Source organism: Methylobacterium sp. WL64 (genome assembly GCF_008039945.1).
Lineage (GTDB): Bacteria > Pseudomonadota > Alphaproteobacteria > Rhizobiales > Beijerinckiaceae > Methylobacterium.
Genome location: NZ_VRVA01000002.1, coordinates 169,362 through 210,852, shown reverse-complemented (window position 1 = coordinate 210,852; position 41,491 = coordinate 169,362). Strand labels below are relative to the sequence as shown.

Annotated in this window: 33 protein-coding genes and 1 pseudogene; 20 read left to right on the top strand and 14 right to left on the bottom strand. The window is 67.0% G+C overall.

Features of this window, described 5'->3' with window-relative positions:
- Positions 1-772: transposase (locus tag FV242_RS02240; protein WP_147937774.1), on the bottom strand; the 772-nt coding region annotated here is incomplete at its 3' end.
- A gap of 150 nt (positions 773-922) precedes the next feature.
- Here FV242_RS02240 and FV242_RS35325 point away from each other — a divergent pair.
- Positions 923-1,153: pseudogene (locus FV242_RS35325) on the top strand (transposase); the annotation flags it as partial.
- A 473-nt stretch (positions 1,154-1,626) separates the two neighbouring features.
- Here the strand turns inward: FV242_RS35325 and FV242_RS02230 are convergent.
- Together FV242_RS02230 and pucL are read right to left on the bottom strand one after the other, a co-directional pair.
- A complete protein-coding gene (locus tag FV242_RS02230) occupies positions 1,627-3,111 on the bottom strand; it encodes a PAS domain-containing methyl-accepting chemotaxis protein (RefSeq protein WP_147937772.1) in 1,485 nt (494 codons plus the stop codon).
- Between the two features lie 573 nt (positions 3,112-3,684).
- Positions 3,685-4,527 carry a factor-independent urate hydroxylase gene (gene pucL, locus FV242_RS02225; RefSeq protein WP_147908527.1) on the bottom strand — a complete coding sequence of 281 codons (843 nt, stop codon included), beginning with the start codon at positions 4,525-4,527 and terminating at the stop codon, positions 3,685-3,687.
- Between the two features lie 144 nt (positions 4,528-4,671).
- Between pucL and FV242_RS02220 the strand changes: the two genes are divergently transcribed.
- Genes FV242_RS02220 through FV242_RS02210 form a run of 3 tightly spaced genes read left to right on the top strand, consistent with a single transcriptional unit; the run spans position 4,672 to position 9,574 of the window.
- Complete coding sequence (locus FV242_RS02220) at positions 4,672-5,499, top strand: FAD binding domain-containing protein (RefSeq protein ID WP_147937771.1); 828 nt, start codon at positions 4,672-4,674, stop codon at positions 5,497-5,499.
- Positions 5,496-8,228 carry a molybdopterin cofactor-binding domain-containing protein gene (locus FV242_RS02215; protein WP_147937770.1) on the top strand — a complete coding sequence of 911 codons (2,733 nt, stop codon included), beginning with the start codon at positions 5,496-5,498 and terminating at the stop codon, positions 8,226-8,228. The genes FV242_RS02220 and FV242_RS02215 overlap by 4 nt, the downstream gene beginning before the upstream one ends.
- Positions 8,228-9,574: an NCS2 family permease gene (locus FV242_RS02210; protein ID WP_147937769.1), complete on the top strand. Its 1,347-nt coding sequence runs from the start codon at positions 8,228-8,230 to the stop codon at positions 9,572-9,574. The genes FV242_RS02215 and FV242_RS02210 overlap by 1 nt, the downstream gene beginning before the upstream one ends.
- Positions 9,575-9,805: 231 nt before the next feature.
- On the opposite strand, the gene FV242_RS02205 is transcribed toward FV242_RS02210, so the two are convergent.
- The gene (locus tag FV242_RS02205) at positions 9,806-10,849 is read right to left on the bottom strand and encodes an adenylate/guanylate cyclase domain-containing protein (RefSeq protein ID WP_246692570.1); all 1,044 of its coding nucleotides are present in this window, start codon (positions 10,847-10,849) and stop codon (positions 9,806-9,808) included.
- A gap of 867 nt (positions 10,850-11,716) precedes the next feature.
- Positions 11,717-12,955, bottom strand: coding sequence for a cytochrome P450 (locus tag FV242_RS02195; protein WP_147937767.1), 1,239 nt, complete (start codon positions 12,953-12,955; stop codon positions 11,717-11,719).
- A gap of 249 nt (positions 12,956-13,204) precedes the next feature.
- Between FV242_RS02195 and FV242_RS02190 the strand changes: the two genes are divergently transcribed.
- Positions 13,205-13,459 (top strand): hypothetical protein, encoded by a 255-nt coding sequence (locus FV242_RS02190; protein WP_147937766.1) that lies wholly within the window; start codon positions 13,205-13,207, stop codon positions 13,457-13,459.
- 203 nt (positions 13,460-13,662) lie between these two features.
- On the opposite strand, the gene FV242_RS02185 is transcribed toward FV242_RS02190, so the two are convergent.
- From FV242_RS02185 to FV242_RS02175, 3 genes are read right to left on the bottom strand one after another with little or no spacing between them, the layout of a single operon-like run.
- On the bottom strand, positions 13,663-14,520 hold the full coding sequence (locus tag FV242_RS02185; protein WP_147937765.1) for an alpha/beta fold hydrolase: 858 nt from the start codon (positions 14,518-14,520) through the stop codon (positions 13,663-13,665).
- A complete protein-coding gene (locus FV242_RS02180; RefSeq protein WP_147937764.1) occupies positions 14,517-15,788 on the bottom strand; it encodes a multidrug effflux MFS transporter in 1,272 nt (423 codons plus the stop codon). The genes FV242_RS02185 and FV242_RS02180 overlap by 4 nt, the downstream gene beginning before the upstream one ends.
- Positions 15,779-16,927: a glycosyltransferase gene (locus tag FV242_RS02175; protein WP_246692569.1), complete on the bottom strand. Its 1,149-nt coding sequence runs from the start codon at positions 16,925-16,927 to the stop codon at positions 15,779-15,781. The genes FV242_RS02180 and FV242_RS02175 overlap by 10 nt, the downstream gene beginning before the upstream one ends.
- A gap of 903 nt (positions 16,928-17,830) precedes the next feature.
- Here FV242_RS02175 and FV242_RS02170 point away from each other — a divergent pair.
- From FV242_RS02170 to FV242_RS02160, 3 genes are read left to right on the top strand one after another with little or no spacing between them, the layout of a single operon-like run.
- On the top strand, positions 17,831-18,592 hold the full coding sequence (locus tag FV242_RS02170; RefSeq protein WP_147908536.1) for a response regulator: 762 nt from the start codon (positions 17,831-17,833) through the stop codon (positions 18,590-18,592).
- 2 nt (positions 18,593-18,594) lie between these two features.
- Positions 18,595-19,596 carry a cytochrome-c peroxidase gene (locus FV242_RS02165; protein WP_246692568.1) on the top strand — a complete coding sequence of 334 codons (1,002 nt, stop codon included), beginning with the start codon at positions 18,595-18,597 and terminating at the stop codon, positions 19,594-19,596.
- Positions 19,593-22,091, top strand: a complete 2,499-nt coding sequence (locus tag FV242_RS02160; RefSeq protein WP_147937762.1) for a two-component system VirA-like sensor kinase — start codon at positions 19,593-19,595, stop codon at positions 22,089-22,091. The genes FV242_RS02165 and FV242_RS02160 overlap by 4 nt, the downstream gene beginning before the upstream one ends.
- A 407-nt stretch (positions 22,092-22,498) precedes the next feature.
- Here the strand turns inward: FV242_RS02160 and FV242_RS02155 are convergent, their stop codons facing one another.
- From FV242_RS02155 to FV242_RS02145, 3 genes are all read right to left on the bottom strand, one after another.
- Positions 22,499-25,141 carry an MHYT domain-containing protein gene (locus FV242_RS02155; protein ID WP_147937761.1) on the bottom strand — a complete coding sequence of 881 codons (2,643 nt, stop codon included), beginning with the start codon at positions 25,139-25,141 and terminating at the stop codon, positions 22,499-22,501.
- 247 nt (positions 25,142-25,388) lie between these two features.
- Positions 25,389-27,875: a response regulator gene (locus FV242_RS02150; protein WP_147937760.1), complete on the bottom strand. Its 2,487-nt coding sequence runs from the start codon at positions 27,873-27,875 to the stop codon at positions 25,389-25,391.
- A 78-nt stretch (positions 27,876-27,953) separates the two neighbouring features.
- A complete protein-coding gene (locus FV242_RS02145) occupies positions 27,954-28,352 on the bottom strand; it encodes a GAF domain-containing protein (RefSeq protein ID WP_147937759.1) in 399 nt (132 codons plus the stop codon).
- Between the two features lie 430 nt (positions 28,353-28,782).
- Here FV242_RS02145 and FV242_RS02140 point away from each other — a divergent pair, with 430 nt between their 5' ends.
- The 3 genes from FV242_RS02140 to FV242_RS02125 all read left to right on the top strand — a co-directional run bounded on the left by FV242_RS02140 (position 28,783) and on the right by FV242_RS02125 (position 33,058).
- Positions 28,783-30,291 carry an ATPase domain-containing protein gene (locus tag FV242_RS02140; protein ID WP_147937758.1) on the top strand — a complete coding sequence of 503 codons (1,509 nt, stop codon included), beginning with the start codon at positions 28,783-28,785 and terminating at the stop codon, positions 30,289-30,291.
- Positions 30,291-32,336 (top strand): hybrid sensor histidine kinase/response regulator, encoded by a 2,046-nt coding sequence (locus FV242_RS02135; protein WP_147937757.1) that lies wholly within the window; start codon positions 30,291-30,293, stop codon positions 32,334-32,336. Before FV242_RS02140 ends, FV242_RS02135 begins: the two co-directional genes overlap by 1 nt.
- A 488-nt stretch (positions 32,337-32,824) precedes the next feature.
- Positions 32,825-33,058 (top strand): hypothetical protein, encoded by a 234-nt coding sequence (locus FV242_RS02125; RefSeq protein WP_147937756.1) that lies wholly within the window; start codon positions 32,825-32,827, stop codon positions 33,056-33,058.
- Here FV242_RS02125 and wrbA read toward each other — a convergent pair.
- Positions 33,055-33,708: an NAD(P)H:quinone oxidoreductase gene (wrbA, locus tag FV242_RS02120; RefSeq protein ID WP_147937755.1), complete on the bottom strand. Its 654-nt coding sequence runs from the start codon at positions 33,706-33,708 to the stop codon at positions 33,055-33,057. The genes FV242_RS02125 and wrbA overlap by 4 nt on opposite strands.
- Before the next feature lie 1,184 nt (positions 33,709-34,892).
- Between wrbA and FV242_RS02110 the strand changes: the two genes are divergently transcribed.
- The 4 genes from FV242_RS02110 (at position 34,893) to FV242_RS02095 (ending at position 36,231) form a co-directional block, all read left to right on the top strand.
- Complete coding sequence (locus FV242_RS02110; RefSeq protein WP_147908544.1) at positions 34,893-35,132, top strand: 3',5'-cyclic-nucleotide phosphodiesterase; 240 nt, start codon at positions 34,893-34,895, stop codon at positions 35,130-35,132.
- Between the two features lie 45 nt (positions 35,133-35,177).
- Positions 35,178-35,561, top strand: coding sequence for a VOC family protein (locus FV242_RS02105; RefSeq protein WP_147937754.1), 384 nt, complete (start codon positions 35,178-35,180; stop codon positions 35,559-35,561).
- 98 nt (positions 35,562-35,659) lie between these two features.
- Positions 35,660-35,872 (top strand): hypothetical protein, encoded by a 213-nt coding sequence (locus FV242_RS02100; RefSeq protein WP_147937753.1) that lies wholly within the window; start codon positions 35,660-35,662, stop codon positions 35,870-35,872.
- Positions 35,873-35,934: 62 nt separating this feature from the next.
- A complete protein-coding gene (locus tag FV242_RS02095) occupies positions 35,935-36,231 on the top strand; it encodes a hypothetical protein (protein WP_147937752.1) in 297 nt (98 codons plus the stop codon).
- Positions 36,232-36,786: 555 nt separating this feature from the next.
- Here the strand turns inward: FV242_RS02095 and FV242_RS02090 are convergent.
- A complete protein-coding gene (locus FV242_RS02090; protein ID WP_147908548.1) occupies positions 36,787-37,041 on the bottom strand; it encodes a hypothetical protein in 255 nt (84 codons plus the stop codon).
- 604 nt (positions 37,042-37,645) lie between these two features.
- Between FV242_RS02090 and FV242_RS02085 the strand changes: the two genes are divergently transcribed.
- Entirely contained in the window at positions 37,646-37,870 is a 225-nt protein-coding gene (locus FV242_RS02085; protein ID WP_147908549.1) for a hypothetical protein, read from the top strand.
- Between the two features lie 482 nt (positions 37,871-38,352).
- On the opposite strand, the gene FV242_RS02080 is transcribed toward FV242_RS02085, so the two are convergent.
- Positions 38,353-38,553, bottom strand: a complete 201-nt coding sequence (locus tag FV242_RS02080) for a hypothetical protein (RefSeq protein ID WP_147937751.1) — start codon at positions 38,551-38,553, stop codon at positions 38,353-38,355.
- A gap of 176 nt (positions 38,554-38,729) precedes the next feature.
- On the opposite strand from FV242_RS02080, the gene FV242_RS02075 reads away from it, so the two are divergent.
- The 4 genes from FV242_RS02075 to FV242_RS02060 all read left to right on the top strand — a co-directional run bounded on the left by FV242_RS02075 (position 38,730) and on the right by FV242_RS02060 (position 41,410).
- Positions 38,730-38,981 (top strand): PilZ domain-containing protein, encoded by a 252-nt coding sequence (locus tag FV242_RS02075; protein WP_147908551.1) that lies wholly within the window; start codon positions 38,730-38,732, stop codon positions 38,979-38,981.
- 188 nt (positions 38,982-39,169) lie between these two features.
- Positions 39,170-39,460: a hypothetical protein gene (locus FV242_RS02070; protein ID WP_147937750.1), complete on the top strand. Its 291-nt coding sequence runs from the start codon at positions 39,170-39,172 to the stop codon at positions 39,458-39,460.
- A 589-nt stretch (positions 39,461-40,049) separates the two neighbouring features.
- On the top strand, positions 40,050-40,685 hold the full coding sequence (locus FV242_RS02065) for a DUF938 domain-containing protein (protein WP_147937790.1): 636 nt from the start codon (positions 40,050-40,052) through the stop codon (positions 40,683-40,685).
- On the top strand, positions 40,682-41,410 hold the full coding sequence (locus tag FV242_RS02060; protein ID WP_147937749.1) for an SDR family NAD(P)-dependent oxidoreductase: 729 nt from the start codon (positions 40,682-40,684) through the stop codon (positions 41,408-41,410). Before FV242_RS02065 ends, FV242_RS02060 begins: the two co-directional genes overlap by 4 nt.
- Positions 41,411-41,491 lie beyond the last annotated feature (81 nt).

Below are 41,491 nucleotides of genomic sequence, written 5' to 3'. Positions count from 1 at the left end.
CCGAGATCCACACCGCGGGCCGGTGGCCGTCCATCATCTTCCGCACCACGATGGCGCCCCGCGTCGGCGAGGCCGTGTGCACCACCGCGTCGGCCGCGTGGAACACCCAGTGGTAGGCGTTGCTGCCCTCGATCCGGACGCCCGTCTCGTCAGAGGCGACCACTGCGGCCCGGCGCAGGGCGGACACGGCGGCCTCGCGACCGGAGCGGAAGCGCCTTTGCGCGCGCTGAAGCAGGTTCATCAGCCCGCCCTGGCTGAGGGTGAGACCGAACAGGTTCGACAAGGCCGCCTGCAACCGCTCGTAGGACAGCGCCTGAAAGGTCTTGAGATACGTCGCCACCGCATGCAGCCGCGGGCCGAACGGCGTGCCACGCGCCGCCTCCGGCACCGGCGCGACCACCCGCGTCCCGCAGGTCGGGCACTGCACGACTAGTCGCCGATGGTGAGTGATGATCGGCGCCACCTCCGGCAACTCGATCCGCTCGGAGACACTCACGATCTCGGCAGGGAGGGCCCCGTGCAGGGCGCCACTGCAGCACAAGCAGCGGTCGGGACGATGCTCGACGACCGCGTCGGGATCGTCGCTGATCGCCCGGCTATGGCCTTCGTGCCCGGGCTTGGCCCCGCCGGGTTTGGATTGCTCCCGCCGCTCCTTGCGGTCAGTCGCTGGCGGCTTCGAGGAGGTGCGCGAGGTTTTATCCGGACGCTGCAGCCGCAGCACCAGTTCGATCAACTCCTCGCGGCTCAGCCGCTCAAGATCGGTACGAACCATCCCACGAGGGAATCAGCGAAACCCAACCCGCGCAAGGGGGTGGGTAATTACGTTTGAAAGCATTGCGTGGAACCGCTTTACGCCATCACGTCATCATGTCTGGGACGGTTTGGTCGGGGCGTCGTCGGTGCTCTGAATGGAGGTCTGAGGATGAGGCGGCTTGACCTGACGGTTGCGGAACGGGTGGTGATCGAACCGCTTCTGCCGATAAGCGTACGCGGTAAGGGGCGTGTGGACGACCGGGGAGAGATCAACGGGATCGTCTGGCGGCTGCGCACGGGCTCGGCCCGAGCCGACCTCCCGGCGCGCCACGGCCCGCACACGATCTGCGGCAACCGTTTCCACCGCTGGCGCAAGAGCGGGGCTTGGCATCGACGCCTAAGTCTAGCAATCCCGATACACGATCGCCCATACTTTTTCACCGTTGACGTCATAGAGGCGGCACACGCGGCGACGCTCCAAGCGGAGGTACAACGACAAGATCGTCAGACTCGAGTTTTCACCCGTTAGAGTGAAGAAGCAATCACGCGGCGACAATTTTGCCGTACATTAAGACGACTACAGTGATCAAGTTACGCTCCCATCCCAACTCGAGAAAGCGATGTTACATCGAGTGCACTTGAATCAACACCGTTGAATATCACAAGCTATTTTTCTGAATACAATGAAAAGAAATGCGTATCTGATTTTCCGAAGTCATAAGTTGAATGCGTACGCAGCATGATAAAACACTCACATCATCAGAAGTGAGCGTTTTACGTTAATCTCATTATCAGCGCCTTGGGTCGTCCATCCAACGGCGCACGCCGCGTGTCATCCCGATCCAATGCACCCGCGACCATGCCATCACCATCTCACCCCACCGCGCGCGAAGCCTCGCGCACTTGGCGGGTGGCGCGATCAACCTGCTCGCTGGCCTGGGCGATCGTGTCCATGCCGGCCGCGATGGTCGAGACCCCATGGGAGACCGTCTGCATGCTGCCGGACATCTCGCGTGTGACCGCGGATTGCTCCTCCACGGCCGCGGCGATGGTCGAGGAGACGTCGCTCAGGGTCCGGATCGTGCCCTGGATGGTGTCGATCGCGCCCACCGCTTCACGGGTGGCTGATTGGGCGGCAGCGATCTGACCGCGGATCTGGTCCGTGGCGCGACCCGTCTGTTCGGCGAGAGCCTTGACCTCGGAGGCGACCACCGCGAAGCCGCGGCCGGCCTCGCCGGCTCGCGCCGCCTCGATGGTCGCGTTGAGTGCGAGGAGGTTCGTCTGCGCGGCGATGCCGGCGATGAGCCCGACCACGTCGCCGATCTGCGTGGCCTGATCGCTCAAGCCGGCGACGATGCTACCGGTCTGCTGCGTCTGGGTCACGGCCTGGCCGGCCATCGACGCCGCATGGCTCACCTGCTGGCTAATCTCGCTGACCGAGATCGAAAGTTGCTCGGCGCCGGACGCCATGGCCTGGATATCGACGGATACGCGGCCGGCAGTGGCGGCCGCGGTACCGCTTTGCCGCGTGACGTCCTCGACGGCTCGGCCGATCGCGTCGAGGTCGGCACCGATCGCCTGCTGGGCCTCGGCGCGGCGCTGACGCTCTCGGACGTGCGCGGTGATGTCGGTGGCGAACTTGACGACCTTGACCGGTCGTCCACTCGCATCGTTGATCGGGTTGTAGGTCGCCTGGATCCAGACCTCGCGGCCGCCCTTGCCGATCCGGCGGTACTCGGCAGATTGGAACTCGCCGTCCGCCAGCGCTGCCCAGAAAGCGCGATAGGCCTCGCTCGACCGTTCCACGTCGGTGACGAACAGCCCGTGGTGGCGTCCGACGATCTCGTCGAGCCGGTACCCAACGGCGTCCAGGAAATTCTGGTTTGCGCTCAGGATCGTCCCATCGAGCGAGAAGGCGATCACCGCCTGCGACCGGTGAAGGGCGGCGATCTGGCCGTCGAGGTCGAGGGCGCGCAATTTCTGCGACGTGATGTCGGTGGCGAACTTGACGATCTTGGTCGGCCTGCCGGCACGATCGAGCACCGGGTTGTAGCTCGCCTGGATCCAGACCTCGCGGCCGCCCTTGGCGATACGCTTGTATTCCGCGGTCTGGTAGGTGCCGAGCCGCAGCTTATCCCAGAACAGGCGATAGGCCTCGCCCTCGCGCTCCGCGGGGTCGACGAACAGACCATGGTGGCGACCGCGGATCTCCGCGAGGGAGTAATCCATCACCGCCAGGAAATTCGCGTTGGCATCCAGAATGGTGCCGTCCAAGGCGAATTCGATCGTCGCGAGCGACCGGCTCAGGGCCGCCAGTTTGGCGTCCCGGTCGCGCGCGCCCACCAAGCGATTGAACATGATGTCCTCCGGAAGCTCTGACGGGATGCGCGGCGCGTTCGCGCCGGGCGTCGCGGTTTTTCTTCAGGCGGCTGTATCAAGAGCGTATTGACTGCAGGTTAAACGGTCGAACGCGAAATAAACGGCGCCTGCTCGGCGTGCATGCGGCGTCCAACTCAGAGTTTTTAGGGGCGCACGCAGGGGTTGCATGCGTAAATGTCACCGCTTGATCTATGATACGTCTCTCTGCCGAGCTCCGTCGATAGTTATACACTCGGTCGTAGTCGATCGGTACACCTGCCGCGCATCGGGCACGATCGCTTCGGCCACCCCGCGGTCATTCGGACCGCGATGCCCCTTCGTTGCCGAGACATCCCCAACGACGCGAAATATCGCGGATTCATCCGACCGGGCCGCGCATCTTCGGGCGCGCCCGGTCGGTCGGACCTGTCTGGCTCACGCGGTTCTGCAACGTCTCCGTGCATTGCACGCGTACCCGTCGCTCACTGCAGGGCCGTTACGATCGCGAGGATTTGAGAGGCGCGCATCGCTGGATCGGCCCAGCCGTTCCGAAACGAAGCAAAGGACGCCCGCTCAGCCGGTTCGGCCGATCGTGGCTTCGATCCGGCCGGAGGGCTCGTCCGTGGGAAGGAACACCGTTCCGGGATTGTCCAATCCGAACGGACTGAGATCGATCGGCACGTAGTGCTTGTTCGGCATCACGAAGGCGATCTCGGCCACCTCCGGAACCGCTTCGAGCGCAGCCTCGCCCATCCGATACATGCTGTCCTGCACGCCGCGGCTGTAACTCGTCCCGAACACCGTCAGCAGCGTCGAGAGGATCCGCGCGTTCGCGACCTCGTGATCCGCCGGAGCCGACGACCAGGTCCAGGTCGCATCCATGCTTGTGGCGGCGATACGGTCGGTGGCGTCCGGCAAGGTGCGGTAACCGTCTGCGACGAAGCCGGTCCAACCGGATTGCGTGGTCTTCATGAAGGTGTAGCCGCGCAAGCCCGACGACAGGATCGACCCGGACCGGTCGGCGTGGAGCCCGACGAAGCCGAAGCCGTTGCCGTCGCGGGTAAAGGTATGGCCGTGCGGTATTCCTGCGATGACATGGCGGAGCCAGCGAGTCTCCTCGGCCTCGATCGCCACAGCCTCGACCTGAGGGTAGGTCGCGAGCAGGACCTGCGCCACGGCAGCCACGAAGGCTTCCGCATTCAGGGACGGGTTCTTGACCGCCGTCACGTTGACGATGTTCTTCACGCTGTCCGTGGCGATGCAGGCCCGGTTGTCGCCCCGTGTCCAGGCGTCCTCGAATCGCCCGGTCAGGATCACGGACAGCGTCAGCTCCCGCGGCACATGGTGGTCGCCGGACCGGGTCAGCCGCAGGACACGGACCCGATCCTTGCCATACCGCGATGCTGTCAGAGCCATGATGATCTCCGAGAGGATGTTCGAAGCGTGAGCTTAGGACCGGAGGCGCCGTATCTCTACCGAGTCCCTTGACCGACTCGGCACATCGGCCGGCATATGGTGCGGTCGAGCGGCATCGGCGCGACCCACGGACATGGAGGGCGTGTGGACCTCAACACGATCGAGACCGTCCTCCGCCCGAACGCGCGCGCCGAGCTGCCGAATTGGCAGGATGGCGACGCCTGTCTGGCCGGTGGAACCTGGCTGTTCTCGGAGCCGCAGCCGACGACGCGGCGTCTCATCGACCTGACATCGCTCGGCTGGACGCCGCATACCGTTGGTTCCGACGGCGTGACGCTGGCGGCGACCTGCACCATCGCCCAGCTCGACCGGCTGGAACTTCCGGCGAACTGGATTGCGGCTCCCCTGGTCGGGCAATGCTGCCGGGCCCTGCTGGGGTCGTTCAAGATCTGGAACGTCGCGACGGTCGGCGGCAACCTGTGCATGGCGCTGCCCGCCGGGCCCATGACCGCGCTGGCCGCCGCTCTCGAGGCGACCTGCGTGGTCTGGGCGCCGGACGGTGGCGAGCATCGTCTGCCGGTCACGGAGTTCGTCCTCGGGCCGCAGCGGAATGCCCTGCAGCCGGGGGAGATCCTGCGCAACGTGATCATTCCGGCCGTGGCTCTGATGCGCCGGACCGCGTTCCGGCGCATCAGCCTGAGCCCGAACGGCCGTTCCGGGGCGCTGCTGATCGGAACCAGGGGATCCGACGGCGCCTTCGCGCTCACCGTCACCGCCTCGATCCGCCGACCCCTGCGCCTCACCTTCGCCGGCCTGCCGGATAGCCGGCAGCTTGCACGGGCGCTTGATGCCGCGATCCCGGACGACCTCTGGTACGACGACGTCCACGGCCGACCGGATTGGCGCGCGCACATGACCCGCCACCTCGCGGAGGAAATCCGCGACGCGCTGGCCGACGAGGCTGCGGCATGAGATTCACCGTCAACGGCCACGCGCATGCCGGCGAGCCGCGACCCGGCCAGTGCCTGCGCACCTACCTGCGCGAGTCCGGCTGGTACGGCGTCAGGAAGGGGTGTGACGCCGGCGATTGCGGCGCCTGCACGGTCCATCTCGATGGCGAGCCGGTGCATAGCTGCCTGGTCCCGGCCTTCCGCGCGGAGGACCGCAGCGTCACCACCATCGAGGGTCTAGCCGGTCCCTGCCGTCCCGGCGATTCAACGCCCGACGCGATCCATCCGGTGCAGGCCGCGTTCCTCGCGGCCCAAGGCTTCCAGTGCGGTTTCTGCACGTCGGGCATGATCATGACCGCCGCGACCCTGAACCAGGGGCAGAAGCAGGACCTTGGCACGGCCCTGAAAGGGAACCTGTGCCGCTGCACCGGATACCGTGCCATCCGGGATGCCATCGGCGGGATCGCCCATCGCGATGTCGCCGGGGAGGAGGACCCGATCGGCCGGAACCTGCCCGCCCCGGCTGCGCCCCTGGTGGTGACCGGGCAGGCGCGCTTCACCCTCGACGCGCCGCCGGAGGGCGCGCTGCACATAAAGGTACTCCGCTCGCCGCACGCCCATGCCCGCATCGTCGCGATCGACACCGCGGAAGCAAGCGCCGTCCCGGGGGTCGTCGTGGTGCTGACCCACGCGGATGCGCCGCAGCAGGCGTTCTCCACTGGCCGCCACGAAGACCCGCGCGACGACGCCGCCGACACGCGGGTCCTCGATTCGGTGATGCGGTTCGTCGGCCAGCGGGTCGCGGCGGTCGTGGCCGAAACCGAGGCCGCCGCGGAGGCCGGCTGCCGGGCTCTGCACGTTACCTACGAACTGCGACCGGCCCTCCTCGATCCCGCCCTGGCCCTCGCCGGGGATGCCCCGATCATCCACGATCCGGGGGACCGGCCCGGCGCCGACGCGCCTCCGTTGGCGCGCCATCCGAACCTGGCTGCGGAGGTGCATGGCCAGATCGGTGACGTGGATGCGGGCTTCGCCGAGGCCGATGTCGTCTATGCGGAGACGTTCCGATCACAACGGGTCCAGCACGTCGCCCTGGAGACGCACGGCACCGTCGGGTGGCGCGACCCCGATGGGCGCCTGACGCTGCGCACCAGCAGCCAGGTGCCATTCCTGACCCGCGACGCCCTATGCGACCTGTTCGGACTCGAACGGAACACGGTGCGGGTGCTGTGCGGCCGGGTCGGCGGCGGTTTCGGTGGCAAGCAGGAGATGCTGACCGAGGATCTGGTCACGCTCGCGATCCTGCGCACCGGCCGGCCAGTGGTTTGGGAGCTGACCCGCGAGGAGCAGTTCATCGCGACCACCACCCGCCACCCGATGCAGGTCGCCGTGAAGGTCGGCGCCCGCCGGGACGGGCGGCTCACGGCGATCAGCCTCGACGTGCTCTCCGATACCGGCGCCTACGGCAACCATGCCGGCGGCGTGATCCACCACGGCTGCAACGAGGTGCTGGCCGCCTATACCTGCCCGAACAAGCGGGTCGACGGCCGTGCCGTCTTCACCAACACGGTGCCGTCGGGCGCCTTCCGGGGCTACGGGCTGAGCCAGACGATCTTCGCCGTCGAATCGGCCCTCGACGAAGTCGCCCGCTTGCTCGGGATCGACCCGTTCGCGTTGCGCCGGATCAACGCCGTCCGTCCGGGCGACCCGATGGTGTCGAATAGCCTGGAGCCGCACGACGTGGTCTTCGGCAGCTACGGACTCGACCAATGCCTCGATCGTGCTGAGGAGGCACTGCGCGCCGATCCGGGGCCGGAACCCGAGCCCGGCTGGCGGGCCGGCACCGGCATGGCGATGGCCATGATCGACACGATCCCGCCCCGCGGCCACCATGCCGACGCGCGGGTGAGCCTGGACCCGGACGGCAGGTTCACCGTGCGGATCGGCACGGCCGAGTTCGGCAACGGCACCGCCACGGTCCATCGCCAGATCGCGGCCTCGGCCCTCTGCACTGCCCCCGACCGCGTCCGGATCGCGGGCGCCGATACCGACGCCGTCGACCACGACACCGGCGCCTACGGAAGCACCGGCACCGTGGTCGCCGGCTTCGCGGTGCTCCGCGCGGCTGAGGCGCTGGCGGTGATGATCCGGGCGCGCGCGGCCGAGATGTCCGGTACGGAGGTCGACGCATGCCGGCTGGACAGAGACGCCGTGGCGGTACCGGGCGGCTCCATCCCGCTCATGAGGATCGGGCCCCTCGAGGCTCGCGGCCGGGCCGATGGCAGCCCCCGTTCGGTGGCGTTCAACGTGCAAGCTTTCCGGGTGGCGGTCCACCCGATGAGCGGTGAAGTCCGCATTCTTCGGAGCGTCCACGCCGCCGACGCGGGCCGGGTGATCAATCCGATGCAATGTCGCGGGCAGGTCGAGGGCGGGATCGCGCAGGCGATCGGCGCTGCCCTGTACGAGGATTTCTCCATCGACGCCTGGGGCCGGGTCGCCACCCGGACGCTGCGCGACTACCACATCCCGGCCTGCGCCGACGTTCCGGATACGCAAGTGCTGTTCGCCGAGACCCACGACAGCGTCGGGCCGCTCGGCGCGAAGTCGATGAGCGAGTCGCCCTTCAATCCGGTTGCGGCGGCTCTCAGCAACGCGATCCGCGACGCCACCGGGGCCCGGCTCACCGCGACACCCTTCGCGCCCGACAGGATCTTCCGCGCCACGATGACCGGCTGCGGCGGGGAGGGGTGATGGACGGCGTGCGCAAGGTGGCGATCCCGGCGCCCGGGCGGCCCGGCTTCCTGGAGCGCCGGTTCCGGCTCGCAGAGCACGGGACCACCGTGCGTACGGAGCTGCTCGCCGGCCTGACCACCTTCCTGACGATGGCCTACATCGTGTTCATCAATCCCAGCATCCTGGCCGATGCCGGCATGCCCAAGGGCGCGGTGTTCGTGGCGACCTGCCTGGTCGCGGCGCTCGGCTCGCTGGTGATGGGCCTGTACGCCAACTACCCGATCGCCCTGGCGCCCGGGATGGGGCTCAACGCCTACTTCGCCTACGTGGTCGTGCTCGGCATGGGCTTCACCTGGCAGGCGGCGCTGGGCGCGGTGTTCATTTCCGGCCTCTGCTTCCTGGCCGTCACCCTGACGGGCCTCCGGGCGATCATCGTCGACGGCATCCCGCGCTCGATGCGGATCGCCCTCACGGTCGGGATCGGGTTGTTCCTGGCCGTCATCGCGCTCAAGAACGCCGGCATCGTGGCCGCCAGCCCGGCGACGTTCGTGACCCTCGGCGACCTGCACAAGCCGAGCACGATGCTGGCGGTGATCGGCTTTCTGATCGTCGCCGCGTTGTCGGCCCGGAAGGTGAGGGCGGCGCTCCTCACAAGCATCCTGACGGTCACGGTGCTGAGTTTCCTGGTCGCCGGCAACACGTTCCAGGGTGTCGTCTCGATGCCGCCCGCGATCGCCCCGACCCTGTTCGCGCTCGACCTCTCCGGCGCCGTGTCGGGCGGCCTGCTGCATGTCGTCCTGGTGCTGTTCCTGGTCGAGCTGTTCGATGCCACGGGCACCCTGATGGGAGTGGCGAGCCGTGCCGGATTGCTCACCAACGGCCGGATGCAACGCCTCGACCGCGCACTCCTGGCCGATTCCACCGCGATCTTCGTGGGCTCGCTCCTCGGCACGTCGAGCACCACCGCCTACCTGGAAAGCGCCTCCGGGGTGGCCGAGGGCGGACGCACCGGCCTGACCGCCGCCACCGTGGCCGTGCTGTTCCTGGCTTGCCTGTTCTTCGCCCCGCTGGCCGGCGCGGTCCCGCCCTACGCCACTGCGCCGGCCCTGTTCTACGTCGCCTGCCTGATGCTCCGTGAGTTGGTCGACCTCGCCTGGGACGATTCAACCGAGGTGATTCCCGCCTGCGTGACCGCGCTGCTCATGCCGTTCACCTACTCGATCGCCACGGGCGTCGCCTTCGGCTTCATCACCTACGCCGCGCTGAAGTTGCTCACCGGCCGCGCGCGCGAGGTGAAGCCGGTGGTGTGGGTGATCGCAGCGCTATTCCTGTTCAAGTTCTTTGAGACCGGCAGCGCGCATTGAAAACGTGCCGAGGAAAAAGACCGATCATAAGCGCGTGGCCGCCGACTAAACCGTCGCGAGATCGACGGTTTCGCTCATGCCTTCGAGATGGTGTCGTGAAAAGGCCCGGCTTCATCGACCCGGATTGCAACGCCGAAGTCGCAGTTTGGCCCCGGGAAAAGTTCGGCGGACCAGTCGCCCTCGTTTTGCTGACCGTGCCCCGCCTGCCGCCGACAGGGGGTGCCCTGCACATCACTGGCCGGATGGTGCTTCCGACCTCGGCATCGCCGAGTTTGTTCCGCGCGCCTTTGGAAAACACTCCGGGCGGATGGACAAACCGGTCCGCCGCCCGGTGTGAAGCGGAATCGCGAACAGGCGTAGGACGGTACAGGCTCCGCGCACGGGCCTGACGGCCATGAGCTGTCCCTCGCTGGACGTCGCCTCCTGCACCACAGCTTCTGATGCGAGGCAGCTGCAGGCGAGGGTGCGAGTCATCTGCTCCAGGCGACGCGCCACGTTGACGGTGTCGCCGACCGCGGTGAACTCGACGCGTTCCGCCCCGATGGCGCCGACGAAAACCGGACCGCGGTGCAGTCCGATGCCGATGCGGACCGGCGGCAGACCCGTCTGCTCCCGTTCGCGGCTCCACTCCGACATGGCAGCAGCAAGCGCGCGGGCCGCCGCGACGGCGCGATCGGCATCCTCGGGCGCTGCATCCTCGGGCGCTGCTTGCGGCACGCCGAACACGGCCATGACCTCGTCGCCGACAAACTTGTCGACAAGGCCGCCCGCCGCCTCGATCGCCCGCGCGGCGCGGACCCGAAAGTCGGCGAGGAACGCTGCGACATCCCCAGGCGGCATAGTTTCGCAGAGATCGGTAAAACCGCAGATGTCGGCAAACAGCACCGTTGCCTCCTGCTCCCAACCGGCGCGCAGAGCGTTGGAATCGGTCTCGGCAACCCATCGGGCGACTGCAGGGGCGGCCAAGCGTGCGAGGTTGTCCCGTTGCTGCATCACCGTGCGGGCTGCGGAGCGCAGGCGCTGAACGCGCAGCGCGAGACACGTGGCGGCAAGCCCGGCGACGCCGAGCGCGACGGGTTCAGGCGCGGTCGCGGACGCCAGCCCCAGAACCAGTGGTATCGGCGCCACGGCGAGGAGCGGACCGTCCCATGCTGCGGCGGCAGTCCAGCCTCGGCGGAGGCTCTCGGCCCACTCAGCCCCCCGCCGCGCGGGACCCAGCCGGGACAAGGTGTCCACCCTCACGGCGGAAGTTTCCGAAAGGAACATCGCCGGCATCAGCATCCCGAGCAGACGCGGCTGATGACGCGCTGTGCCCTGAGATGCTCACGCTCGACAGCGGGAGAACGCCAGTCCCGGCTCGTTCGGGACGAAAGGGGGACAGTGGTCGCGGCGAGGCTCGGCACGTCGGGCTGCGTGAAGCGCGGGGCCGGCTGCGATCGTACGGCGGTCGGGACCGCCAGGGGCAAGAGAAGGGCTGCAATCGCCGCGCCCGCCGTGATTCTGGTCCGATGAGCGATCATGGTTTCGTACTCCCGACAGTGAGGCATCAGGAGTGCGGCAGCTATCTTACGCCACGATTTCTTCGATCTGAATACTTATGACAGTGGAAATACGTAAAAACAGTTCCCGTCGCACGTACGCGCCGTAATCGATTTCGATTGTATTCGATTAGCATGTGCAAACACGCATGACCGCACCCAGTCCGGTGGGTCAGGTGCGGTCGGACGCACCGTTGGAACGTCAGCCCGTCCCGCGGCAGCTCTCTGCGAGATCCAGTGTTCGATCCGGCGGCTCCGCGCACTCGGCCGCCGTCGTCCGTGATCACGGGCAGATTGTCGGGCTCACCGGCGCCGACGGTTCAAGCGGGATGCGTCAGGACAAGTCGAGCCCGACAGGACCACAACGTTGTGGCCACCGTCGACCAACAGGCGGGCGATACGCGAAATCGGATTGGAACGCCCCGCGGCTGGCTTCGCGCGAAGAAAAACCTTCGTCGGGCGCCCTTTGCGCGCCGGGAAGACGGCTGCCGTGCTGTCGCGACGGCAACCAGGAGCGAGGCCGAGGGCGGTCTGTCGGGGCGCAGCTGCGGAACGCGATCGACGCGGTTGCGCCTACCGTGGACGGCGGAGGCGGTAGGCCGCGCTAGGCGGCAACCCTCAGCGCATCGATGCGGCGGATACCGCTGTGGCCCTGAAGGACCGGCATCGCCCCGGTCATACGCAAGCGTGGGGCTAGGCGCGTCAGGGCGCCCAGGCCCTCTTCCAGTTCGATCCGCGCCAGGGCCTCGCCGATGCACCGGTGTGCGCCACCGCCGAAGACCGGATGCAGGCGTGGTAGGTCGGTGCGCCGGGTGTCGAACGTGTCGGGATGTGCGTAGACAGCCTCGTCCCGCAACGCCGACAGCGTCGAGAGCAGGATCAGGCTTCCGGCCGGCACGACATACCCGTCGAGGCGGATCTCCTCTCGGGCGACCCGCCCGGCGGACCCGACGCTCGGCTCGTAGCGCAAGGATTCCGCCACCGCGGCGGGGATCAGGCTGGGATCTCCGCGCACCGCCGCCCATTGCTCCGGATGTTGCAGCAGCAGCGCCACCTGCATGGCGCCGGCGACACGGGTCGTATCAGTGCCGCCGATGATCATCTGCACGAGTTGAACGATCACCTCCTCGGGGGTGAGTTCACCCGCCGCCTCGGCTTCCGCGAGGAAACGCGTCAGGAAATCGTCCCGGGGCGCCGACCGGCGCGCCTCGAGAAGGGCCTGCACATAATCGTGAAGCGCGACCGCGGCCGCCTCGAGTTCCGGGATGTCTTCAGGTCCGAAGGTAAAGCTCAGCACCCGTGAGACTTCATAGGCGAGATGCGTGAAATGGGGGATGTCTTCACGCGGCAGGCCGAGGATTTCGGCGATGGTTTGGGCCGGGATCAGGGCGGAGTAACGCGCGACAAGGTCGATGTCCTCCTCCGGCATCCAGTCCTGGACGAGGCTCTCCGCGGCAGCGCGGATCCGCGAGCGCAGACCTTCGATGATCCGGGCCGCGAAGGTGCGGGTGAAGGGCGAGCGGCGCCAGCGATGCACCGCCCCGTTGGCGTTGAGCATACCGTGCGCGAAGATGTCGAACAGCGGGCCCTCCGGAATCCCGCGCGCCTTGGGATAGAGCGTCTCCGTCGCCTGGACGCGAGGGTCGCGCATCAGCAGATCGACATCGCGGGCGCGGAGCACGAGGAAGCCGGCGACCTCGTGACCGACGACGGGCAGCCGGGGTCGCCAGGTGCGGAACACCCCGTGCGGATCGGCTTCCAACTCCGCCACCGTCAGCGTCGGAATGCCGATGGACGGCTCGGGGATGCCAGCGTCGAGCAGACTGTCTTCGGTACCGTTCATCCTGGGGGCCTCACTGCTGAACTGCGCGAGAACCGTCGGAGGCCCGAGCTACCGGATGATTTCGGAGGCTCGTCCGATGGTTACGATCATAACATTCCGCGCCGCGGCCTGTGAGAAAGGACGCGCGAATGGCTCCGGTGTGCGCAGGAGCACGTCCAGTGCAGCGTGTTTCGTGCGTCAGAGACTCGGAAATCACGCCGTAACTTAGCCCTTCGAAAAAGCTGTCGCTTGGCAGAAGGAGAAGTCTTCATGGTTGCAGGGCTGGCGAATAGCGACGACGTCTTCGAGGCGTTGCTCAGACGAACGATCACGGACTCTGTGATCGGCGGCAAGGAACACAGGGTCTCGGGTTCTGAAGACCTCATTGCTCGCCTACGGCATTATGAGCGACGGGCGCTCCAGGAGCAGCTGAGCACGCAGACACTCCAGGTCATTTCTTCGGCGCGGCGCCTTCTCGGCGACCGGTCGGAGATGGGCCGGTACCGTGACGTTGGTGCGCCCTGACGACGGTGCGCCATGACGTTTGACGGCGTCCGGTCAGGATGCCGTCCCGCTGATCCGTGCCGAGCGGGCCATGCTTCGGACCCAACACCGCGGGTTCGGGAGGGCGCGGGCCGCTCTCCTTCCAGGGAGCGAGTCACGGTGCGCATGCCCGCGCTGTTGCAGGACGAACGGAGCCCGTCCGAAGGCCTTCGCGCCACCTTCGTCTACGGCGCGCGGGTCGTCAGGCCGACCGACAGGAAGCGCTCGATCATCGCGTTGACCTGGTCGGCCACCTCGAGCGTGTTGAAATGGCCTGCGAGCAGGGTCTTGGCGGTGACGAGTTGCGGGCAGAGTTCGCGCAGTCGGTCGAGATCGCGCGCCGCCTCCACCAGGGGCACGTCCGCCGAGATGTAGGCCATAGGTATCCGGCAGGCGCGCGCCGCCGGCACCGGATCGTGGTGCCGTACCATGTTGCTGAGGGCCGAATAGGCCACATGCTGCGGCGTTCTCAGGCAGGGGCCGAGGATGAACGTGTCGAAGAGTGCCTGCCGCCGCGCCGGATGGTCGTGATCGCAGCCGATCGCCCAGGCCGTGTTGCGCACGACGCTCCGGTAATCCGGGCTGCCGACGCCCGCCAACAATCCTTCGATCTCGGCCATGCCCGCCGCGTCGGGCGAGGGCAGGACGATCGTGTCGATCATCACGAGACCGGCGGCGAGGTCGGGATGGCGACCACACAGCTCCAACGCCACCGCGCCGCCGAGGCTGTGGCCGATGACCAGCGGCTTTACCAAGCCCAGCGTCCGGCATTGCCACGCGATGTCCTCGGCGAAGCCCTCCATCGTGTAGTCCTGCTCCGGCGCGTCGCTGGCGCCGTGGCCGCGCAGGTCCACCGCCACGACGCGGTGCGTCTTCGAGAAGTGCCGGATCTGCGGCGTGAAGATCCCATGATCGCCGGTCCAGCCGTTGATCAGCAGCAAGGGATGCCCAACAGGCGTGAGCGGTCCGGCGTCGATATGGGCAAGCCGGGTGCCGTCGCGCGTCAGGTGGCGCGGCTGCCAGGAGGGTGGGTCGAAGGTCATGCGGGCTCTCCGTTCTGTCGGGAGGGGGAGGGGGATGAGGGCTGCCGCCGTGCCGGCCGCGTGAGGCCGGCGTGGGCGGCGAACGCCGTGAGGCAGCAGCCGAGCATGACGGCGGCCATCGACAGAGCCGACCGGCCGTCGAAGAACCGGGCGACGACGTCGCTCGCGAAGGCCGCGCTGGCCATCTGAAGGAAGACCGCGACGGCGCTGGTCGAGCCTGCAGCTTCCGGGCTGACATCCGTGGCGCCGTGCATGGCGTTGGGCGAGATGAGGCCGAAGGCCAGGGCCACGCCGACCATCGCGGCGATCACCGGCGGGGCCACGGGAGGTCCGATCAGCGTGGCGGCGAGGAGGATTGCCGCCGAACTCGTCGCCAAAACGAGGCCGGCACCGATCACCCGCTCAGGAGCGATGCCCCGGGCCGAGAGGCGCCCATTCAGGAACGCGCCGCCCATCACCGACAAGGAACTCGCCCCGAACACCAGCCCGTAGGCCAGCGGACTGAAGCCGAGGGCGTCAATGAACACCAGTGCGGAACCGGTGATGTAGGCGAAGACCGCGCCTGCCGCCGCGGCGTTGCACAGCGCGTGGCCGAGGAAAGCCCCGCTCGCCAGAATCCGGCCGTAGCCGCGCAGGATCCCGGTGGCCGCCGGCTCGGGACCGGGCCGCCGCCGCAGGGGCTCGTCGATGTGCCGGATCCCTACCAGAGCCACGAGGGCGGCGGCGATCGGCGCGGCGTGGATCAGACGCCAACTGCCGAGATCCATCACTTCCGCGCCCACCGCCGGGGCCACCATCGGCACAACGTTGATGATGAGGACGACGAACGACATCCGCGCGCGCGCCGCCTCGCCCCTGAACAAGTCCCGCACCATCGCCAGGACCGCCATGCCCGGGCCCGCGGCACCGATCCCCTGGAGGGCGCGGAACAATAGGAAGTGCGGCAACGTCCGCGCCGTGGCGCAGCCGAGGCTGCCGCCGATGAGAAGCAGGCAGCCGCAGGCGACGGCGGGCTTGCGGCCCAGGCGGTCCGAGACCGGACCGTAGACCAGCAGCGCCGACCCGAAGCCGAGCAGGTAGGCGCTCATGGCCGCGCCCATCGCGGACGGCGGGACATGCAGCGCGGCCGCCGTGTCCGGCAGGCTCGGCAGGATCATGTCGATCCCGAAGGTCGGGAGGGCCGCCAACAGCCCGAGCAGGGCCGAGAAGGCGGCTGAGCCGGGGCGGATGCGGGGATGCCCCGGCACGAGGGCCCGGATCAGGCCCAACGCCGGTCTCCGCCCCGATCCGAAGCCCTGTGCGACGCTGTCATCGCCTCGATCTCCCGGACGAGGCCGGCCGCGTCGAGATCCGCCCGCACGGCCGCGCCGAGGACCCTCGCGGCTGCCCGGAAATTCGGTTCCGCCAGAAGCCGGCGGGCCGCCGTCGCAATCTCGGTCTCGAGCGCCCCGGCAGGAAGACGCAGGCCGGCGCCGCGCTGGGCGATACGGGCGGCGTTGTCGGCCTGGTCGCGCGCGAGCGGGATGACCAGCAGGGGCACGCCGTGCAGCAGCGCGCGACTGACGGTGCCGTGACCGCCCTGGCACACCACCAGATCCGCCTCTGCCATGAGGGCGTCATGGGAGGCCGCCGCCACGACACGGATGGTGGCCGGGGCAGCGAGATCCTCCGCCACGACATTGTGGCCGGTGGTCACGACGGTCTCGGCATCGACCGTCCCGAGGGCACACGCGATGCGCCGCAGGAGGTCGGTCTGGTTCTGGGCGCCGGTGCTGCCGGCGACGAGGATCCGGGGCCGGCGCGCCCCGGGCCATGCGGTCAGAGCCCCGCGGGACCAGCCCGGTTCATCGAGCAAGGGCCCAATGTACCGATAGTTGGCAGGAAGCGCTTCGGTGTCGAAGTCGAAGGTGCGGCTGATGGCCAGGAGGACGCGCTCCGCCTTTTCGAAGTGCGCGAACGCGGTGGCGACCGGGGGCAGCCCGAAGGCGCGCCGTGCGGCGTTGAGCACCGGCCTTCCCTGTTCCATCGCGGACACGATCGCGGTTTTCGCTGCCTCCACTGCGGCCTGCTCCTCCGCGTTCCGCGGCGGCGCCAAGCCACTGGCTGCTGTCGGAATGCCGGGTAGCGGACGGATGCTGACATGCGGCGACAGGACCGCGTGCGGCAGTGCGGCGGCCTCGGCCGCAAGGGCGCAGCCGACCAGGAGATCGATGCTCAGGACGGCGTCGGTCGGAACGCGGCGGATCTCGTCCAGCGTATCCGCCGCGTAGGTACGCGCCGGCGCGAACATGGTCTTACGCAGCCAGTCCGCCAGATCCGAGAAATCGGCCGGGTCGGCATCGATGCCGGTCGGAGCCCGGCGCCACCCGATGAACGGGAAGCCGGCCGCCTCGACCTCGCCACGCATCGCCAACTCGGCCATGACGCGCGGGTGGTGGCCCGCCCGGTGCAACTGCCGGGCTGCCGTAAGCACAGGGCTAAGATTGCCCGCGGTTCCCCATGAGATACATAAGACATGAAGCGGCATGGTCTTGATCTCCCAATACGATCGCGCATGAAGGCGTTGTTTCGGATTGTAATTCAGCTAATACATCTCAGAAATTAAATTTATTACGTCGATATTAATCGATATTAGCATTGCTGGTGCCGATACTGCGCACTAATATTGACAAGAAATTCGATATAATCTGGATGCGTATGGTGGATACATCCGCCGTAGGCGAAGCCGATCGTCAAAGCCTCCAGCAGCCATGCGAAGGCGCCACGTCCCGCTGAGGGGCCAGCGACCAACGGTGGAGTCGGGCCGGTACGATCCCGGGATCGGCTGCCCGGCGGCTGCCCAGTGTCCGCTACGGGATCCCGCCAATCTGGTCCGGACTTACGGAAGTGTCTGCGGCTGCGCGGGCAGACCGCCGCGATCACGGCATCAATCATGGCCACCTCTCCACTACGAGAAGTCGACCATTGTATTTTCGAGTTACATCGCCATGTCGGTCAGCATCAATTCATATTACAGCTGTAGCAAACCGTCTTTTCGTTCGTCCGATACAGCTATGTCCAGGGCGAATGCTCGTGTTGTGTTGCCCCGCACAATATGAAGGGCGCAATCCTTTGGGGGGCATGATATCAGCTTCGCCGTGCAAGGCCCGACGTCCGGACGTGCCCTGAAGGGTGGCCGGGGTGGGTCGGCGAAGGATGGGTCGGTCTCCCGGGCGGCGCAGTCCCCCAATCCGGGGCAGCTGCCTTTGTCCTTGAGCCGGCGCATCGAGATCGTGCCGTCGCGGCAGGCTGCCGCGAAGCGGAGTTGGCCATGATCGAACCCAGTCTGGACCGGGGTCACGGGCGGAGCGCACGTCCCGGCACGACGCGCATCCTCCTCGTCGAGGACGATGCGGGTATGCAGCGCATCGTCTCGGACCACTTCGCCGACCACGACGTCGACGTCACCCCGGCGATCGACCGAGCGGAGGCGGAGAAGCGGCTTGCGGAAGGCACTTTCGATCTCGTCGTGCTCGACCTGAGACTGGGGTCGGAGAACGGGCTGGATCTCTTGCGCGACCTGCGCGCCAGGAGCGACCTGCCGGTGATCATCACCACCGGTCACCGCCGGGACGAGATCGACCGGGTGATCGGTCTCGAACTCGGCGCGGACGATTACCTCGTCAAACCCTACGGTTTGCGTGAGCTGCTCGCCCGGGTGCGGGTGATCCTGCGGCGAGCCGAGGTCGTACCCATTCCAGCCCGGGCCCAGGAATCTCACCGGAGCCGCTTCGACGATTGGGTTCTCGACCGGCGTCGCCGGCGGCTCACCAACCCCGCGGGCGCGGATGTCGCCCTCAGCAAGGGCGAATACGCGCTGCTGGTGGCCTTCCTGGACGCCCCTCAGCGTCCACTGAGCCGCGAGCAGCTCCTTCAGGCCACCCGCGTCCACGAAGACGTGTTCGACCGCAGCATCGACGTCCAGATCCTGCGGCTACGCCGAAAGCTGGAGGCGGATCCCAGCACACCGCGCCTGATCGTCACCGAGCGCGGCGTCGGCTACGTCTTCGCCGCGCACGTCGAGAAACTATAGCCGTGGCCCTGCCACGCTTGGCCCGGTCCGCCGCCGCCGTTCTCGTGGCTGGCCTCGTGGGCAGCGCCCTGGCCGTCCTGCCGCCGTTCGCCCAGGAGCAGCCGGCCGGCGGCCGTCTTCCGGCAGAGGCCGTGGAGGCGTTGGACGTCATCACGCCGGTCCCGACCAGCCTCGGGTCGGATCCGGACCGGATCGCACTCGGCCGGATGCTGTTCACCGACACCCGGCTGTCGCTCGGGGGCGACCGGGCCTGCATCACCTGCCACGACATCCGCAGCAACGGCGCGAGCGCGGTCGCGCGGAATCTCACCGCCGACGGCACGCCCGCCCCGCGCAACACGCCCACAGCCTTCAATGCGGCACTGAGCTTCCGCCTCGGCTGGGCGGGCGATATCCCGACCCTGCAGGACCAAGCCGAGCTCGCCCTGACGCGACCGGAATTCCTGGGCGGATCGTGGCCCGATATCCTTGCGGTGATCCGCGACGATCCGGCGCTCGCCGAGCCGTTCCGCGCCGCTTACGGCCGGGAGGCCGATCGGGAGGCCGTGATCGACGCGATCAACAGCTTCGAGCGCAGCCTGCTCACCCCCGACAGCCGCTTCGACCGGTGGCTGCGCGGCGACGCCCACGCCATCACCGAGGCGGAGCGGGCGGGCTTCGCCCTGTTTCGAGGCATCGGCTGCGCCGCCTGCCACCAGGGCGTCAATGTCGGCGGAAACCTGTTCGAGAAGGTCGGGATCTTCGTCACGATCCCCAACAAGGCCGCCGAGGTGCTCCGGGTCCCCAGCCTGCGCAACGTCGCGGTCACGGCCCCCTATTTCGACGATGGCGGCATCGCGACGCTACCCGAGGCGGTGCGGCTCATGGCGCGGGCCCAGCTCGGCCGGGAGCTGACGGCTTCGCAGACCGACGCGATCGTGGCGTTCCTCGGGACCCTGACCGGCTCCTACGCGGGACGCCCCCTCACGGCTCCGAACGCGCCCTCCGCGGTGCCGCAACGATGAGGCTGACCGCGCAGGCCGCTGTCCTCGGCGCGCTGCTGGCCGCGCTTCTCACGTGGCTGATGATCAACGGCAAAGGCGAGATGGACGCCGCCTACGTGCGGACCCAGCGAACGATCGACGCCATCGCCCTCGCGGAGTCCCGGATGCAGCACGACGTGCTCCGCGCCAGGACCGGGCTCCTGCGCAACTACGATCCGATCGTGGCCCACCTCCGGGACATGCGCGCGGCGCTGGCCGGCATGCGCGCGGCGAACGGCCCCGACGACGGCGAGATGCACGTTCTGGCCGAGGCGATCAGCCGAGAGGCGCAGATGGTCGAGCGCTTCAAGACCGGCAACGCCCTCGTGCAGAACTCGATCGCCTATTTCGACTCCCTCAGCGACCGCATGTCCGAGCCGGATATCGATCCCCGGCTCGCCCGCGCGGTCGCCGCCCTGCAGATACGGGTCTCGGAGCTTGCCCGGGACGCGAGCCCCGAGCGGCTCGACGCCATCCGCGCCCGGCTCGACGCCCTCGCTGCGGCCCCCTGGGGAGCGGACAGGGGTGCGGACATAGGCGCCATCGTCCTGCACGGCCGTCAACTCCTGGATCTGCTGCCGCAGGTCGACACTATCACCCGCTCCCTTCCGGCAGCGTCGAGCGAGGCGGCGCGGCAAGCCTTGCTGGAGGCCCGCCGCGCCCTCAAGGACCGGCGGCAGGCCCGCGCGGACGGTTTCCGACTCGCCCTCTACGCAGCGGCCCTGGCGCTGCTCGCCCTGGTGGTTCGCGTCGGCTTCCTGATGCGGGCCGGCACCGTGATCCTGCGCCGGACGATCGTTTTCCAAGCCGTCGTGGCGCGGGCCACCAACCTGTTTCTCGCCAGCCAGCCCGACGAGATCGAAGGCCACATCGTCGATGCCATGGCCATCGTGGGCGAAGGAGCGGGGACGGACAATTGCTACGTCCTCATGCTCGACGGCACGGATGCGGTGCATCTCTGGAATCGGCCGGGGCATCGGGCGCCTTGCGGATGGCCAGATGCGCAACGGGCCCTGGTGCCCGAGATCACGGCCGCCCCGGAAGACTACATCTTCATCGAAACGGCGGACCGGCATGGCCCTCCGGCCCTGCTTCAAGCCCTCGCGCGGCGTGGGGTCACCACATTCACATGCGCGCGCATGCGCCGGCAGGGCAGAATCGTCGGCGTGCTGTGCTTCGAGCGCACGAGCAGCACCCTGCCGCCCTGGATGCGGCACTCGCGTGGCCTCCTGCAGGTCGTCGCCGACAGCTTCGGGGCCGCCCTGGAGCGCCAGCATGTCTGGGCGGAGCGCCGCGAGATCGAGGCGACCCTTCGGCGAGCGCAACGGCTCGAAGCGATCGGGATCTTCGCAAGCGGCGTGGCGCACAACATCAACAACGTGCTCAACGTGATGCTCGGCCATGCCGAAATCGCCGCGGACGCCCTGCCGGCCGATCCGCAACGGGCCCGCAAGCAGATCGATTTTCTGGTCCAGGCGGGTGGCCGCGCGCACGAGATCGCGGCGCAGATCCTCGATTACGGGCGGCGGGGCGGCGCCGCCCAAAGCACAAGCGCGGTGGATGCGATCGTGTCCGAGACGGTGGCGCAGATCCGAACCTCGACCGCCGACCCGACCACGATCCGCCTGACGGGGGCTGCCGAAGGCGCAGTCGTAGATGGCGAGCCGGCACAGCTGCAGCAGGTGGTCCACAACCTCATCCGTAACGCGATGCAGGCCTCCGAACCGGGCGCGGCGGTCGACGTGCAGCTCGCGCGCGTCCGGCTACCCGAGCGGCGAACCGTCTCCCACGGTGAGCTGCCAGAGGGCGAGTACGTCCGTATCCGCGTGGCCGATACCGGCCGCGGAATGGATGACGGGACGCTCGCGCGCATCTTCGAGCCCTTCTTCACCACCCGTCCGGCCGGAACCGGGCTCGGGCTCGCCACCGCCTTCGAGTTCGTCCAGGAGCAGGATGGGGCCTTCGACGTGCACAGCGCAGTGGGAGAGGGCAGCACGTTCGAGGTGTGGTTGCCCGTGATCCCGCAGGCAGAAACCGCCACCTCGGTCGCCGGCGCAACCGTCATGGTTGTCGGGGGCGTGCGCGCGGCTGTGCAAGAGGATGAGGAGACCCTTGCGGCACTGGGCTACGAGCCCATCGGCTACACCGATACGGAGGCAGCGCTGGCGGCCCTGCGCGCGGAGCCCGAGCGCTTCGACCTGTTGATCGTCGAAAACAGGCCGTCGGGTCCGTTGGGTCTCGCCTTCGCCCGCCGGGCCGCCGCGATCGTGAACCGTCCGATCGTCCTCTCGCTCTCGGCCGCAGACACGGTGAGGCCGGAGGTCCTCTCGGCCGTCCCCATCGTCGATGTCGCACGCCGACCCTGGCGCCCGACCGCGCTCGCGCTAACGCTGCGACGACATCTGGGATCCGAGATGCGGAGCGCACCATCCCGGCGCGACGCCGCGAAAGCCAAGCGTTTTCAGAAGAGTACTTGATCAGAGACCCGGATCTACTGCTATTTCGGCTTGGTAAGTCCCCGCCGTTTCCCTGAGAGCCGCTTGCGAGCGCATTGCCATCGGGGACGTTATTAAGTCCCTGATCCGATGCTCTCACGTCCACCGAACCGGGATTTATTTCGGCGGTGAACGCTCAAGCTGCAACCACCTTTGCTCGCAGACGGAAGCGCGGATGGCCTGCTTTCCGGCATCGACGCCTTTTCTTTGGCCAGACCTAGCACAGTGGCGATTAATAATTTACGATATTGATCCGATTTATACTTACGTCACACGGGATATAAGGGGTGGCCTAGAAACATTGCTGGCGAAACCAGTTTGATTCCCAATCAGTTACGATTGAATAATGGGATTCGGTTTCCCGTCGCTCGGCCACGGACGCAGTCGAACTAGTGATCCTGGGCCGAGCTGGTTTCCTGGCGGTTGTCGAGCTTGCGCAATGCGGTGGCGATGTCCTGGAGGCTGGCATCGCCCTTGCGCAGGACGCGGTCGGCCTTCGACAACCGGTCGCGCTCCTCGGCCGTGACATCCCGGGCGCTGAGGACCACCACCGGCACGTCGGCGCAACCCGGCAGTCTTCTCAGACGGTCGAGGAACGAGAACCCGTCCATCACCGGCATGGTGAGGTCGAGGAGGATGAGGCGCGGCACGCCGAGCCCGACCTGATCCAGCGCCTCACGGCCGTCGCCGGCCTCGCGGACGCTCCAGCCGTTGCGTTCGAGGGCGGTCCGGAGACGGTGCCGCATGTCCGCATCGTCGTCGACCACCAGGACATCGCCGTCCGCGGCCCGGAACTGGTCCAGGATCGTCCGGAGACGTCCCCAGTCCACCGGCTTCGGCACGGCATCGACGGCTCCGAGCGAGGCGCTGAGCGTCGCGTCGGCGACGAAGCTCACCATGACCACCGGGATGCCGGCGGTTTCTGGGTCCGACTTGAGGGCAGCGAGCACAGACCAACCGTCCATGTCGGGCATCATCACGTCGAGGAGGATGGCGCGGGGCTTGAGCGACCGAGCGAGATCGAGGCCGGTGCGCCCGTCCCCCGCCGTCCGCACGGAGAACCGCTGGCGTTCGAGGAACCGGGTCATGAGCTCGCGCTGGGACGCCTCGTCGTCGATGACGAGCACCAAGTCCTCCGTGCGTTCGCCGTTCTCCGGCACCGCGTCCCGCCCGTCATCGACCGTCCGGTCCGGTGCTGCCGCCGGCACGCGCAGGGCGAAGCTCGTTCCCTCGCCCGCCGCGCTCGTCACGGTGATGTCGCCGCCGAGCAGCTGAGCGAAGGCACGGCTGAGTGCCAGCCCGAGCCCGGTCCCGCCGTAGTTGCGCGTGGTGCTCTCGTCGGCCTGCGTGAACCGCTCGAACAGGCGGCCGACCTGCTCGGGGTTCATGCCGATGCCGGTATCCCGGACCGTGAACCGGAGCCAGTCGCCGCGGGGGCCCGCCTCCCGTCCGGCTTCCAGGGTGATGGTGCCGCCCTCGGTGAACTTGGCCGCGTTGGAGAGCAGGTTGAACAGGCACTGGCGCAGCTTCACCGCGTCCGTGCGGGCTTGGCCCGCATCGTCGCCCACGTCGAGTACGAGGACGTTTCCCTTCTTCTTCACCAAGGCTTCGACCGTGGCGGCCGCGTCCGCGACGAAAGCGGCGACGTCGATGTCCTCGGGATAGAGCTCCATCTTCTCAGCCTCGACCTTCGACAGGTCGAGCACGTCGTTGATCAGCCCGAGGAGATGCTGGGCGTTCGACTTGATCTTGCCGAGATCCTTCAGGAGGCTCTCCTGCCCGAGTTCCTCCGCCTCCTCCTCCAGCATCTCGGAATAGCCGATCACGGCCGACAGAGGGGTGCGGAGTTCATGGCTCATGTTGGCCAGGAACCGGCTCTTGGCCCGGCTGTGCTCCTCGGCGGCGTCCCGCGCCTCCTTGAGCGCGACCTCGAACGCGTGGCGCTCGGTGATATCCTCGTGGACCCCTACCCACTCCCGAACCGTCCCGTCGGCATCACGCACCGGCACCGCCCGGGCCACGTAGCGGCGCCAGCCGGCTTCGGCGGTGCGCACGCGATGCTCGACGGTGTAGGGGGCCTCGTCACGCAGCGCCTGGGTCCAGGTCGCGACCGTCGCGGCGACGTCCTCGGGATGGATCGCCTCGGCCCATCCCGCGCCCATGTAGGTCTCCGGTGCCTGCCCGGTGATGGCGGCCCATCCCGCCTGCTCCTCGACGAAGCGCCCCGTGGCATCGGTCGTCCACATCACGCCGTTCACGGCCCGGACGGCGGAGCGGAAGCGCGCCTCACTGACGTGCAGGCGGCGCTGCACCCCGCGCTGGTCGAGCGAGGAGGCGATCATCGCCAGGAACAGGATGAGGAAGGTGACGCCCGCCACCGCCAAAGCGAGGTCGCGCTGGCCCGCCGCGAGGGTGGCCACGTGGGGCGCATTAGCGCCGGCCTCCTGCGCGGTGAAGGTCGCCGCGGCCATCCCGGTGTAGTGCATTCCGGCGACCGCCAACCCCATCACGCAGGCGGCCGCGAGCTTCTGCCAGGGCCGGTTGCGGCGAAAGGTGAGCCATAGCGCAGCGGTGGCAGCGGTGACCGCGATGGCGACCGACACCGCCACCACGGCCGGATCGTAGGCGAGGTTGCCGGGGACCCGCATGGCCGCCATTCCGGTGTAGTGCATCGCCGCGACGCCAAGGCCCATGAGCGGGCCGGCGACCAGCAGCGAACCCGCGCCCGTTCCCCTGCGTGCGACCCAAGCGAAGGCTCCGGCGGTGACGCCCACCGCGATCAGCAGGGATAGGAGGGTCAGTCCGAGATCGTAGGCGGCCACCATCCCCATTTCGAAGGCCAGCATGCCGACGAAATGCATCGACCAGATGCCGCCGCCCATCGCCACTGCGGCGCCGGCGCCCCAGGCCCAGCGGGGTCCGGCGTCGGGGCGCCGGACCCGCGCGCCGAGATCGAGGGCTGCGTACGAGGCGAAAATCGCGATGATGATGGAGAGTGCGACGAGGAGAGGATTGTATCCGGTGTGAACCATAGGACTTCCGGTGCGTGGTGGGCGGTCGTAGCACCGAACGACTGCGGTCTTCGGTCGATCTCCGAATCGTGAAGGCCCGCTTCCGGCGGGAGCGCTCGCCGCCGAACCGGATACGGATCCAGCGTCGGCGAACGTATCGGATCAAGGACTTGGAGCAGCTCCCGAGCGCAACGCGATAGGGAATGGCTCTCGCGCCGGTGGCTCGGCAGCGCCCGATCGCGTCTGCAGGCTTTGCCGCAGCCCCGGGCTACGTGACCACCGAGCGCAGCAGCGCTGGCAATTCGTCGAGGCCGACTTGGCCCTTGCGCAGGACGCTGTCGGCCTGCCCCGCCAGTCGCCGCCGGTCCTCGCCGTCGACGTCCTTGGCGGTCAGCACGACGACCGGGATCGAGCCCCATTCCGGCTTGGCCCGCAGGATGCTCAGGAAGGTGAAGCCGTCCATCTCGGGCATCATGAGGTCGAGCAGTACGAGGCACGGCCGCTCGGCGGCGACGGCGGCGAGCCCGACCTTTCCATTCTCGGCGGCGACGATCCGCCAGCCTTCCCGGGACAGCCTCGCCGCCATCCGGTCACGCGTGTCGTCATCGTCATCGATGACGAGCAACGGACCTTCATGGTCCTGGGGACGGAAGCGGTCCATCACGCCATGGAGTTCGTCCCAATCCACCGGCTTCTGCAGGTAGTCCGTGGCGCCGAGGGAGAACGCGAGGTTCCGCTCGCCCAGCACCGTCACCATGATGATCGGCGTGTTTCCGAGTTCGGTATCGCCACGGAGCGCACGGAGGACCGACCAGCCGTCCATCTGCGGCATGGTCACGTCGAGGAGGATGACCCGAGGCCGCAGGCGGTGGGCCATGTCCAAGCCCTCCCTGCCGTCGACGGCGGCCGCGACGTGGAACCCGTCGCGCTTGAGGAAGCGGGTCAGGAGATCGCGCGTTGCAGGATCGTCGTCCACGACGAGGACGACGCCCCGCCCGGATGCGTCATCGGACGGCGTCGGCCCGGTATCCTCGTCCACCTGAGGTGCGTCGTTCGTTCCGGCGATACGCGCCGGCACCGACACCGTGAAGGTCGTTCCACGCCCCGCCTCGCTGGCCACCGCGATGGTGCCGCCCAGCATGGATGCGAACGCCCGTGTGATGGAGAGGCCGAGCCCCGTCCCGCCGAACTTCCGCGTGGTCGAGGCGTCGGCCTGCGTGAACCGCTCGAACAGCCGGGCCTGCTGATCCGGGCTCATGCCGATTCCGGTGTCGCTTACCCGGAAGGTCAGCCAATCGACGCCGTCGCGTTCGCCCCGTTCCGCCGACAGGGTGATCCGTCCGCCTTCCGTGAACTTGGCTGCGTTGCTCAGGAGGTTGATCAGGCATTGGCGCAGCTTGGTCACGTCGGTGCGCGCGTCGCCGAGGTCGGCGGCGAGGTCCAAGGATAAGGCGTTCTCCTTGGCGGAAACGAGAGATTCCACCGTAGCCGCGACGTCGCGCACGATGGCGTCGACGGCAAAGTCCTCGACGTAGGTCTCCATGCGCTCGGCCTCGATCTTCGAGAGGTCGAGGACGTCGTTGATGAGCCCGAGGAGGTGGCGGGCATTCGCTTCGATCTTGCGCATGTCGGGCAGCAGGTCGTCGTGGCCGCCGTCCTCCATCTCCTCCTGCAGCATTTCGGAGTAGCCGATCACCGCCGAAAGCGGCGTCCGAAGCTCGTGGCTCATGTTGGCGAGGAACTCGCTCTTGGCCCGGTTGGCCTCCTCCGCGGCCTGCTTGGCGGCAGCCAGATGTAGCTCGTCCCGCTTGCGTCCGTCGATGTCGGTCACCACCATGACGGCGCCGATGCAGCGACCGTCGATGTCGCGCATCTGCACAGCCGAGAATCCGACCCAGGCGCGGCTTCCATCACCGCGCTGGTAGTCCACCTCGAGATCCGCGCGCGGCTCGCCGTCCCGCGCCACCCGGGCCAGCGGCCATTCTTTGGGATCGACCCGGCGCCGGTCGGCGTGGAACCCGATCCAGCGTTCCGGCCGCTCGCCGGTCGGATCGTCGGCCACCTTGTGCCCGAGAATCGCTCCGGCGCGGGCGTTGTGACCGACGATGCGTCCGGACGGCGCCTCCGCAATGAGGACGCCGACGGGGAGCGTCTCCATCACCGTCCGCAGAGTAGCCTCGCCCGCCCGCATGCCCCGGCGCGCCTCGGCCTCGCCGGCTTCCGCCAGCCCAGCCGGTATGGTGCCGGCGAACAGCGAGGCGACGTGCAGGTCGAGGCCGGTGAAGGCATCGGGGTGGCTGGACTGGAGCTTCAGGACGCCGACGGCCTCGCCTCCGCGGAGGATCGGGACGCAGACGGCCGAGCGGGCGCCGAGCGCTTCGACGAGGTCTCGCCTGACCCGGGGATCGACGAGGAGGTCCGGGCAGAGGACCGGCTTGGCATTCATCAGGCAGTGGCCTGAGAGGCTGCCGGCGATCGGGACGCGCAGCCCCACGTGGGCGCCGAGCGCACCGCGTGCCGAACGGTAGACCAGTTCGTCGCCCTCGCGCAGTTCGATCACCGCCCCTTCGGTTTGGGAGACCGCGGCCATGACGCCGCCCACAAGGGTATCGAGAATGACGTCGCGATCCCCGGCCGCCTGGGTCACGGCGGCCTGGGCGGCGATCAGCGCGTTCTGCTGATCGATCAGCGCGGCCTGGCCGGAGAGAAGGCCCTCGCGCTCGGCGACCGAGCGGCGCAGCTCCATCTGTGACATGACCTGTCCGGCGAGCGCGCGCAGGGCTGTCGCCTGCCGGTCCGTGAGACCGTCCGGTCGAGGAGCCAAGTCGATCACTCAGAGACTGCCGAGGCGCTGGCCGTCGACGGCCTCCAACGGCGCGCCGGCGTAGAAGCGGAGGCTCGGTTCGCCGGTGACGAGTGGATTGTCTCGCGTGCGAGGGTCCAGCGACAGGTCCGGGATGACCAGAAGGTCCGGTGCGCCCAGAACGTGCGCGCAGATCGATTTGTCGAGGGATGTCTCGCACGAGGCAAACCCGGACTTTGCCTTGAACCACTGGCGGTCGCCCGCCACGAGGCTGACGAGCGCGACCGGGGCGGAGCAGATCAGCCGAGCCAGCTCGACGATATCGTCGAACCCCTTCTCGGGAGGCGTGTCGAGGATGTCGTACTCGCGAAGCGCTTCCAGCCGGCGGGCGTCGCCGACATGAGGCGGGAGCGTACGGGTGTCGGTCATGGGCGGCTCGCTGTCGGGAACGGATGCGCTCGCCGACGCAAGGCCGCGATGTGACGGAATGCGGACTTCGGGTGCCCCCGACAACACGGTGACCGCGCAGTGGTTGCTGGCCCGCCCCGGCCACGTCTACGGCGGGCGCTTCCCGGACCGGGGTGTGACGCGACGCGTCGGATCCGAGCGCGGCGGTCCAGGCTCGTGCCGATGCGCTGACCGGCCTCGTCCCGCCGCGCGCAACGATTGCACCCACGGCGTCGTCGGTGTGATCGAAGCCCTGTTAGGGGGCTGCTGCCCCACGACAAATCCGGGCTCACGTCATGACAATTGCGATGGGACCAAACCGCCAAGCCGGAGTTGTCGTCCGAACACGTCTCCCAAGGTACCCGGGAGCTCCTGATGCGGGAGCCGGATGCCGCTATCCAGATGGGGCCCGATGGCCGATTTCGTTACGACGCACGTCCCCCGGCCTCGCGACATCCTGTCGACGGGGATCGATGGCCTCGACGAGATCCTCGATGGTGGGCTAACGCGCAGCCGCCTTTACTTGCTCGAAGGGACGCCCGGGACCGGCAAAACGACCGTTGGCCTTCAGTTCCTCCTCAACGGCGTCGCCCACGGGGAAAAGGGTCTCTACGTCACCCTTTCGGAAAGCGCCGACGAGCTTTCCTTCGCTGCCGGGACGCACGGGTGGTCTCTGGACGGCATTGAGGTCTACGAACTCGTCAACGAACTCGGCCTCGACCCCGACAGCGAGCAATCCGTCCTGCATCCGTCGGAGGTCGAACTCGGAGAAACCGTGCGCGAGGTGATCGACCGCGTCGACAGCCTCAAACCGCAGCGGGTCGTTTTCGACAGCCTGTCCGAGCTTCGCCTGCTGGCCCAGAACCCCCTCCGCTACCGGCGCCAGATCCTGGCCTTGAAGCAGATGTTCGCGTCCAGGAAATGCACGGTTCTCCTGCTCGATGATGGGACCGCTGACGTCCAGCTCCACAGCATCGCCCACGGGGTGATCATGCTGGAGCAGATCCGGCGCGGTTTCGGCGCCGCACGCAGGCGTCTCAATGTCCTGAAGATGCGCGGCGTTAAGTTCCACGGCGGAATGCACGACTTCGTCCTGGATACCGGCGGCGTCGAAGTCTTCCCCAGCCTCGTTGCGAACGATCATGACGCGAAGTTCGATATGACCCCGGCATCGACCGGCTCGCATGAGCTCGACCTTCTCCTGGGTGGAGGGCTAGCTCCCTCGACCAATACCCTGCTGCTCGGTCCCTCGGGGGTCGGGAAGACCACCACGGCGGTCCGCTGCATGCTGGAAGCGTTGGATCGCGGGGACAAGGCGACCTACTTCCTGTTCGACGAGGGTCGGCAGACCATGCTCACGCGCGCCAGGGCGCTGGGAATGGACCTCGACGCGCATCTTTCCAGCGGCAGGCTGGTCATCGACGAGATCGAGCCGGCCGAATTTTCGCCCGGTGAATTCGCCTGCCGGGTACGCGGCACCGTCGAGACGCGGGGCGCCAGCTTCGTCGTGTTCGACAGCCTGAACGCGTATATCCACGCCATGCCCGGCGAGGAACACCTCGTCCTGCAGATGCACGAACTCCTGAACTACCTGAACCAGAAGGGCGCAACGACCCTGCTGGTTCTCGGTCAGCACGGCGTGATCGGCGACGTCCGATCGGATATCGACCTCAGCTATCTCAGCGACGGCATCCTCCTGTTCCGGTACTTTGAGTCCAATGGCTCGGTTCGGACCGCTCTCTCGGTGGTGAAGAGCCGCGTCAACGCGCATGAGCGCACCATTCGGGAGCTCAAGCTCTCCCCCATCGGCCTGCAGGTCGGCGCCGCCCTGACCGATTTCCAAGGCATCCTGTCCGGCCTGCCGACCTACGACGGCAAGGTGGCGCTGATCCCCAGCGGCGACGCGGCGGAGGCGCCGTGATGCCGTCTTTCGACCCTGACGGGGAACGCGTCCTGATCCTTGCGCCGCGCGGACGCGACGCGATCGTCATGGCGCAGCTGCTGTACAAATCCGACGTCCTCACCACCGTCTGTGCCGATGGCGCCGCATGGCTCGACGGCCTACGAACCTCCGTTGCGACGTCGATCGTGACGGAAGAGGCGCTTCTCGACGTCGATCCCACAGCGCTGAACGCGTGGGTCTCGTCCCAGCCGCCGTGGTCGGACTTCCCCTTCATCATGCTGGCGACGCGGCAGGCCGGACGACGCACCTCCTCGGCCGCCGCCATGATCGAACGCCTCGGCAACGTCGTCCTGCTGGAACGCCCGATCAACGCGGAAACGCTCCTCAGCGCGGTCTCCTCGGCCTTGCGAGTCCGCCGCCGCCAATACCAGGCTCGGCAGCATATCCGGGAACGCGAGGATGCCCAGCAGCGGCTGCGCATCGCGAACGAGACTTTGGAACGTCGTGTCGAGGAGCGTACGCGCGAGGTGGAAGCGGCGCGCGAGACCCTGGCCTTCGCGCTGGATTCCGCCGGCATGGGGTCGTGGGATCTCGATCTCGTCAACGATACGGCACGACGCTCGTGCCGACACGATGCGATCTTCGGCTACGACGTGCCGATTGCGTCGTGGGGCATGGCCGAGTTTCTGAACCACACCGTGCCGGAGGATCGGCTCTTGGTAGAGACCGCTTTCGCCACGGCGGTCGGGACTGGGACACTGGACATCGAATACCGGATGTCGCGGGCCGATGGCGCGATCCGTTGGATCGCGGCCAAGGGTCAGGTGGAGTATGGAAACGACGGACGCCCTGTCCGTATGGCTGGCATCGTCGTCGACCGGACCGACCAGCGAAACACCGAGGAGGCCCTGCGCCAGGCCCAGAAGATGGAAGCCATCGGGCAGCTGACCGGAGGCGTGGCGCACGATTTCAACAATCTGCTCACCGTCATCGTGGGCGGCCTCGACATGATGATCCGCAAGCCGGAGAACACCGAGCGCGTCGTCTGCCTAGCGGAAGCCGCGATGAATGCGGCGCGGCGCGGCGAGCAGCTCACCCAGCAACTCCTGGCGTTTTCGCGCAGGCAGATGCTGCGGCCCCAGACCATCAACCCGAACCGCCTCCTCACCGAGTTCAAGCCGCTGGCCGAGCGGGCGGTCGGCGGCGCACTGGAGCTCCGGTTGGATCTCGACGCCCTCATCGACCCGATCCGGATCGATCCGGCGCAGTTCGAGGCGGCGGTCCTGAACCTTGTCGTCAACGCGCGCGACGCAATGGAGGGGGGTGGCTCAAGGATCGTCGTGCGGAGCCGGAACCTGCACCTCGATACCGCGGCGGTTGCCGGCAAGGGCGTACCGCCGGGGGCCTACGTCGAAGTTTCTGTGATCGACCAGGGCAGCGGCATCACCCCCGAGACGATGGCTCGGGTGTTCGAACCATTCTTCACGACGAAGGAGGTCGGGAAAGGAACAGGCCTCGGCCTGTCCCAGGTCTACGGCTTCACCCGCAGCGCAGGTGGATTCATCGGCATCGACACGGAGCTTGGTGTCGGCACCACGTTCCGCCTCCTGTTCCCACGTTCGGCCGAGCCAGCCGGAGACGAGGTTGGCACCGGCGGCGGCACCCTCCCGCTTCGTCGGGCTACCGAAGGCGACACCGTGCTTCTGGTCGAGGATGACGAGCAGGTTCTCGGCATGGCCGTCGAAAGCCTCGAGGAACTCCACTACCGCGTGGTGGTGGCCCGCAACGCCGCCGAGGCCGTCGTCCACCTCCAGGGCGTCGAGCGGATCGACATCCTGTTCTCCGACGTGATGATGCCGGGCGGCATGAACGGCTCGCAGGTCGCCATCGAGGCGCAGCGCCTCCGGCCCGGCCTCAAGGTCCTCCTGACCTCGGGTTACGTGGCAAACCTCGAAGAGGGACAGGTGTTCGGGCGCGGCGATCTTCCTGTCCTAAACAAACCATACCGGCGCGATGAACTGGCCCACTCACTCCGTCTCGTCCTCGGAGGAAAGCGTTGCTGAGGATCGTGACGATCTGATACTTTTATAATCGAGGTCGATCACTGCGAATTTTTATTTTGTCGGATGATATTCTTCTTCACTCAAACGCCGATGCGAAAACCATAGGACTGACCGTGGATCGACACGCCAACTTCCGCTGCCGATCGCGGGCGCAGGCGTAAGGCCCGAGCCTACGTTCGAAACGGTACCCGTTCAGGTTGGTGAAGAGGGACCCTCTAAAGGATCGGCGCGTTGGGCGAGATGATCGCTCAGCCGCCGCCTGCACCCGACCGCGCCCGCCTCGCCCTCACGGAGGCTGCCCTGACGACAGCAGACGGTCTTTGGCGCGCCGAGATGCGCCGAACCTACGGTCCGGAGGGCGTCTTGATGTACGCCTATGCCCCGGAAGGCCAGGGCGGGCTCGGGACCCCGCTTCGGCGATCCTATGAAGCGCGTCGCGTCGCCGTCGCGCTATGGCGGCACGAGCGGCACCGAACCCAGCGATCGGCTTGAGCGAGCGGTTCGAACATCAAAGCGTTGATCCGGTCGATATTCGAGGGCGTATGATGGCTGAAACGGACGAACACCACGCTGTGAGCGTCGTGCCGCCCACGGTGCAGAGCCGAAACGACGACGTGCCCGAAAAAAGGAAGGGGCGCGAGCCCGGGAACAAGGACGTGGTCAAAGATGCCGAAAGCCAACCGGACGATCCGGACCACGCCGCCAAGGACGGCTTGGCCTAGCTGTCCGTACGGCGGCTCGGCATCTCGCCAGCCGTGATCAACGCACCGGCGATCGCCACCATTCGCCGACCTTGATGGCGGGCTGCATCGAAATCTTCCATCCGGGGTGGCTGGTTCTTCGAACCCACGATGGTAGACGCGCCGTAGGGTGATCCCGCTTCGAGCATCACTTCGTCGGTGTAGCCGGTCGGCAGGATGACCATGCCCAGATGCGCCATCGGGGCATACAGCGACAGGGTGACGACTTCGGATCCACCATGCGGCCAGGATGCGGCTGCGAAGGCACCACCGACCTTGCCGGCCAACGACCCGCGTTTCCATTGTGGACCGAGCAGATCGAGGTAGTTCTTCAGTTCGGTCGCCATCGCTCCGAAGTAGCAGGGTGTGCCGAACAGGATTGCATCAGCCCACTCGGCATCCTCGTGCGTGGGAGCCTCGTACAGGCTGTTTTGTCGGGCGGCGCTCTCTGTCCACCCGTCGACTTTCGCCATGGAGGCCGCGTCGGCGACTTCGCGCGCTCTGCGTACACGCACGTCCGCGCCAGCATCCCGCGCAGCTTCCGCTGCGGCGCCTGCGAGCGCTTCCACGCTGCCACTGCGTGAGTAGTAGACGATCAACAGTCGGGTTGAGGTGGGAGTCGAATCGGTCACAGCACGCTCCTACGGGTTGGTGCCATGGGCCGGCGGTTGCGGGTCGGACGAGCGAGCGTCAGATCTGGCGGCAATTCCGCAGCCTGCTGAAGCCACGGCTCCACGGCCGGTGGTTCGATGCGACTTCACCATCGGGCCAGCCATCAGCACGGTCTGCCTGAGACTTGGGCCACCGATGATCCCGCAGACAAGCGCCCTGCTGGGACCGCCGCGCTGGCCGTATCGACTGGAAGGCCGTTCTGCCACCTAAGAACCTCGCTGATCCACGTTTGCGGATCCGAGGTAGCAACAGATGCTCTACCCAATAGGTCCGCGCCTGTGGCGCCATGGCTCCTGGGCCAGTCCGAGCACACGTAACCGATGCCGAACCTCGGCACCGGCTCCGTCGCTCTGACCTGCAGCACGATGGTAAATTGCCCTTGGATTGCAGGTCAGGGCCCGGCAAGGCACGGACCGTAAAATCCCTCGCTCGCTTCGGCTGATTTGTTAGTCGCATTCGCATGGCATCGTCGTATTTTACGAAACCATTTCGTTTCATAGCCAATATTTAATGCATTGACCGAACAACTTCCAAGTTGTCTGGACGGCTGACGCGAGCACCTCAGTGATCGGACAGGAAGGAAGACAATCATGACGATGATGAACACGATGATTGTTGCCGCAGCTCTCACCGCTCTGCCGGTCGCAACGGCACAAGCGATGCCGATCGCGGCCGACCTAGGCGGCGCGGCTCCGGTTACCCGTGTCGCGGGCGGTTGCGGACCAGGCGCGTGGCGTGGTCCGTGGGGGCGTTGCCGGAACACCCCTTACTCCGGTCCTCTCCCGGGGGGCTGGTATCAGGTTCGTGCCGGGAACGGGTGCCCTCCGGGCTACTGGCGCGGCCCGTGGGGACACTGCCGGAATACACCCTTCCATGGCCGGCTGCCGGGCGGCGGCTACCGATAAGAGGGCGCGGCACCGGCCTGCGGGGCGCAGGTCGGCTGGCCGGTCCTGCTGTTGTCGGGCACGGCGCAGACGGCTGTCCGAGGGCGCAATGCACGCGCGAATCCTGATCGGCCGAGGGTGCATCCGCCCTTGAATGCCTCCCCAATTACGGCGCCGACGGCGAGATCCGGTTTGGGGAGGGATAAAACCGGCGCTGAGTTCGTTAGGGCGCTACAAACCGCTTCGGTTAGGGATCAAAAATGCGCACGCTCATCCTCGCCTTCGGCCTCGTCGCCATCGCCGTCCCCGCCTCGGCACAAGCCCCGAAGCGCGGCAATGCGGATCTGCAGACCTATTGTGCGGGTGACGCCATCACGTTCTGCGCCGGCATCGACCCGAATAGTCCGCAGATGGACGCCTGCTTCAAGAAGAACATGAGCCAGATGTCACCGAATTGCCGCAGCGCGATCGATGCGTACAAGAGCGGCGGCGGCAAGTAATTTTATCGTCAAAATAGGTAATACCGAAAAAACCGGGAGATCGATTTGTTTAGTCATATCATGGTCGGCAGCAACGATTTGGAGCGATCGAAAGCGTTCTACGATGCGCTTTTTTCTGCAAGCGGCGCCGGCTCCGGCGCAGAGGACGCGCTGGGACGCCTGATCTACACGCACAAAGGCGCACGCTTGATGATCAGCAAGCCGATCGACGGAAATCCCGCTTGTGGCGCGAATGGCGGCACCATCGGGTTCACCATGGATAGCCCGGAGCAGGCCAAAGCTTGGCACGATGCGGGCGTCGCGAACGGTGGCACTTCGGTGGAAGATCCGCCGGGTGAACGCCAAGGCGGCTCCGGCCGGTTGTACCTGGCGTATCTCCGCGACCCGGACGGCAACAAACTTTGTGCCCTCCACCGGATCGCAGGCTGAGACCCGTTCGTTTGGCGACGTAGGCGACTGTCCCGCCAACCCGTGTTCAGATCGGGCGGCGGGGCAGTGCCGGCGAAACCGTTATCGAGAGGCAGCCCATGTCGGTCGAGCCAGGCCAAACGTTATCGGACGAAGAGCTGGACCACCTCGCGCGCAAGCTGTTCGCCGAGGTTCGGGCCGAAAGTCCGGAGTCGAAGGCGGAAGCGGCCTTGAAGACCGCCGGCGAGGTAGCTGGAGAGGTCGTCCCGATCCTCCCGGATTGGCTCCTGGAGCCCAATGACGTCGCCGTCGAGCGCGGCCGCGAAGACTGAAGCTTCTGACGGAACTATCGCTCGATTTTGCGTCTTCCTCCCTCACGAAATCAGGAGGAACCATGCCACGTATTGCTACGCTGACGGGCACCGTCGCCATCCTCGCGCTGACCGCGACGACGTCCTTCGCGGCCCCGTGCAAGGTGGGCACGACCACCAGCGCCAATGGCCCTACGACCAAGGACACCAGCTCGAACGTCGAAGGTGGTTCGACCGCTAAGGTGACGCCAGGCGCCAAGGGTGAGTCGCCCGGTACGGTCGGCGAGATGAACAACGCCGGCGCCGGCACCATGGCGGACAAGGGCGAGAAGAAGGCCCCCGAGGGCCAGCCGGTGAAGCCGGGCGACGACAACTGCTGACGATTTCTGGCCCGTAGGCAATCCGCCTGCGGGCTTACCCCGTTCCAGCGATCGGCCATCTGATGGCCGTGCCGACGAGCGCGACGCTGACCTGGGCGACGAGCGATCCAACGCATCGAGTCTGCGAAGGGCAGGGGGCAACCGGCGTCGCAACGACGCCCGTTGCCGAGTTAGTTGTCGTTCCGAATAGCGGTCAACCTTATAGCTCCTTGCCCTGATGCCGGGCTCTGAATAGCAACCAGGATTTTGTAAAACGGAGAAACACTCCGGATAGTCCTCTAAGTTGACGACCAGCCTGCGCATGATGATTTGACCGGCCCAAGTCAACAGGTTGTTAACCATGTTGTAGCAGGATGCTCCTGGCGATCGGCTGGGGAGCTGAGCGCCAACGGAACGGAATCGCCGACGCGCTCGCATTAGGCCCGCTACGGGAACACCCGGGCGGGCCTTGCCTATTCCTGGGCCTTGAGTGCCCCGCACTCGTGCAGCATCATTGGACGCGCTGATGCGAGACATCCTTCGGCTCGGCCTTGCCAGCCGGGCTCCACGCGCGTGTCACGGGATTGCGCGCACCGACGCCTTATGACCCGTCGGGTGGCTTTGCGCGGGTTCGCTAAGCTGTTCCAGCTGCGCTGCCGGCGTGCTCTCGACTAGAAGCCGGATCATCGCGGATCGGCTGTCCAGCATCATGGCCGGTGGTTCTCCCACAAAGATTTGCCACGCTGCCACGAAGGCTGCCTGCGACATGTGGGTGAGCGCGTCCTCGCTCTGGGACATCGGCTCGGCCGGTACGATAGGCACGTCGATCATTCACTTAGTACGAGGCCGGGCCACACTGCGTTTCATGGGGGCTTTAGCAGGGTAAAGGTGCGTTTAACGGAACCGGCGACCGCTCGATATTTGTTTCCGGGAGCGAGTAGTCGTCCCCTCAGCCATGTGGCCTGCCCAGTGGGCCAGGTTCCTCAGAACGGAGCCGCGACGACCGAGGCGATCCGGCGAGTGACCCTCAGGACACCCCCGAAACGCGAAGGGATGACCCCGATGACGGCCGCCACACCGAAATATTCGAGCGCCGCGGCAGACCGAGGCGCGAAGACGTCGGATCCCTGTTCGACGGTGCTGTCACCGCAGGACCATGCGATCGAGATCGCATGGCGCCGTCCCTTTTTACGCGCCTGGCAGCGCGTCCAGCGAAAGCGGCTTGCGCAGTCGCAGCGACCGCCGCCGGGGGTGCCGCGCCTGAAGGTGTCTCAGGCCTCTATGGCGCCAGGGGGCGAGATGATGCCCGGGCCGCTTGGGTCGATGTGACAGGATGATCACAGCGTTAGCGAGACGCCCACGCCTCAGTATTCCAACACATTGAGTGAGGGATCCATGATTGCACGTACTAGTTGCAACATGGAAGGAGATCCCCATGCAGGCATCCGAATGCTGCATCTTCCGCGTGACGGTCGCGGCGAGCCTCGGCTGGCTCATCGCACTCACCCTGATGTGGAAACACGGCGTGCTGGCTGCGCTGCTCGTCAGCCCGTTGGTCGGAACGGCGGCAGCGATTGCGGCTATGACGCTGTTTTGGTTTGCGAGCCTGTTCGTCTCGTGCGAGCCGATAGGGCCACGCGCCTTTGACGCCGACCGGTGACGAGACCTGATCGAAACCTGGTGCCGAGTCGTTCTTCTCGCGCCTGTGCAGCGGTGACGGCAGCGCGGATGACGGACCGTCGATGGTGGCCTCCACCGTCTTCCCCCTGACGCCCCCCGGAGCCGGCTGCAACTGAGCGTTGCAGCCACGGAGAGCTACGGTCAGCGTGCCGGGGCGCAGCCTTGCGGGTCTCGACGAACGCGGCCGAATCCGACGATCGGGTCAACGTGCAGGTCGCGACGGATGTCCGCGGCCAGGCCCAATCATGTTGTGGGCCATCCATACGCAACCGGGTGGAGGGCAGGGCGCAGCAGGCACCGTGCCGGGGCCACCGGGCGGAGCCGAAACCGGCACAGGCTAAAGTCAGCGCGCCCTGCCGGACGTATTCTTGAACCCGTCAGGCCGTGCCGGCATGCAGTCGCCGCTACCGCTCGGGCCAGTTCGGTCCCGTTCTTCAGCCGTGGCACCGGATTTCATCGGGCTCAGTGCGGAGAGAGGTACTTGATCACGGCGGCGACCACGGCGATCAGCGTCCCGCCCGCAATCGGCGCGAACAAGCCGAGTATCGAGATCAGGATGATGAGCGTGACGGCAGCGTTCTCGGTTCGCTTGGCATCCCGTGAGGGTTTGCGCGGCGGCTCCCACCGGGGCGGGACAGATCGCTGATCGGGAGGGACGAACATCTGCCTCCATGATGCGCACAGCCAGAAATCATCCCGATGCTATGCTCAATTGGCGAGGCTGTCACCGCGTCGATCGTCCGCAGCCGACCCGAATAAGTCAAATTTGATGTAAATGGCGAACCGCCCACGAAGGATCCTCGGCCTATACTGGACGTAGCCCTGCGTTGAGTGATCCCATGGACAATCAAAGATCGGCTCGTCGTGTCTCCATCAATATGATGGGACGCATCACCGTGCCCGATGAGGCGGCAATTCCCTGCGTGATCCATGACATCTCGAAATGGGGCGTTCGGGTCCGGCTCGACGGTACGGAGCGCATCCCGGACAAGTTCACACTGATATTCGATGCCACCGAGAAGGTGATCGGGTGCGAGACCGTTTGGAAAAGCTCGGATGAGATCGGCGCCCTGACCGACCTGATGGAATGACCGGCGACCCGCCCCCTGCGTCGGTCAATCTCAGGCGCTCGATGCTGATCGAACCTTGGCCATAGACAAGGATCTAAAGCATCTTTTCGCTGCAGATCTTGTCGTTAACCACTCGTTAACGGTTTCGCCATAGTGGTTAATGGACGGTCGGTGGAGGTGGTCTGCCGCGCATGTCGGGCGAGCCTCCGATGATCCTCTTGATAGCGGCGGCGATCGGTAGCGGTCTGGTGACGGCCATCGTCCTCGCGCCGCTGAGTCCCCTGGCGGCGCTCCTCACGGCGCCGCTAGTCGCCAGCGTCGCGACCGGGCTTGCGTGCCTTCTCATCGGGTGGCGCAGTGCCCGCGCCGGCGGCGATGTAACGGTCCTCGACGAACAGGCGGACGCGATGGTGGCGGCCCTCCGGGCGGCCGCCGACCATGCCAAGGCCGTGTCGCCCACATCGGCGAATACGTCGTCGCGTCGCAACAAGGTCGCGTAGAGGTCCGGTTTGATTACTACAGGACCGCGGACCGCGCGGCCTTCGCCGCGCTGCCGGCCTGGGCCAGGTGTCACAGGCGCGAAGAGATATTCTGGACACGGCTCGGTTTCGAGGGGCCGACGGCCCTGGAACGCAATCCGCAAGCTCGTCGGCGGCGGCGATGTACGTTTAGGGACGGTGGTGGTCCAGCGCAGGAACGGCCAACCCGTTCCGTTCGGACGTCTTGAATCAGCCCGGATCTGCCTCCTTGCGCGGCCGGCTGTGACGCGTTTCGGCTCGACAACGCGGCGCGGATCGGCACGTGCGAGTACGTCCGGCGGCCTGCTGACCTTACAAATGTCTCGCGGGCATCCGAAGATCGACGGCCGGAACGCGGGATCGGGAACGACGGGGAGGATGCGCCCACCCTGGTGGAGGGCACCGAAGTTCGCGCGTTTGAAGCATCGGCGGCCGCGCTGCGGGGCTCGTGGAGTGGCCCGCCACTCAGACGCCCATGCGCGTCATCGAAGACCGTGCGCGAGCCGCCAAAAACAGCCATGCTGCCGTGGAACGAGACGTGGCCCCGTTGGATCGTCGCTTGAAGTTCCCGATGTCAGATGCGCTGTTCTCGCCCGCCTTCGAGCGCAATGCCCCATCGATCGTCGAAGTCCTGAAGCGCGTTGTTCCGCCGAGCGGCCTCGTTCTGGAGATCGCAAGCGGATCGGGCGAGCACGCCGTTCACTTCGCTCGTGCGATGCCCACCCTCGACTGGCAGCCCAGTGATCCGGACGAGGCGGCGCGGCGCAGCATCGTCGCCCATGCGTTTGCTTCGGGACTCTCGAACCTCCGGTCCCCGATGGCGCTCGACGCGGCCCGGCAGCCATGGCCGATAGCCAAGGCCGACGCGATCGTCGCGATCAACATGATCCATATCGCGCCCTGGGACGCGACCATCGGGCTGATGGCCGGTGCGGGCGCGACGCTACCTGCGGGTGGAATCCTCTATCTCTATGGCCCGTTTCGGGAGAATGATGCCCACACCGCGCCGAGCAACGCCGCCTTCGACGAGAGCTTGCGCATGCGGAACCCCTCTTGGGGTGTGCGTGACATCGAGGCTGTTGCAGCTGCCGCCGACAGGCACGGCTTCCGTCTCTCTGAGCGCGTCGCGATGCCCGCCAACAATCTCAGCCTGATCTTCCGCAAGCTGGATTGCCCCTCCGCGAACGGTGGCGGATCTGCGCGATGACGGCCTCCGCCTCGACGAGCGCGGTCGTCATCGGTGCCTCGGGAGGGATAGGCCAGGCTCTCGTGTGCGCCCTCGCGGCGAACCAAGCCTACAGCTCGGTCTTCGCGCTCTCCCGCTCGAAGCCGTTAGCACCGAATGGCGTCCGCACCGTTGCGATCGACCTCGGTGACGAGGCCACGATCGCTGCGGCTGCGGAAAGCATCGGTGCGGCCGGACCTGTCGGCTTGGTCATCGTAGCAACCGGACTCCTTCATCAAGACGGCGTTTTGCCTGAGAAAACATTCAAGGCGCTCGATCCCGCCGCGATGGCGACCGTCTTTTCGGTCAACACGATCGGCCCGGCGCTCGTGGCGAAGCATTTCGTGCCTTTGCTGGCGCGCCGGGGACGCTGCGTGTTTGCGGCGTTGTCGGCGCGGGTCGGATCCATCGAGGACAACCGTTTGGGCGGCTGGTACTCCTACCGCGCGTCGAAAGCGGCGTTGAACCAGATCCTGCGGACCCTTGCGATCGAAGTGGCTCGCACCCGGCCGGAGGCACTCGTCGTCGGCCTGCATCCGGGGACGGTCGCTTCCGAGTTGTCGCGGCCTTTTCGGTCGGATCCCAACGCCCACGGCGTCGTTCAGCCCGACGTGAGCGCGGCTCATCTCCTCCGCGTGCTCGATAGCCTCGCGGCAAAGGACACCGGCGGCGTCTTCGCCTGGGACGGCACGCGGATCCCAGCCTGAACGCGGTACCGACCGAGATACGCCCGGTGGTGGCCAACTGCTGGGCCGGCAAACGCTGCTTGCAACCCCTCGATAGCGACA

Excerpts from the sequence above, each read along its gene's own strand:
- FV242_RS02090 (WP_147908548.1), bottom strand. The coding sequence starts at position 37,041 with ATGATCGACGTGCCTATCGTACCGGCCGAGCCGATGTCCCAGAGCGAG.
- FV242_RS02145 (WP_147937759.1), bottom strand. The coding sequence starts at position 28,352 with ATGACCGACACCCGTACGCTCCCGCCTCATGTCGGCGACGCCCGCCGG.
- FV242_RS02065 (WP_147937790.1), top strand. The coding sequence starts at position 40,050 with ATGTCAGATGCGCTGTTCTCGCCCGCCTTCGAGCGCAATGCCCCATCG.
- FV242_RS02210 (WP_147937769.1), top strand. The coding sequence starts at position 8,228 with ATGGACGGCGTGCGCAAGGTGGCGATCCCGGCGCCCGGGCGGCCCGGC.
- FV242_RS02190 (WP_147937766.1), top strand. The coding sequence starts at position 13,205 with ATGGTTGCAGGGCTGGCGAATAGCGACGACGTCTTCGAGGCGTTGCTC.
- FV242_RS02170 (WP_147908536.1), top strand. The coding sequence starts at position 17,831 with ATGATCGAACCCAGTCTGGACCGGGGTCACGGGCGGAGCGCACGTCCC.
- FV242_RS02085 (WP_147908549.1), top strand. The coding sequence starts at position 37,646 with ATGCAGGCATCCGAATGCTGCATCTTCCGCGTGACGGTCGCGGCGAGC.
- FV242_RS02175 (WP_246692569.1), bottom strand. The coding sequence starts at position 16,927 with ATGCGTGGCGAGGTCGAGGCGGCCGGCTTCCCGTTCATCGGGTGGCGC.
- FV242_RS02150 (WP_147937760.1), bottom strand. The coding sequence starts at position 27,875 with ATGTCACAGATGGAGCTGCGCCGCTCGGTCGCCGAGCGCGAGGGCCTT.
- FV242_RS02095 (WP_147937752.1), top strand. The coding sequence starts at position 35,935 with ATGCCACGTATTGCTACGCTGACGGGCACCGTCGCCATCCTCGCGCTG.
- FV242_RS02155 (WP_147937761.1), bottom strand. The coding sequence starts at position 25,141 with ATGGTTCACACCGGATACAATCCTCTCCTCGTCGCACTCTCCATCATC.
- FV242_RS02160 (WP_147937762.1), top strand. The coding sequence starts at position 19,593 with ATGAGGCTGACCGCGCAGGCCGCTGTCCTCGGCGCGCTGCTGGCCGCG.
- pucL (WP_147908527.1), bottom strand. The coding sequence starts at position 4,527 with ATGGCTCTGACAGCATCGCGGTATGGCAAGGATCGGGTCCGTGTCCTG.
- FV242_RS02230 (WP_147937772.1), bottom strand. The coding sequence starts at position 3,111 with ATGTTCAATCGCTTGGTGGGCGCGCGCGACCGGGACGCCAAACTGGCG.
- FV242_RS02135 (WP_147937757.1), top strand. The coding sequence starts at position 30,291 with ATGCCGTCTTTCGACCCTGACGGGGAACGCGTCCTGATCCTTGCGCCG.
- FV242_RS02215 (WP_147937770.1), top strand. The coding sequence starts at position 5,496 with ATGAGATTCACCGTCAACGGCCACGCGCATGCCGGCGAGCCGCGACCC.
- FV242_RS02060 (WP_147937749.1), top strand. The coding sequence starts at position 40,682 with ATGACGGCCTCCGCCTCGACGAGCGCGGTCGTCATCGGTGCCTCGGGA.
- FV242_RS02070 (WP_147937750.1), top strand. The coding sequence starts at position 39,170 with ATGATCCTCTTGATAGCGGCGGCGATCGGTAGCGGTCTGGTGACGGCC.
- FV242_RS02185 (WP_147937765.1), bottom strand. The coding sequence starts at position 14,520 with ATGACCTTCGACCCACCCTCCTGGCAGCCGCGCCACCTGACGCGCGAC.
- FV242_RS02100 (WP_147937753.1), top strand. The coding sequence starts at position 35,660 with ATGTCGGTCGAGCCAGGCCAAACGTTATCGGACGAAGAGCTGGACCAC.
- FV242_RS02140 (WP_147937758.1), top strand. The coding sequence starts at position 28,783 with ATGGCCGATTTCGTTACGACGCACGTCCCCCGGCCTCGCGACATCCTG.
- FV242_RS02075 (WP_147908551.1), top strand. The coding sequence starts at position 38,730 with ATGGACAATCAAAGATCGGCTCGTCGTGTCTCCATCAATATGATGGGA.
- FV242_RS02110 (WP_147908544.1), top strand. The coding sequence starts at position 34,893 with ATGCGCACGCTCATCCTCGCCTTCGGCCTCGTCGCCATCGCCGTCCCC.
- FV242_RS02205 (WP_246692570.1), bottom strand. The coding sequence starts at position 10,849 with ATGCCGGCGATGTTCCTTTCGGAAACTTCCGCCGTGAGGGTGGACACC.
- FV242_RS02080 (WP_147937751.1), bottom strand. The coding sequence starts at position 38,553 with ATGTTCGTCCCTCCCGATCAGCGATCTGTCCCGCCCCGGTGGGAGCCG.
- FV242_RS02195 (WP_147937767.1), bottom strand. The coding sequence starts at position 12,955 with ATGAACGGTACCGAAGACAGTCTGCTCGACGCTGGCATCCCCGAGCCG.